The organism is Bacillus sp. VA13 (assembly GCF_055710085.1).
The window spans coordinates 57329-114999 of the sequence record NZ_JBVQPP010000001.1; the positions used below are offsets into that span (position 1 = coordinate 57329).

54 protein-coding genes, 2 riboswitches and 1 other annotated feature (2 of these 57 running past the window's edge) are annotated in these 57671 nt (G+C 44.8%); of the genes, 53 read left to right on the forward strand and 1 reads right to left on the reverse strand.

Going from position 1 to position 57671, the window contains the following annotated elements; all coding sequences use genetic code 11:
- The 44 genes from murD to sirC all read left to right on the forward strand — a co-directional run.
- A protein-coding gene (gene murD / locus AC0C66_RS00315) for a UDP-N-acetylmuramoyl-L-alanine--D-glutamate ligase (protein WP_088679068.1) crosses the window boundary here: on the forward strand, positions 1–110 show its 3' end. 1246 nt of this gene lie to the left of the window's left edge; 110 of the gene's 1356 nt are visible here — the last part of the coding sequence; its start codon lies off the left edge, out of view; the stop codon is at positions 108–110.
- Positions 111–170: 60 nt separating this feature from the next.
- Positions 171–1271 carry a stage V sporulation protein E gene (gene spoVE, locus AC0C66_RS00320; protein ID WP_014113711.1) on the forward strand — a complete coding sequence of 367 codons (1101 nt, stop codon included), beginning with the start codon at positions 171–173 and terminating at the stop codon, positions 1269–1271.
- Positions 1272–1390: 119 nt separating this feature from the next.
- Complete coding sequence (gene murG, locus AC0C66_RS00325; protein WP_061187422.1) at positions 1391–2482, forward strand: undecaprenyldiphospho-muramoylpentapeptide beta-N-acetylglucosaminyltransferase; 1092 nt, start codon at positions 1391–1393, stop codon at positions 2480–2482.
- A 31-nt stretch (positions 2483–2513) separates the two neighbouring features.
- A complete protein-coding gene (gene murB / locus AC0C66_RS00330) occupies positions 2514–3425 on the forward strand; it encodes a UDP-N-acetylmuramate dehydrogenase (RefSeq protein WP_072183042.1) in 912 nt (303 codons plus the stop codon).
- Between the two features lie 130 nt (positions 3426–3555).
- A complete protein-coding gene (gene divIB / locus AC0C66_RS00335; protein ID WP_003221428.1) occupies positions 3556–4347 on the forward strand; it encodes a cell division protein DivIB in 792 nt (263 codons plus the stop codon).
- Entirely contained in the window at positions 4344–5039 is a 696-nt protein-coding gene (locus AC0C66_RS00340; protein ID WP_014113714.1) for a DUF881 domain-containing protein, read from the forward strand. The genes divIB and AC0C66_RS00340 overlap by 4 nt, the downstream gene beginning before the upstream one ends.
- Positions 5040–5061: 22 nt before the next feature.
- Positions 5062–5769, forward strand: a complete 708-nt coding sequence (locus tag AC0C66_RS00345) for a DUF881 domain-containing protein (protein ID WP_014113715.1) — start codon at positions 5062–5064, stop codon at positions 5767–5769.
- 17 nt (positions 5770–5786) lie between these two features.
- Positions 5787–6152, forward strand: a complete 366-nt coding sequence (locus AC0C66_RS00350) for a small basic family protein (RefSeq protein ID WP_010334164.1) — start codon at positions 5787–5789, stop codon at positions 6150–6152.
- 174 nt (positions 6153–6326) lie between these two features.
- Complete coding sequence (gene ftsA, locus AC0C66_RS00355) at positions 6327–7649, forward strand: cell division protein FtsA (protein ID WP_014113716.1); 1323 nt, start codon at positions 6327–6329, stop codon at positions 7647–7649.
- Between the two features lie 35 nt (positions 7650–7684).
- On the forward strand, positions 7685–8833 hold the full coding sequence (gene ftsZ / locus AC0C66_RS00360) for a cell division protein FtsZ (RefSeq protein ID WP_003232167.1): 1149 nt from the start codon (positions 7685–7687) through the stop codon (positions 8831–8833).
- Positions 8834–9133: 300 nt separating this feature from the next.
- On the forward strand, positions 9134–13435 hold the full coding sequence (locus AC0C66_RS00365) for a S8 family serine peptidase (RefSeq protein ID WP_472973463.1): 4302 nt from the start codon (positions 9134–9136) through the stop codon (positions 13433–13435).
- A gap of 192 nt (positions 13436–13627) precedes the next feature.
- Positions 13628–14557 (forward strand): sigma-E processing peptidase SpoIIGA, encoded by a 930-nt coding sequence (spoIIGA, locus tag AC0C66_RS00370; protein WP_041521162.1) that lies wholly within the window; start codon positions 13628–13630, stop codon positions 14555–14557.
- Positions 14558–14619: 62 nt separating this feature from the next.
- Positions 14620–15339: an RNA polymerase sporulation sigma factor SigE gene (sigE, locus tag AC0C66_RS00375; RefSeq protein WP_003221446.1), complete on the forward strand. Its 720-nt coding sequence runs from the start codon at positions 14620–14622 to the stop codon at positions 15337–15339.
- A gap of 139 nt (positions 15340–15478) precedes the next feature.
- Complete coding sequence (sigG, locus tag AC0C66_RS00380) at positions 15479–16261, forward strand: RNA polymerase sporulation sigma factor SigG (RefSeq protein ID WP_003221449.1); 783 nt, start codon at positions 15479–15481, stop codon at positions 16259–16261.
- Positions 16262–16411: 150 nt separating this feature from the next.
- Positions 16412–17206, forward strand: a complete 795-nt coding sequence (locus tag AC0C66_RS00385) for an ABC transporter ATP-binding protein (RefSeq protein WP_072566242.1) — start codon at positions 16412–16414, stop codon at positions 17204–17206.
- A gap of 12 nt (positions 17207–17218) precedes the next feature.
- A riboswitch (TPP riboswitch) is annotated at positions 17219–17320 on the forward strand.
- Between the two features lie 87 nt (positions 17321–17407).
- A complete protein-coding gene (locus AC0C66_RS00390; RefSeq protein WP_472973464.1) occupies positions 17408–18688 on the forward strand; it encodes an acetylornithine deacetylase in 1281 nt (426 codons plus the stop codon).
- An 82-nt stretch (positions 18689–18770) separates the two neighbouring features.
- Positions 18771–19016, forward strand: coding sequence for a YlmC/YmxH family sporulation protein (locus AC0C66_RS00395; protein ID WP_003221455.1), 246 nt, complete (start codon positions 18771–18773; stop codon positions 19014–19016).
- Positions 19017–19177: 161 nt separating this feature from the next.
- A complete protein-coding gene (gene pgeF / locus AC0C66_RS00400) occupies positions 19178–20014 on the forward strand; it encodes a peptidoglycan editing factor PgeF (RefSeq protein WP_079287721.1) in 837 nt (278 codons plus the stop codon).
- Between the two features lie 6 nt (positions 20015–20020).
- A complete protein-coding gene (locus AC0C66_RS00405; RefSeq protein WP_461845547.1) occupies positions 20021–20713 on the forward strand; it encodes a YggS family pyridoxal phosphate-dependent enzyme in 693 nt (230 codons plus the stop codon).
- Positions 20710–21165, forward strand: a complete 456-nt coding sequence (gene sepF, locus AC0C66_RS00410) for a cell division protein SepF (RefSeq protein WP_014113725.1) — start codon at positions 20710–20712, stop codon at positions 21163–21165. Before AC0C66_RS00405 ends, sepF begins: the two co-directional genes overlap by 4 nt.
- Positions 21166–21171: 6 nt before the next feature.
- Positions 21172–21444 (forward strand): YggT family protein, encoded by a 273-nt coding sequence (locus AC0C66_RS00415; RefSeq protein ID WP_003221463.1) that lies wholly within the window; start codon positions 21172–21174, stop codon positions 21442–21444.
- Between the two features lie 60 nt (positions 21445–21504).
- Entirely contained in the window at positions 21505–22278 is a 774-nt protein-coding gene (locus AC0C66_RS00420) for a YlmH family RNA-binding protein (protein WP_014113726.1), read from the forward strand.
- A gap of 93 nt (positions 22279–22371) precedes the next feature.
- On the forward strand, positions 22372–22866 hold the full coding sequence (gene divIVA, locus AC0C66_RS00425) for a septum site-determining protein DivIVA (RefSeq protein ID WP_003221468.1): 495 nt from the start codon (positions 22372–22374) through the stop codon (positions 22864–22866).
- A 62-nt stretch (positions 22867–22928) separates the two neighbouring features.
- Positions 22929–23155, forward strand: a binding site (T-box leader).
- 52 nt (positions 23156–23207) lie between these two features.
- Positions 23208–25973 (forward strand): isoleucine--tRNA ligase, encoded by a 2766-nt coding sequence (ileS, locus tag AC0C66_RS00430; RefSeq protein ID WP_014113727.1) that lies wholly within the window; start codon positions 23208–23210, stop codon positions 25971–25973.
- A 145-nt stretch (positions 25974–26118) separates the two neighbouring features.
- Positions 26119–26493 carry a sporulation-related RNA polymerase-binding protein YlyA gene (gene ylyA, locus AC0C66_RS00435; protein ID WP_072183037.1) on the forward strand — a complete coding sequence of 125 codons (375 nt, stop codon included), beginning with the start codon at positions 26119–26121 and terminating at the stop codon, positions 26491–26493.
- Positions 26494–26595: 102 nt separating this feature from the next.
- Positions 26596–27075, forward strand: coding sequence for a signal peptidase II (gene lspA, locus AC0C66_RS00440; protein WP_014113729.1), 480 nt, complete (start codon positions 26596–26598; stop codon positions 27073–27075).
- Positions 27062–27973: an RluA family pseudouridine synthase gene (locus AC0C66_RS00445; protein WP_461845548.1), complete on the forward strand. Its 912-nt coding sequence runs from the start codon at positions 27062–27064 to the stop codon at positions 27971–27973. Before lspA ends, AC0C66_RS00445 begins: the two co-directional genes overlap by 14 nt.
- Positions 27974–28155: 182 nt before the next feature.
- Positions 28156–28704 (forward strand): bifunctional pyrimidine operon transcriptional regulator/uracil phosphoribosyltransferase, encoded by a 549-nt coding sequence (gene pyrR / locus AC0C66_RS00450; protein WP_087987121.1) that lies wholly within the window; start codon positions 28156–28158, stop codon positions 28702–28704.
- Between the two features lie 172 nt (positions 28705–28876).
- A complete protein-coding gene (gene pyrP / locus AC0C66_RS00455; protein WP_242733316.1) occupies positions 28877–30184 on the forward strand; it encodes a uracil permease PyrP in 1308 nt (435 codons plus the stop codon).
- A 145-nt stretch (positions 30185–30329) separates the two neighbouring features.
- Complete coding sequence (locus AC0C66_RS00460; RefSeq protein WP_072183035.1) at positions 30330–31244, forward strand: aspartate carbamoyltransferase catalytic subunit; 915 nt, start codon at positions 30330–30332, stop codon at positions 31242–31244.
- The gene (locus AC0C66_RS00465; RefSeq protein WP_461845550.1) at positions 31228–32514 is read left to right on the forward strand and encodes a dihydroorotase; all 1287 of its coding nucleotides are present in this window, start codon (positions 31228–31230) and stop codon (positions 32512–32514) included. The genes AC0C66_RS00460 and AC0C66_RS00465 overlap by 17 nt, the downstream gene beginning before the upstream one ends.
- Positions 32511–33605, forward strand: a complete 1095-nt coding sequence (locus AC0C66_RS00470) for a carbamoyl phosphate synthase small subunit (protein WP_072183033.1) — start codon at positions 32511–32513, stop codon at positions 33603–33605. Before AC0C66_RS00465 ends, AC0C66_RS00470 begins: the two co-directional genes overlap by 4 nt.
- Positions 33590–36805 carry a carbamoyl-phosphate synthase (glutamine-hydrolyzing) large subunit gene (carB, locus tag AC0C66_RS00475; protein ID WP_090557772.1) on the forward strand — a complete coding sequence of 1072 codons (3216 nt, stop codon included), beginning with the start codon at positions 33590–33592 and terminating at the stop codon, positions 36803–36805. Before AC0C66_RS00470 ends, carB begins: the two co-directional genes overlap by 16 nt.
- Positions 36802–37572, forward strand: coding sequence for a dihydroorotate oxidase B electron transfer subunit (gene pyrK / locus AC0C66_RS00480; RefSeq protein WP_014113735.1), 771 nt, complete (start codon positions 36802–36804; stop codon positions 37570–37572). The genes carB and pyrK overlap by 4 nt, the downstream gene beginning before the upstream one ends.
- Complete coding sequence (locus tag AC0C66_RS00485; RefSeq protein WP_072183032.1) at positions 37572–38507, forward strand: dihydroorotate dehydrogenase; 936 nt, start codon at positions 37572–37574, stop codon at positions 38505–38507. Before pyrK ends, AC0C66_RS00485 begins: the two co-directional genes overlap by 1 nt.
- Entirely contained in the window at positions 38476–39195 is a 720-nt protein-coding gene (gene pyrF, locus AC0C66_RS00490) for an orotidine-5'-phosphate decarboxylase (RefSeq protein ID WP_061187436.1), read from the forward strand. The genes AC0C66_RS00485 and pyrF overlap by 32 nt, the downstream gene beginning before the upstream one ends.
- Entirely contained in the window at positions 39192–39824 is a 633-nt protein-coding gene (gene pyrE / locus AC0C66_RS00495; protein ID WP_061187437.1) for an orotate phosphoribosyltransferase, read from the forward strand. The genes pyrF and pyrE overlap by 4 nt, the downstream gene beginning before the upstream one ends.
- Before the next feature lie 144 nt (positions 39825–39968).
- Positions 39969–40074: riboswitch (SAM riboswitch) on the forward strand.
- A gap of 164 nt (positions 40075–40238) precedes the next feature.
- The gene (locus AC0C66_RS00500) at positions 40239–40940 is read left to right on the forward strand and encodes a phosphoadenylyl-sulfate reductase (RefSeq protein ID WP_003221498.1); all 702 of its coding nucleotides are present in this window, start codon (positions 40239–40241) and stop codon (positions 40938–40940) included.
- An 11-nt stretch (positions 40941–40951) separates the two neighbouring features.
- On the forward strand, positions 40952–42016 hold the full coding sequence (cysP, locus tag AC0C66_RS00505; protein WP_014113739.1) for a sulfate permease: 1065 nt from the start codon (positions 40952–40954) through the stop codon (positions 42014–42016).
- A 48-nt stretch (positions 42017–42064) separates the two neighbouring features.
- A complete protein-coding gene (sat, locus tag AC0C66_RS00510) occupies positions 42065–43213 on the forward strand; it encodes a sulfate adenylyltransferase (protein ID WP_014113740.1) in 1149 nt (382 codons plus the stop codon).
- Positions 43214–43225: 12 nt separating this feature from the next.
- Positions 43226–43819, forward strand: a complete 594-nt coding sequence (cysC, locus tag AC0C66_RS00515) for an adenylyl-sulfate kinase (RefSeq protein WP_061187438.1) — start codon at positions 43226–43228, stop codon at positions 43817–43819.
- Between the two features lie 98 nt (positions 43820–43917).
- Positions 43918–44691 (forward strand): uroporphyrinogen-III C-methyltransferase, encoded by a 774-nt coding sequence (gene cobA / locus AC0C66_RS00520; RefSeq protein ID WP_072183030.1) that lies wholly within the window; start codon positions 43918–43920, stop codon positions 44689–44691.
- A gap of 2 nt (positions 44692–44693) precedes the next feature.
- Positions 44694–45479 (forward strand): sirohydrochlorin chelatase, encoded by a 786-nt coding sequence (gene sirB / locus AC0C66_RS00525; protein WP_461845551.1) that lies wholly within the window; start codon positions 44694–44696, stop codon positions 45477–45479.
- Complete coding sequence (gene sirC, locus AC0C66_RS00530) at positions 45460–45948, forward strand: precorrin-2 dehydrogenase (protein WP_072183028.1); 489 nt, start codon at positions 45460–45462, stop codon at positions 45946–45948. The genes sirB and sirC overlap by 20 nt, the downstream gene beginning before the upstream one ends.
- 39 nt (positions 45949–45987) lie before the next feature.
- On the opposite strand, the gene rqcH is transcribed toward sirC, so the two are convergent.
- Positions 45988–47700 carry a tRNA modification protein RqcH gene (rqcH, locus tag AC0C66_RS00535; protein WP_061187442.1) on the reverse strand — a complete coding sequence of 571 codons (1713 nt, stop codon included), beginning with the start codon at positions 47698–47700 and terminating at the stop codon, positions 45988–45990.
- 121 nt (positions 47701–47821) lie between these two features.
- Here rqcH and AC0C66_RS00540 point away from each other — a divergent pair, with 121 nt between their 5' ends.
- The 9 genes from AC0C66_RS00540 to fmt all read left to right on the forward strand — a co-directional run.
- Complete coding sequence (locus AC0C66_RS00540) at positions 47822–50494, forward strand: calcium-translocating P-type ATPase, SERCA-type (protein WP_461845552.1); 2673 nt, start codon at positions 47822–47824, stop codon at positions 50492–50494.
- 82 nt (positions 50495–50576) lie between these two features.
- Positions 50577–51452 carry a YicC/YloC family endoribonuclease gene (locus AC0C66_RS00545; RefSeq protein WP_461845553.1) on the forward strand — a complete coding sequence of 292 codons (876 nt, stop codon included), beginning with the start codon at positions 50577–50579 and terminating at the stop codon, positions 51450–51452.
- Positions 51453–51528: 76 nt separating this feature from the next.
- Positions 51529–51798, forward strand: coding sequence for an extracellular matrix/biofilm regulator RemA (remA, locus tag AC0C66_RS00550; RefSeq protein WP_003154355.1), 270 nt, complete (start codon positions 51529–51531; stop codon positions 51796–51798).
- Positions 51799–51805: 7 nt separating this feature from the next.
- Entirely contained in the window at positions 51806–52420 is a 615-nt protein-coding gene (gene gmk, locus AC0C66_RS00555; protein WP_461845554.1) for a guanylate kinase, read from the forward strand.
- Positions 52421–52423: 3 nt separating this feature from the next.
- Complete coding sequence (gene rpoZ, locus AC0C66_RS00560) at positions 52424–52627, forward strand: DNA-directed RNA polymerase subunit omega (RefSeq protein ID WP_003221520.1); 204 nt, start codon at positions 52424–52426, stop codon at positions 52625–52627.
- Between the two features lie 81 nt (positions 52628–52708).
- A complete protein-coding gene (gene coaBC / locus AC0C66_RS00565; RefSeq protein ID WP_072183024.1) occupies positions 52709–53929 on the forward strand; it encodes a bifunctional phosphopantothenoylcysteine decarboxylase/phosphopantothenate--cysteine ligase CoaBC in 1221 nt (406 codons plus the stop codon).
- A complete protein-coding gene (gene priA, locus AC0C66_RS00570; protein WP_461845555.1) occupies positions 53926–56343 on the forward strand; it encodes a primosomal protein N' in 2418 nt (805 codons plus the stop codon). Before coaBC ends, priA begins: the two co-directional genes overlap by 4 nt.
- A 26-nt stretch (positions 56344–56369) precedes the next feature.
- On the forward strand, positions 56370–56852 hold the full coding sequence (def, locus tag AC0C66_RS00575; protein ID WP_014113751.1) for a peptide deformylase: 483 nt from the start codon (positions 56370–56372) through the stop codon (positions 56850–56852).
- Positions 56853–56856: 4 nt separating this feature from the next.
- On the forward strand, positions 56857–57671 hold the 5' portion of the coding sequence (fmt, locus tag AC0C66_RS00580; protein WP_072183021.1) for a methionyl-tRNA formyltransferase. 139 nt of this gene lie beyond the right edge of the window; only the first 815 of its 954 coding nucleotides appear in the window; it begins with the start codon at positions 56857–56859; its stop codon lies off the right edge, out of view.

Below are 57671 nucleotides of genomic sequence, written 5' to 3' on the forward strand. Positions count from 1 at the left end.
ATGAAGGAGATGTCATCCTGCTGTCACCTGCGTGTGCGAGCTGGGATCAATTCAAAACATTTGAAGAACGCGGTGACATGTTTATAGATGCCGTGCATATGCTTAAGTAAGGGCTTGTCTTGGAGTAAATCGGCAGCCCTAATGACTTTAAGCTTGGGGTGTCGATTGCTTTGACTACTAAAAAAACATCGCCTGATTTCTTATTGGTCATCATTACGTTATTATTATTAACAATCGGATTAATTATGGTGTACAGTGCGAGTGCGGTATGGGCGGATTATAAATTTGACGACTCATTCTTTTTCGCGAAACGGCAGCTGCTGTTTGCGGGAATCGGTGTCATTGCCATGTTTTTCATCATGAATGTTGATTATTGGACTTGGAGGACATGGTCCAAGTTGCTGATGGTTATCTGCTTTTTCCTTCTGGTGCTTGTTTTGATACCAGGCGTTGGTATGGTGCGAAACGGTTCAAGAAGCTGGATCGGAGTCGGGGCATTCAGCATACAGCCTTCAGAGTTTATGAAGCTTGCGATGATCGCATTCCTTGCTAAATTTCTCTCTGAAAAACAAAAAAACATCACATCGTTCAGACGGGGGTTCGTCCCGGCACTTGGCATCGTGTTTTCAGCGTTTTTGATTATCATGTGCCAGCCTGACCTCGGAACAGGGACGGTGATGGTCGGAACTTGTATTGTCATGATTTTTGTAGCCGGCGCGCGAATCGCCCATTTTGTCTTTCTCGGGCTGATTGGCCTCAGCGGATTTGTCGGACTCGTACTATCGGCTCCATATCGGATTAAGCGGATTACCTCCTACTTAAATCCGTGGGAAGACCCGCTCGGAAGCGGTTTTCAAATCATTCAATCGCTTTATGCAGTGGGGCCCGGCGGATTGTTTGGAATGGGCCTTGGACAAAGCAGACAGAAGTTCTTTTATCTGCCTGAGCCGCAAACAGACTTTATTTTCGCCATCTTGTCAGAGGAACTTGGCTTTATCGGGGGAACACTTATTTTGCTTCTCTTCAGCGTTCTGCTGTGGAGAGGGATCAGAATTGCGCTCGGTGCCCCTGATCTGTACGGAAGCTTTGTCGCAGTCGGCATTATTTCAATGATTGCCATTCAAGTCATGATTAATATCGGCGTAGTAACGGGCCTTATTCCGGTAACAGGCATCACGCTCCCGTTTCTAAGCTACGGAGGTTCTTCATTGACCCTGATGCTGATGGCTGTCGGCGTGCTGCTGAATGTGAGCCGCTACTCGAGGTATTAATGAATGTATTGCCAGGCGTCCTGTTAACAGGAGGCTGGGAAACAATTGATGCGATAACCCTGTCCAACAAAACAGGGTTATCGTTATGTTATAGAGAAACTTAGACTGGGGGAAGAGATATGCGAATTGCAATAAGCGGAGGCGGTACAGGGGGACATATTTACCCTGCACTTGCTTTTATTAAAGAAGTGCAGCGCCGTCATCCTGATGTGGAATTTTTATATATCGGAACAGAAAACGGACTGGAGAAAAAAATTGTTGAGCGGGAGAATATACCGTTTCGTTCAATTGAAATTACAGGATTTAAAAGAAAGCTGTCATTTGAAAACGTCAAGACTGTGATGCGTTTTCTGAAGGGTGTAAAAAAGAGCAAGTCGTACTTAGCGGAATTTAAGCCCGATGCCGTGATTGGAACGGGCGGTTACGTCTGCGGGCCTGTTGTCTATGCCGCTGCGAAAATGGGAATTCCGACTATTGTCCATGAACAAAACAGCCTGCCGGGCATCACGAATAAGTTTCTTTCAAAATATGTTAATAAAGTAGCGATTTGTTTTGAAGAAGCAAAATCACATTTTCCTGGCGAGAAAGTTGTATTTACGGGAAACCCGAGAGCCTCTGAAGTCGTCTCAATAAAGACGGGCCGATCAATGGCTGAATTTGGGCTTTCTGAAGAGAAAAAAACGGTCTTAATCTTTGGCGGAAGCCGAGGCGCTGCACCGATTAACCGTGCTGTCATTGACATGCAGGATGAGCTGAAAACAAGAGACTACCAAGTGCTGTATATCACCGGTGAAGTTCACTATGAAAAAGTGATGAATGAGCTGAAAAGCAAGGGTGCCGCTGATAATATGGTCACAAAGCCGTTTCTTCATCAAATGCCAGAGTATTTAAAGGCCATTGATGTCATTGTGGCCAGAGCCGGTGCGACGACGATTGCCGAAATTACTGCACTCGGAATCCCAAGTGTTCTGATCCCAAGCCCATATGTAACAGCGAATCACCAGGAGGTCAATGCCAGATCTCTCGGCCAGCATGATGCGGCGATTGTTCTGAAAGAAACAGAGCTCAACGGTGAAAAGCTGATTGATGCGCTTGACCGGATTGTATTGAATGAGCAAACGTTAAAGGAAATGAGCGAACGGACAAAGTCACTCGGTGTTCCTGACGCGGCTGCCCGTTTATACAGCGTACTCGAAGAATTGAAAAAATAATAGAAAAGCAAATGGAATGCGGAGGTTTACGATGGAGAAAGTGATACAGGAATTAAAAGAACGCGAAGTCGGCAAGGTTCTTGCAAACGAACCGCTCGCGAATCATACAACGATGAAAATCGGCGGACCTGCGGATGTATTGGTCATTCCAAGCAGTGTAGATGCTGTCAAAGATATCATGGACGTTATTAAAAAATATGATGTGAAGTGGACAGTCATCGGCCGTGGATCAAATCTTCTTGTTTTAGATGAGGGAATCAGAGGCGTAGTGATTAAGCTGGGTGCAGGCCTTGACCATCTGGAGCTTGAAGGGGAGCAAGTGACGGTCGGAGGCGGTTATTCAGTGGTCCGTCTTGCTACCTCATTGAGCAAAAAAGGCCTGTCCGGTTTGGAATTTGCTGCCGGTATTCCAGGATCAGTCGGCGGAGCGGTTTACATGAATGCCGGCGCTCACGGCTCTGATATGAGCGAAATCCTCGTCAAAGCACATATTTTGTTTGAAGACGGCACGATTGAGTGGCTGACAAATGAGCAGATGGATTTCAGCTACAGAACATCTGTATTACAAAAGAAACGCCCGGGCGTTTGCCTTGAAGCCGTTCTGCAGCTGGAGCAGAAGGATAAAGAATCAATCGTTCAGCAAATGCAAAGCAATAAAGACTACAGAAAAAATACACAGCCGTATTCAAGCCCTTGTGCGGGAAGCATATTCAGAAATCCGCTTCCGAATCATGCCGGAAACCTTGTTGAAAGAGCAGGCTTGAAAGGATATCAAATCGGCGGTGCAAAGATATCGGAAATGCACGGAAACTTCATCGTCAATGCGGGCGGAGCATCAGCAAAAGATGTGCTTGATCTCATTGACCATGTGAAAAAGACAATCCGTGAAAAATACGAGATTGATATGCACACAGAGGTTGAAATCATCGGCGAAAATCGCTGATTCAAGTTCTGACTGAAGCTGTTCATATGATATACTGTAAGCAAACGACAAACGGCATCCATAGTATGCCGTTTGTTTTGGAATAGACAGACTTTTAACAGCTGTTTCATTTGAATGAGGTGAACAGGCAATGAACCCGGGTCATGACCGAGAAAAAATCGTAAACATTGAAGAACGGATTCCTAAAATTAAAGAGCAGCGGAAACAGAAGGCCAACCGACGTCTCATTTCATTTATTATGCTCTTTTTTATTATGGTGCTGATCATCGTGTACCTGCAGACGCCAATCAGTAAAGTATCAACAATCTCTGTTACAGGGAATGAGAATGTATCCAAAAAGGAAATTATCGAGCTTTCCGATATTAACAGCGGAGATACTGAGTTTTGGAGTTTGGACAAGAAAAAAACAGAAAAGAAGATTCAGCAAAATAAATTAGTGAAAAAAGCGGAGATCAGCAAATCGCTTCCTAATAAAATCAACATTGCGATCGAAGAATATAAAGCGATTGCTTATTTAGAAAAAGACGATGTGTACTATGAAGTGCTTGAAAACGGTTCAGTTCTGCCAAACGAAGTAACGCCGGATGATGCCGGACCGATACTGGTAAATTGGACAAACGCGAAGAAACGGTCCCAAATGGCCAAGCAGCTCGATGCTTTATCAAATTCGTTAAAACAGTCGATTTCAGAAATTTATTATACGCCTGTAAAAATGGATGAAAACCGTATTAAATTGTATATGAACGACGGTTATGTTGTCACTGCGTCTATTAAAACTTTTGCAGACCGAATGAAAACGTATCCTTCTATCATTTCGCAGCTTAGCAGCAATAAAAAAGGAATTATTCATTTAGAAGTTGCCACCTATTTTGAAGAGTTTGGCAAAAACGATAAAGCTGCTAAAAAGGAAGATGAAAATTGAGGGGTAAATCAGCAGTCCTCCTTTCTTTAATTATGCTTATCGCAGGCTTTTTGATTTCATTTTCTTTTCAAATGACAAAAGAAAACAACAAAAGCGCGGCTGAGACGGAAGAGTGGAAAAAAGAATATGCGCTGAGGGATGAACTCCTGAAACAGGAGAAAGAAAATAAGAATCTTGAAAAAGAATTGTATCAAAAGCAAAATAAAGTCCGTCAGGCGGAAAATAAGCTGAAGAAAGAAAAGACGGAATACTATAACGTCCTCGAAGATACAGAAAAATACAGAATGTATATTGGGGAAGTCGGTGTGCAGGGAGAGGGCGTTGAGGTGACCTTGGAAGATGCGTCGTACATACCGGAAGGGGAGAATGTGAACAGTTACATCGTTCACGAAAGCCATATCTTTCAAGTGGTAAACGAACTGTATATCTCGGGTGCGGCGGCCGTCGCCGTTAATGGCCAGCGTTTGACACATGATTCCTATATCAAGTGCAACGGTCCTGTTGTAACGGTAGACGGGGTGCAACATCCCGCCCCATTTACGATATCTGCCATTGGAGATCCTGATGTCCTGCTGCCTTCGTTAAATATAGCAGGAGGCCTGATTGATCAGCTGTCAATGGATCATATTTCTGTTTCCGCAGAAAAAGAGAAAAACGTACAAATGAAACCGATTCTGAAAACGAAGGAATGACTGAAAAAGCGGGTGAAACAGATTGAAAATAAAGCGTTCCTTCATAAGCATCAGTGTGCTTATGGTCATCTTCGGCCTCATGATAGCTGTTCAGTTTAACTCATTAAAGCACCCTCAAGTCCGAGACACAAGAGATATGTGGGATATAAGGGAAGAGCTGACTTCAGAGCAGAAGAAGCAGGAAAAGCTGCTGGCTGAAATAAACAAATATGATAAACTGCTCAATAGCTATTCGCAAACGAAAGAAATGACAAAAGAAACCGCGCTCAATAATACCTTGCAAACCTTAAAAAAAACAGCCGGCATGACCGATATAACAGGTAGCGGAATTGTCATCACCATTTCCCCGCTTTTTTCTGAAAGCTTAACAGGAGAGCCAATCGAAAATCCGCCTCCGGATTTGCTGAAGAAGCTGATCAATGAACTCAACTCCTTCGGTGCAGAGCATATCTCGATTAATGAGCGAAGAGTTGTGAATCATACCGTCATAAGGGATATAAACGGCACAACGAAAATAGACGGATACGGCCTTGACGATTATCCTTTAACAGTAAAAGTGCTTGCCGAAGATCCGGACATGCTGTACAGCAGAGTGAAGGGGTCAGGACTTGAGGACCTTTTTGCATCTGAGAATTTAGCATTAAAAGCCGGTAAATCTGACAGCAACCTGACACTAAAAGCATATGACAGACCATTAGACGTACAACAGCTGAAACCGCTTAAAGACTGAAAAGGAGGAGAATTGTCATGTGGCTGCCCGTGCTGGGACTGGTGCTCGGAATAACGATCGGACTGATGACAAACTTAACGATTCCGAGTGAATATTCAAACTACTTATCGCTTGCGGTGCTTGCCGCACTTGATACATTAATCGGCGGAATCAGGGCGCATTTACAGGGTACATATGATGAAATGGTATTTGTTTCCGGTTTCTTTTTTAATATTATATTGGCAATAAGTTTAGCTTTTCTGGGAGTCCATCTTGGTGTAGACTTGTATTTAGCAGGTATATTCGCATTTGGAGTCAGATTATTTCAGAATATAGCCGTTATCAGAAGAAATCTACTAACAAAGTGGACTCTTTCTAAAAAAAATAAAAAAAATGTGATATAAAAGAGGATATACATAGGATATAACGAATATTTTCAATAAACATAAAATGTGAAGAGCACATAAGGAATATTCCGTTGTTATTTTTTGTTACACACTTGTAAAGCCACATTCATTGTATTGTTGTTCCGCAAATAATAGAATAGAAATGATCGAAATGTGAGGAGGTGCCATAGAATGAACAACAATGAACTTTACGTCAGTCTTGACATCGGTACGTCCAATACAAAAGTGATCGTCGGAGAAATGACAGATGATTCCCTTAATATTATCGGTGTGGGAAATGTACCGTCTGAAGGGTTGAAAAAAGGCTCAATCGTTGATATAGATGAGACCGTTCATTCTATAAGAAAAGCGTTTGACCAAGCTGAAAGAATGGTAGGTTTTCCGCTTAGAAAAGCTATTGTCGGCGTTAATGGAAATTATATCAATATTCAAGATACAAACGGTGTTGTAGCAGTTTCCAGTGAAAATAAAGAAATTCAAGTTGAAGATGTGCGCCGTGTCATGGAGGCGGCACAGGTTGTTTCAATACCGCACGAACAGCTGATTGTAGACGTCATTCCTAAACAGTTTATCGTTGATGGAAGAGATGAAATCACCGATCCGAAAAAAATGCTGGGTGTGCGTTTAGAAGTTGAGGGCACCTTGATCACCGGTTCAAAAACAATCTTACATAACTTGCTCCGCTGTGTTGAAAGAGCCGGTATTGAAATAACTGATATTTGTCTTCAGCCGCTGGCAGCCGGTTCTGCTGCATTATCAAAGGACGAGAAAAACCTTGGTGTGGCTCTCATTGATATAGGGGGAGGGTCAACAACCATTGGCGTATTCCAGAACGGACATCTCACTTCTACCCGTGTCATTCCTCTCGGAGGCGAAAATATCACCAAAGATATCTCCATCGGATTGAGAACGTCAACAGAAGAAGCAGAACGCGTGAAAAAGCAATTTGGACATGCCTACTATGACGAAGCCTCGGAAGATGAAGTATTTGAGGTAACCGTAATAGGCACCAATCAAAAACAAACATTTACACAGCAGGAAGCAGCGAATATCATTGAAGCAAGAGTAGAAGAAATTCTTGATATTGTTTCAGAAGAGCTTAGCAGTATGGGAATTACCGATCTGCCGGGAGGCTTCGTGCTAACAGGGGGACAAGCAGCAATGCCGGGTGTCATGTCATTGGCACAAGATGTGCTGCAAAACAATGTCAGAGTGGCAAGCCCGAATTATATCGGTGTAAGAGATCCTCAATATATGACGGGAGTAGGCCTGATCCAATTCGCCTGCCGAAATGCAAGAATCCAAGGCAGAAAAATAGGCTTCAAGATGCCTGAAGAAGCGATACAGGAAATTGCAGTCTCATCATCAGAGGAACAAGAGCAGCATCATCACCAAAATGAGGTGCAGCAGCGGCCAAAAGGAAAACAAAAAACACAAGCCGAACATAATAAACAGAGCAAAATGAAAAAACTATTAAGCATGTTTTGGGAATAGATAGATAGTCATTCGGCAGATTAGGAGGATTTAGCATGTTGGAGTTCGAAACAAACATAGACGGCTTAGCATCAATTAAAGTAATCGGAGTAGGAGGCGGCGGTAACAACGCCGTTAACCGAATGATTGAAAATGAAGTGCAAGGAGTAGAGTACATCGCGGTAAACACGGACGCTCAAGCTCTTAACCTGTCAAAAGCAGAAGTGAAAATGCAAATCGGCGCAAAGCTGACTAGAGGATTGGGAGCAGGTGCGAATCCGGAAGTCGGAAAAAAAGCCGCTGAAGAAAGCAAAGAACAAATTGAAGAAGCGTTAAAAGGCGCTGACATGGTATTCGTGACAGCTGGTATGGGCGGCGGAACAGGAACAGGTGCTGCACCAGTTATCGCCCAAATCGCGAAAGACTTAGGTGCATTAACAGTCGGAGTTGTTACAAGACCGTTTACATTCGAAGGACGCAAAAGACAGCTTCAGGCTGCAGGCGGAATTTCAGCAATGAAAGAAGCGGTAGATACACTGATCGTGATCCCGAACGACCGTATCCTTGAAATTGTTGATAAAAACACACCGATGCTTGAAGCATTCCGTGAAGCGGATAACGTACTCCGCCAAGGGGTTCAAGGTATTTCAGACTTGATTGCTACACCTGGTCTTATCAACCTTGACTTCGCTGATGTGAAAACAATCATGTCAAACAAAGGATCTGCTTTGATGGGTATCGGTATTGCGACTGGAGAAAACCGCGCGGCAGAGGCAGCGAAAAAAGCAATCTCCAGCCCGCTTCTTGAAGCGGCCATTGACGGTGCGCAAGGCGTCCTTATGAACATCACTGGAGGAACAAACCTCAGCCTATATGAAGTTCAGGAAGCAGCAGACATTGTCGCTTCTGCATCTGACCAAGACGTAAACATGATTTTCGGTTCTGTTATTAATGAAAATCTAAAAGACGAGATTGTGGTGACAGTGATTGCGACTGGTTTTATCGAACAAGAGAAGGACGTGACGAAACCTCAGCGTCCAAGCTTAAACCAAAGCATCAAAACACATAATCAAAGTGTTCCAAAGCGTGAGCCAAAACGTGAGGAGCCTCAGCAACAAAACACAGTAAGCCGTCATACTTCACAGCCGGCTGATGATACGCTTGACATCCCGACATTCTTAAGAAACCGCAATAAACGCGGCTAATGTAAAGGACAAAATCGTTTTCGATTTTGTCCTTTTTGTTTTTCTCCAAGATTTTTCTTCTTGTAAAGTCTTTTTCCCTATGTCTTCCTTCGTATACCAACAAATCGGACTATTAGACCCACTCGTATTACGTGACAATTATATCATTTTCATATATATGGAAATCAAATGACATAAAACGACAATATCTGTAATGCGGATTGTCTACAGTTAACGTACAGCGATGTTCTGACAAACAATTCATTTTTAAAAGGAGGGACGACATTTTTTTACAAAGCATTTTGAAAAAGGGGGATAAAAATGAGGAAAAAAACGAAAAACAGACTCATCAGCTCTGTTTTAAGTACGGTTGTCATCGGTTCACTGCTGTTTCCGGGTGTAGCCGGGGCAAGCAGCAAAGGCGCCTCAACTTCTGTTAAACAGGAGCTTCAATCTGCTGAATCCATTCAGAACAAGATTTCGAGTTCATTAAAGAAAAGCTTTAAGAAGAAAGAAAAAATGACCTTTCTGATTAAATTTAAAGATCAAGCTGACACAGAAAAAGCGGCAAAAGCGGCTGTTAAAAAAGCGAAATCGAAGAAGCTGACTGCCGCTAAGACGGAATATCAAAAGCGTTCTGCCGTTGTGTCATCTTTAAAAGTCACAGCCAATGAATCCCAGAGAGATGTCTTAACATACTTGAAGAGCCAGAAAAATAAAGGAAATGCAGATCAAATTCACTCTTATTATGTAGTGAATGGGATCGCTGTTCATGCCTCAAAAGAAGTGATGGAAAAAGTAGCGCAGTTCCCCGACGTGGAAAAGGTGCTTCCAAATGAGAAACGACAATTGTTTAAGTCATCCTCTCCATTTAATATGAAAAAAGCGCAAAAAGCTGTCAAAGCAATTGACGGTGTAGAATGGAATGTAGACCAAATTGACGCCCCGAAAGCTTGGGCACTTGGATATGACGGAACAGGTACAGTTGTCGCGTCCATTGATACAGGCGTGGAATGGAACCATCCGGCATTAAAAGAGAAATATCGCGGATATAATCCGGAAAATCCTGATGAGCCTGATCATGAAATGAACTGGTATGATGCTGTAGCAGGGGAAGCAAGCCCTTATGATGATTTGGCTCATGGAACCCACGTGACAGGTACGATGGTGGGATCTGAACCCAATGGAACAAATCAAATCGGTGTAGCGCCAGGCGCAAAATGGATTGCTGTTAAAGCGTTCTCCGAAGATGGTGGCACTGATGCTGACATTTTAGAGGCCGGTGAATGGGTTTTAGCTCCAAAGGACGCAGAGGGGAATCCTCACCCAGAAATGGCTCCTGATGTTGTCAATAATTCATGGGGCGGGGGCTCAGGACTTGATGAATGGTACAGAGACATGGTCAATGCCTGGCGTGCGGCCGATATTTTCCCTGAGTTTTCAGCGGGGAATACGGATCTCTTTATTCCTGGCGGTCCTGGTTCTATCGCAAACCCGGCAAATTATCCGGAATCGTTTGCAACTGGAGCGACTGATATTAATAAAAAGCTTGCTGACTTTTCTCTTCAAGGGCCATCTCCATATGATGAAATAAAGCCGGAAATTTCTGCACCGGGCGTAAATATTCGTTCTTCCGTTCCCGGCCAGACATATGAGGACGGATGGGACGGCACATCAATGGCAGGGCCGCATGTGTCCGCTGTTGCCGCACTGCTGAAACAGGCGGATGCTTCACTTTCTGTCGATGAGATGGAGGATATATTAACCAGCACGGCTGAACCGCTGACGGATTCAACATTTCCTGATTCTCCGAATAACGGATACGGCCATGGTTTGGTGAACGCTTTTGATGCTGTATCAGCTGTTACAGATGGTTTAGGAAAAGCAGAAGGACAAGTTTCTGTAGAGGGAGATGATCAAGAGCCTCCTGTCTATCAGCATGAGAAAGTAACAGAAGCCTATGAGGGCGCGAGCCTGCCGCTTACTTTGACAGCTGAAGACAATGTAAGTGTGACATCTGTAAAACTGTCTTATAAGCTGGATCAAGGTGATTGGACAGAAGTAACGGCTAAGCGGATCAGCGGTGATCACCTGAAAGGGACCTACCAGGCAGAGATTCCAAACATAAAAGGAGCTGCACTAAGCTACAAGTGGATTATTCAGGATTTTGGCGGCCATGTCGTTGAGTCTGACACATACGATGTACCAGTGAAACCAAGCATCACGGTGGGATATAAGCAGGACTTTGAAACTGCACCCGGCGGCTGGATTGCGAGCGGAACAAATAATAGCTGGGAATGGGGAGTTCCTTCAACAGGCCCAAATACTGCAGCATCCGGAGAAAAAGTATACGGAACAAATCTGGCAGGAAACTATGCCAACTCAGCAAACATGAATCTCGTGATGCCTCCTGTTAAAGTGCCGGATTCAGGAAACCTGTTTCTTCAATTTAAAAGCTGGCACAATTTAGAGGATGATTTTGATTATGGCTACGTTTTTGTTTTGCCTGAAGGTAAAAAGAATTGGGAGCAGGCTGGTGTCTATAATGGAAAGACATCAAGCTGGACGGACGAAGAAATTGATTTAACCGCTTATAAAGGTCAAAACATTAAAGTGATGTTTAACCTCCAATCTGATGAAAGTATTACAAAAGAGGGCTGGTACATTGATGATGTAGTGCTTTCTGACAAAACAGCCGGAAAAACAGCTAAAAAGAATAAGCTGGGTGTCGAAAAGCCGTCTGGAAAGCAAAAGAAAAAGCCGGTAAATCCGAAAAAAGCTAAGCCATCTGCAAACACAACGGTAAAACATCAGAGTAAGGATATACAGCCTCAAGTTTTGCCGCTGAGGGCACAAGTCAGTGTGGTGGAAACAGGAAAATCAACATATTCAGATCAATCTACAGGGCAGTACACGCTGACACACAAAGCGGGAGACTATACGCTTATGGCAGAAGCATACGGCTACCAATCGAAAACACAAAAAGTTTCTCTGCAGGCAGATCAGACGACACAAGCTAATTTTACGTTAGAGGAAATGAAGAAGGGCACATTAAAAGGAACAGTCATCAATAAAACGACAGGCGATCCTGTAAAAGGTGCCTCCGTTTATGTTGTAGAGGATGCTGCGGTTGAACCGGCTACGACAAACGACAAAGGCGAATATACGCTTGAGGCCTATGAAGGCGCTTATACGATTAAAGTCGCTGCACCGGGGTATTACAGCGATGAATTCTCCGTTGATTTAAAAGGTGATGTGACAAAAGAAACTGTACTGAAGCCTTTCGTCGGTTATCCAGGTGAGATCGCATATGATGACGGAACGGCGGAGAATGCCAATTCCTATTTTGCGGCCGGTAACGGATGGGCCGTCAAAATGACGCTGGCTGACGGCAAGGAAAAAGGCATGCTTACAGGAGGACTGTTCCGATTCTGGGATACAGAGTTCCCTGATCCTGGCGGCACAGAGTTTAAGGTTGAGGTATACGATGCTACAGGAGAAAACGGAGCACCGGGTAAGAAAATTGCCGGGCCATTTAACGCTGAAGCCCTTCGCAATGGCGAATGGACCAAGGTAGATCTCAGTTCAAAAGGGATTATGGTCGATAAAGACTTTTATCTTGTGTATATCCAGTCGAAACCTGATCCGTATTCACCTGGACTGGCAATGGATGAAACCGGTCAGAATTCCGGCCGCAACTGGCAGTTTATAGACGGAAAATGGCAGCCAGGTGACGAAGCAGACGGCAACTATATGATCCGCGCATTAGTTGATTATGAAGCTGCTGTACCTGAGATTACTTCACCGGCAGACAAATCATATACAAATAAGGAGAACGTCACCGTAAAAGGAAAAGCCTCTCCTGGTACAACGGTACACATTTATAATGGAGAGAAAGAAGCAGGAGAAACGAAAGCTGCTGCGGATGGCACGTTCCAGATAGGCATCACACTCAGCAAGGGCGAAAATGAGCTGACAGCAACTGCATCAACAGACAACGGAACAACGGATGCCTCCAGCCCGATCACGGTCACACTTGATCAAGACAAGCCTGAATTAACGCTGGACAATCCAAAGGATGGCGAGAAAACAAATAAAGAAGCGCTGACTGTCAAAGGGTCTGTATCCGATGACAATTTGAAAGAAGTCAAGGTGAATGGCAAAAAAGCAACGGTAACTGATGGTTCATACTCGGCCCGTATTCTGTTGGAGAACGGAAGCAATGAAATCAAGGTGACTGCTACAGACTTAGCAGGCAACAAAACGACGAAAAGGGCTGTCATTGATGTCAACTTTAACCAGCCCGTCATCTCCGGATTGATTCCGGGAGAGGACAAAATCTTAAAAGCTGGTGAATCTGTGAAAATCGCTTTCTCAAGCGCTGAAGATTTGGATGCAACGTTTGTCATTCGTCTGCCTCTGACAAATGCAAGAGCGAGTGTACAAAATGCCACAGAGCTCCCGCTAAGAGAAATTTCTCCTGGGAAATATGAAGGCTATTGGACAGCCACTTCTTCTATTAAAGCAAACGGAGCAAAAGTAGAAGTGATTGTACGAGATGATTATGGAAATGAAACAAGAAAAACAGCGAACGGAAAACTTTATATCAATACTGAAAATTAAGTGTAAAAAAAGCTGCCGTGAAAGGCAGCTTTTTTTATAATCCTCTCATTCATTTCCTCGACAAATTAAGCAGATATCCCTGAAAAATTGTATTTTCCTCTCAACATTAATTGACAGACTTTCCCACAGAGCTTGCTTTATACTTGAAACAAGAAGGGGAACAGCGTGATGCAAGATAGAAAGGAGTCAGATGTGAAAATCTATTTAGATGTCATTTGGCTGTTAAACTTTTGTTTTGATGCGCTTTTGCTTTTGCTCACGGCATTTATTTTAAAACGGCATGTGAAAAAAAGAAGACTGATAGGCGGAGCGTTCATCGGTTCCAGTATTGTCCTTTTGATGTTTACTCCTTTTTCGCCGATCGTTGAACATCCGGCAGGTAAGCTGGCTTTTTCAGTTGTTATTGTGATGGTGACATTTGGCTTTAAGAGATTCCGCTATTTCTTTCAAAATTTGTTTTCCTTTTATTTTGCGACTTTTTTAATGGGGGGAGGAATTATCGGAGCCCATTCTTTGCTGCAGTCAAATTCTGTTGTTCAAAACGGTGTCATGATTACCAATCAAACTGGGTTTGGAGACCCGATCAGCTGGTTGTTTATTGTAGCTGGCTTTCCAGCATTATGGTTTTTTTCTAAGAGAAGAATTGAAGATATTGAAACAAAAAACATTCAATATGAGGAACGAGTCAGCGTACAGGCGGATTTGGGCGGCCAAACGCTTCATGTCAGAGGGCTGATTGATTCCGGTAATCAGCTGTACGATCCGCTAACTAAAACGCCGGTCATGATTATTCACATTGATAAACTAGAACCGATTTTCGGAGCAGCCGAAACGATGATCATTCGAAACACAGATCCATTGGAAGCCACCCAACAGCTCGATGATTCGTTTCGCTTTTTAGATAAACTGAGGCTGATTCCATATAGGGGAGTAGGTCAGCAAAATCAATTTTTACTATGCGTTAAACCGGATCACGTAACGATTATAACAAAAGAAGAAATGGTTTCTGCGGATAAATGCTTAATCGGCATCAGCACAACAAAGCTATCGGCAGATGGAGAGTTTGACGCAATTATTCATCCGAAAATGCTTTCGGGCAAGGCCATCAAACACGTTTCATAATGTTCGCAAATGTCCGTTACTAATCATACTCAAACGACGTGACATTTAGAAGGGAGAGGAAGATGAAAAAACTGAAATTGCGATTGACGCACCTCTGGTATAAGCTGCTGATGAAACTTGGGCTGAAAAGTGATGAAGTCTATTACATAGGCGGGAGTGAAGCTCTGCCGCCTCCATTATCTAAAGATGAGGAGCAGGTTCTGTTAATGAAGCTCCCAAACGGCGATCAGGCGGCTCGCGCCATTTTGATTGAACGCAATTTGCGCCTGGTCGTCTATATCGCCCGTAAATTTGAAAATACGGGAATTAATATAGAGGATTTAATCAGCATCGGTACCATCGGATTAATCAAAGCTGTGAATACGTTCAATCCAGAAAAGAAAATCAAGCTGGCGACCTATGCCTCCCGCTGTATAGAAAACGAAATCCTGATGTATTTAAGGAGAAACAACAAAATCCGTTCAGAGGTTTCCTTTGATGAGCCGCTTAATATTGATTGGGACGGCAATGAGCTTTTGCTTTCTGATGTGCTCGGCACTGACGATGACATCATCACAAAAGACATAGAAGCTAACGTAGATAAAAAGCTTTTGAAAAAAGCGCTTGAACAGCTCAATGAGAGGGAAAAACAAATCATGGAACTACGTTTTGGCCTTGTCGGCGAGGAGGAAAAGACCCAAAAGGATGTAGCGGATATGATGGGGATTTCCCAGTCCTATATTTCTCGTCTTGAGAAACGAATCATTAAAAGATTGCGAAAAGAATTCAACAAAATGGTGTAAAAAAATTTTTACGGGTAATCCCTTGATTCTACAAGGATTTCCCAATTATGACTATTTTTCGGTCTGAACGCAGTGCATATTTTTCCCACCCAAGGAGATACTTAACGTTGTACAGCAGCTCCTGTAGGGAGGGAAAAAAGTGTCGAGAAATAAAGTCGAAATCTGCGGGGTGGATACCTCCAAATTACCAGTACTCAAGAATGAAGAGATGAGAAAGCTGTTTAGGCAGCTGCAGGATGAAGGCGATGATTCAGCAAGAGAAAAGCTTGTAAACGGGAACTTGCGTCTTGTCTTAAGTGTCATTCAAAGATTTAATAACAGAGGAGAGTATGTTGATGACTTATTTCAGGTCGGCTGCATCGGACTAATGAAATCCATTGATAATTTTGACCTAAGCCACAATGTTAAGTTTTCAACATACGCTGTACCTATGATTATCGGAGAGATCCGCAGGTATTTACGCGATAATAACCCGATCCGTGTCTCAAGATCACTCCGGGATATCGCTTATAAGGCACTTCAGGTAAGAGAGCGGTTAATCAGTGAGACAAGCAAGGAGCCGACTGCAGAAGACATCGCAAAAGTTCTTGAAGTACCGCATGAGGAAATCGTATTTGCGCTTGATGCCATCCAGGATCCGGTTTCTCTATTTGAACCGATCTATAACGACGGCGGAGACCCGATTTATGTGATGGATCAAATCAGTGATGAACGCAATAAAGATTCACAATGGATTGAAGAGCTGGCTTTAAAAGAGGGCATGAGAAGGCTGAATGATAGGGAAAAAATGATTTTGAGAAAGCGATTCTTCCAAGGGAAAACTCAAATGGAAGTAGCCGAGGAAATCGGGATTTCCCAAGCGCAGGTGTCCAGACTTGAAAAAGCGGCTATCAAACAAATGAATAAGAATATTCATCAATAATGAAAGAAAAGCCTTTAAAACGATTTTGTTTTAAAGGCTTTTCTATTGATTGCGGGCGGTTTACGTTTTGGAAAAAATAAGGTATCCTAGTTCGTGCAAAGTTTTATGAAAATTTAAATAATTATAAAGGCAGTAAAGAGGAGGACCACGATGATTTTGCAGCTTGACAATGTCTCACTAAAACGGAATGGAAAATGGATACTGAGAGATATTCATTGGAAGGTGGAAGAAAAGGAAAATTGGGTGCTTTACGGACTGAATGGCGCTGGAAAGACAGCGCTGTTAAATATGCTTTGCTCTTATTATTTTCCAACATCGGGCGAGATGCAGGTGCTTGGCCATGAATTTGGTAAAACGGAGCTTGGGGAGAAACTTAGACGGAAAATTGGCCTCGTCTCAGCGGCTCTTCAGCAAAAATTTTATCCGGCAGATTCGGCATTTGAAATTGCTTTGAGCGGAGCTTACGCTTCGATTGGATTATATGAAACACCAAGTGCAGAAATCAGGGAAAAAGCGATTGGTTTGTTAGAGGACTTGGGAGCAATTGAATATGCCGACCGCCGCTATGAAACCCTTTCTCAAGGAGAAAAACAAAGAGCCTTGATTGCAAGAGCGCTAATGGCTGATCCGGAGCTGCTGATACTGGACGAACCGGTCACAGGACTGGATTTTATTGCCCGGGAAAAGCTGTTAGACACGATTACATACATTGCAAATAAAGAAAATGCGCCATCGATCCTTTACGTGACTCATCATGCGGAAGAAATTTTGCCGATCTTTGACAAAGCCCTTTTGTTAAAACAGGGAGAGGTCTTTAAATCGGGAGAAATAAAGGAAATGCTTACTGATCAAATACTTTCCGCTTTTTTTGATACGCCAATCCATGTATTATGGAATCAGGATCGGCCGTTTTTAACAAGAGCCGAGCCGATAACGAATGCCTGACAAACACATATCGATTCATCCTAGGGGTGCTTTGCGAAGCTGAGAGAGACTTTGTCTTAACCCTTTTGACCTGATCTGGATCATGCCAGCGGAGGGAAGCGGTGAAAAAACGGAGTACATAGGACTCTGTTTGTTTTTATTAAGCCGTTTCATTACATTTGAAACGGCTTTTTTGATTTTAAAGAATAGGAGCGGATCACATTGAATCAACAAATAGACTCTCTGTTAACAAAGGTGGAAGATCAAAAGGAGGAGCTTATTCAGCTAGCAAAAACGCTGATGTCCTATAAAACACCTGCTCCGCCTGCAAGAAATACCGACGGCATTCAGTCCTGGATTGCTGGGTTTTTAAATGAAATGGGATTCTCGATCGATAAATGGGACGTGTACCCAGGAGATCCCAATGTTGTAGGTCTACTAAAGGGAACAGATTCAGCAGATTATCATAGCTTGATCATCAATGGCCATGTAGATGTGGCAGAGGCAAAAGAGGATGAGGAGTGGGAGCATGATCCGTTTCATCCAATTGAAAAAAACGGTCTCTTAATCGGGAGAGGTGCTTCTGATATGAAAGGCGGAATGGCGTGTGTGCTGTTTGCGGTGAAATTGATTCGTGAAGCCGACATTGAACTTCCCGGTGATTTGATTCTGCAATCGGTTATCGGGGAGGAAGTCGGAGAAGCCGGCACGCTTGAATGCTGCAAGAGGGGCTATCATGCTGATTTTGCAGTTGTCGCGGATACGAGCGATATGCATATTCAAGGTCAAGGCGGTGTCATTACAGGCTGGATTGAAATCAAAAGCAGTCAAACGTTTCATGATGGGACGAGGCGGAATATGATTCATGCAGGCGGAGGAACATTCGGAGCAAGCGCAATTGAAAAAATGGCAAAAATAATTGCGGGGCTCGGTGAACTGGAGCGTCACTGGTCTATCATGAAACGTTATCCCGGTTTTAAACCAGGCACAAATACGATTAACCCGGCTGTCATAGAAGGCGGCAGACATGCGGCTTTTATAGCTGACGAGTGCCGGCTGTGGATCACAGTCCATTTTTATCCGAATGAAACCCATGAACAAGTGGCAGCGGAAATAGAAGATTACATTAACCGGCTGAGTGACAGTGATATTTGGCTTAGGGAAAACCGCCCTGTCTTCAAGTGGGGAGGCTCATCTATGATTGAAGACAGAGGAGAAATTTTTCCGGCACTGGAAGTTGACCCTGGCCACCCAGGCGTCTCAGCGCTTACAGCGTCTCATCAGAAAGTAAAACGGGAGCGTCCGGTTATTGACGTTTCTCAATCTGTTACAGACGGAGGATGGCTGTATAATGCCGGCATTTCAAGCGTGATTTACGGACCTGGAGATCTTCACAATGCACACTCCGTGAACGAGGAGGTATCGATTGAGCAGCTGGTAGATTATACGAAAATTATGCTCAATTTTATCATCGGCTGGTGCAGCTGTAAAAAAGAACAGTGACCATGAAAATTTTTTCTTGCTGACAAGGTTCAGCCCGCCCGTTCATATACTTGAAAAAAGGACGGAAAAAGGACGTGATGGAATGATCAGCATTTCAGAATTTCAGGTGAAGGATGTCGTCAATGTCTCAAACGGAAAAAAGCTGGGGAGCATTGGTGATATAGATATCAATGTGACCACTGGCAAAATTCAGGCGATCATACTAGGAGGAAATGGGAAAGTTCTCGGATTTTTTGGAAAAGAAGAGGAATTGGTCATTCCATGGCGAAATATAGTAAAAATCGGGGAAGATGTAATCTTGGTCCGATTAAATGAACCGCATGCATAACCTGCTCGTCTGCCGCGGATTGGCAAATGCCGGAAGTCTGGATTCTTCCGGCACATTTCATTTAGAAATATGCAAATCGGCGCTCAACGAATGCAGAAAGATGTGGTAAAATAAGTGGGAAATTCCGCTTTTTTAAATGTTTGTCGAAAGGTTGGATCATCATGAATACATATCACCCATTCAGTCTTACCACACCCTCGACACTCATGATACAAGACTGGACACAAACGAATCAAAACAACAGAGAAGTCATTGCCGGATTTACTACGAAAAACGGCGGTGTCAGCCAAAAGCCTTTTGAATCGTTAAATACAGGATTGCACGTTCATGACAAAGATGCAGATGTAGTTAAAAATCGTGAATATATTGCCGATATGTTTAATATTGATTTGCAGTCTTGGGTATTTGCTGATCAGACACATGATAATCGCGTTCAGAAAGTGACGCAGAGGGATAGGGGAAAAGGCGCCCGTGAGTATCACACAGCTCTAAAAGCAACGGACGGGCTCTATACAAATGAAAAGAATGTGTTTTTGGCATTATGCTTTGCTGATTGTGTGCCTCTTTTCTTTTATGATCCGGTTAAATCGCTTGTCGGGGTCGCCCATGCCGGGTGGAAAGGCACTGTCAAACAGATTGGCAGAGAAATGGTGAAGCAATGGACCGAGCAGGAAGGTTCAAATCTCTCAGATATTTATGCTGTTATAGGACCGTCTATCAGCGGAGCATGCTATACAGTAGACGACCGTGTCATGGATGCTGTCCGGGCATTGCCAGTTTCAGCAGAACGTGCCGTAAATCAGACGGCACAGGCACAATATCAGCTTGACCTGAAAGAGCTGAACCGCCTTATATTGATCGACAGCGGTTTGGCAAATGAACAGATTTCTGTCAGTGGTTTATGCACGGAAAGTGAGCCGTCTCTTTTCTATTCTCACCGCCGCGATCAGGGGAAAACTGGACGGATGATGTCCTTTATCGGAATGAAGGAGGCATAAAAGATCTTGCGTGTTGTTGATAATTTACGACATATAAACGAACGAATAAACGAAGCATGTAACAGATCGGGCCGCAGCTCCGATGAAGTTACGGTTATTGCAGTCACAAAATATGTATCGCCTGAAAGAGCACAGGAGGCAGTGGATGCGGGCATCACCTGCCTCGGAGAGAATCGGGATGCGGAACTGCTCCGCAAACAGGAAATGATAAAAGGGGATCCGGAATGGCATTTTATCGGCAGTCTGCAATCAAGAAAAGCAAAAGCTGTCGTCAATTCGGTTTCCTATATCCATTCCTTAGACCGGCTCTCATTAGCGAAAGAAATTGAAAAACGGGCTGAAGGTACTGTGCAATGCTTTGTGCAGGTCAATACCTCTCTTGAGCTTTCTAAACACGGCATGAAAAAAGAAGAAGTCATTCCATTCATACAGGAGCTTTCCGGTTTCGAACACATCGTTGTGGCCGGACTGATGACTATGGCTCCGCTGACTGATGATCAAGATGAGATCAGAAGCTGTTTCAGAGCGCTGAGAGAACTCCGTGATCAGGTTCAGGAGCTGAAACAGCCGAACGCTCCGTGTACTGAACTGTCGATGGGCATGTCAAATGATTTTGAAATTGCAATTGAAGAAGGGGCTACTTATATTAGAATCGGCTCATCGTTAGTCGGAAATGAAACAGGGGGTGTACAGCAATGAGCATGAAAAATAAACTGAAAAACTTTTTCTCAATGGAAGATGAAGAATACGAATATGAATATATTGAGACAGAGCAAGAATCTCATGAAGAGCATGAGCAAAAAGAAAAACCGGCTTATACCGCAAACAAACCTGCGGGCAAACAGAATGTAGTGAGCTTGCAAAGTGTTCAGAAATCCTCTAAAGTGGTGTTGAGTGAGCCGCGCGTTTATGCGGAGGCGCAGGAAATAGCCGACCATTTGAAGAACCGGCGGGCAGTTGTCGTCAATCTTCAGCGGATACAGCATGACCAGGCTAAGCGGATTGTTGACTTTTTAAGCGGAACCGTTTATGCCATTGGCGGCGATATTCAAAGAATCGGCTCGGATATTTTCCTCTGCACGCCTGACAACGTAGATGTATCAGGCACAATTTCTGAGCTCATATCTGAAGACGAACATCAGAGGTGGTAAAGCGAGATGATCCTTTATCAAGTTTTTTCGGTTTTAAGCTTATTAATCACAATCTACTCATTTGCCCTGATCATATATATTTTTATGTCATGGGTGCCGAGTACAAGGGAAACGGCAGTCGGGCGTTTTTTAGCTTCGATTTGTGAACCATATCTCGAACCATTTAGAAAAATCATCCCTCCGATCGCAATGCTGGATATTTCACCGATCGTAGCTATACTTGTGCTTCGGTTTGCGACAACCGGCTTGTGGGGGCTTTATCGCATGATTGCGTTTTAATGTGACAGTTTGATAGGGGCTTGGCAGCAGCCAAGCCTCTTTACATAGAAGGGAAAGACGATGAGCGATATATATCAGCACTTCAGAAAAGACGAGCGGGCCTTTATTGACCAGGCGCTCGAATGGAAAGGAATTGTCCAGGAGCAGTACAGAATGAAGCTGACCGACTTTTTAGACCCCCGAGAGCAGGTCATCCTTTCTGCTGTTACGGGACAGGCTGACGTTGGGCTTGCTTTTTCCGGCGGCTATGACAGAGCGGAGCGAAAACGGGCGATTCTGTATCCAGAGTACATCACTCCGGAAGAATCGGATTTTGAACTGCAGGCGTTTAACGTCCGTTATGCTGAAAAGTTTGTCTCTGTAGATCATCGTTCTCTGCTTGGTGCATTAATGGGCATAGGCTTAAAGCGGCAAAAGTTTGGTGACATCGTGTTTTCTGAGACATCAGTGCAATTGATTGTCTCAGCCGATACCGCTGATTTTGTGGCGGCACAGCTGACCCAAGCAGGCAAAGCGGCGGTCAGCCTAGAGAAAATTGACTTGTCAGACCTTAACATTCCAGCAGTTGATGTCGAAATAAGAGATGACACGGTTTCTTCTTTAAGGCTTGACGCCGTCTGCGCCTCTATGAGCAGACAATCCCGCCAGAAATCACAGACGCTTGTGAAAAACGGCCTCGTGAAAGTGAACTGGAAGGTAGTTGAAGACCCTTCATACATGGTGGCAGAAGGGGACATGCTCTCTATCAGAGGCTTTGGCCGATGCAGCTTAACAAAAATCGAAGGAAAAACCAAAAAAGACAAATGGAGAGTTACGTTTGAGCGACAAAAATAGTCGGTTTTTCAGTTTTTTTCTCCATCTGTGCGAAATTTGTTTTATAATGTGAACTAGATAACCGTACTGAAATGTAAAAATGGAGGTGGCATCATGCCATTAACGCCAAATGATATTCACAACAAGACGTTTACAAAAAGTTTTCGCGGATATGATGAAGATGAAGTAAATGAATTCCTAGCGCAAGTCAGAAAAGATTACGAAATTGTTCTCCGTAAGAAAACTGAGCTTGAAGCGAAAGTCAATGAGCTTGATGAAAGAATCGGACACTTTGCCAATATTGAAGAAACGCTGAATAAATCGATTTTAGTTGCTCAAGAAGCGGCTGAAGACGTAAAACGCAATTCTCAAAAAGAAGCAAAGCTGATCGTTCGGGAAGCGGAGAAAAACGCTGATCGCATTATCAACGAATCTTTATCAAAATCAAGAAAAATTGCCATGGAAATTGAAGAGCTGAAAAAACAGTCTAAAGTTTTCAGAACACGTTTCCAAATGCTGATTGAAGCTCAGCTCGATCTTCTGAAAAATGACGATTGGGATCATCTGCTTGAGTATGAAGTCGACGCAGTATTTGAGGAAAAGGAATAAATTCTCTGATTATCTTGACATTTTCTTAGCTTGTCGAATATAATACGTTCATAAATTCAGATGAAAAAACGGTTGAAAGGGACAGTCATGTTTCCTTCAGGCCTTTATAGCGACCCGGAGATGGTGAGAGTCCGGGATGGCCGGAATCATGTAGATCAGCCCTTAAGTTTCCTTTCTGAACTCACAGTAGGTTAGGACGTTCATCACGTTACGATGCTCGAGAGGAAAAAGCGTATGCTTGCTTTTTCTAAAAGGGTGGTACCGCGAGATAAGCTTTCTCGTCCCTTATGGGATGAGAGGGCTTTTTTTATTTTCTGAAAAAATGCAGTGGAGGAATGAAAATGGATTTTAAAGACACGCTCTTAATGCCGAAAACAGATTTCCCGATGCGTGGAAATTTGCCAAACCGTGAGCCTGACATTCAAAAGAAATGGGAGGGAGAGGATATCTACCGTCTTGTACAGGAACGGACGAAAGACCGCCCGAAATTTGTTTTACATGACGGACCTCCGTATGCAAACGGCGATATCCATATGGGCCACGCGCTTAACAAGATTTTGAAGGACTTCATTGTCCGCTACAAATCAATGAGCGGCTACAACGCGCCATATGTACCGGGCTGGGATACACACGGATTGCCGATTGAAACGGCTCTCACAAAAAACAAAAAAGTCAACCGCAAAGAAATGTCAGTAGCGGAATTCCGCAAACTGTGCGAAGAGTACGCTTGGAAGCAAATCGAGGGACAGCGTGAGCAGTTTAAACGCCTTGGTGTCCGCGGTGATTGGGAAAACCCATATGTGACATTAAAACCGGAATACGAAGCGCAGCAAATCCGCGTATTTGGTGAGATGGCAAAACGAGGCTACATTTATAAAGGTCTTAAACCGGTTAACTGGTCACCTTCAAGTGAATCTGCTTTGGCTGAAGCCGAGATCGAATATCAAGACAAACGTTCAGCATCTATTTACGTTGCTTTCGGTGTGAAAGACGGAAAAGGCGTTCTTGAAAACGGTGAGCGCATCATCATTTGGACAACAACGCCTTGGACAATTCCGGCGAACCTCGGTATTTCAGTGCACCCTGATCTTGAGTACAGCGTGATTGCAGTAGGTGAAGACCGCTTTGTCGTAGCAAGTGCTTTAGTCGAAAATGTTGCATCTGCATGCGGATTTGATCAATATGAAGTGACAAGAACGATCAAAGGGAAAGACCTTGAGAACATTATCGCTGAACACCCGCTATATGGCAGAGACTCTCTCGTTATGCTTGGCGAACACGTAACAACTGATGCCGGAACAGGCTGCGTTCATACAGCGCCGGGGCACGGGGAAGATGACTTTATCATCGGCCAAAAATACGGTTTAGATGTGCTATGCCCAGTTGATGCAAAAGGTGTAATGACAAGCGAAGCTCCGGGCTTTGAAGGCATGTTCTATGATGACGCGAACAAAGCGATCACACAGCAGCTAGATGAAAAAGGCGCGCTTGTGAAGCTTGAATTCATTACACACTCTTATCCGCACGATTGGAGAACAAAGAAACCAACCATTTTCAGAGCGACAGCGCAATGGTTTGCGTCTATTAAAGATTTCAGATCAGATCTGCTGGATGCCATTAAAGAAACCAAATGGGTTCCTGAATGGGGCGAGCAGCGTTTGCACAACATGGTTCGTGACCGCGGAGACTGGTGTATTTCCAGACAGCGTGCATGGGGAGTGCCGATTCCGGTATTTTATGCTGAAAACGGAGAACCGATTATTACGGATGAAACCATTGAACATGTTTCTGAATTGTTCAGGCAGCACGGATCAAACATTTGGTTTGAAAAAGAAGCGAAGGATCTTCTTCCGGAAGGCTTTACACATCCTGGCAGCCCGAACGGCACATTTACAAAAGAACAGGACATCATGGATGTTTGGTTTGATTCAGGATCTTCTCATCAAGCGGTGCTTGAAGAGCGTGAAGATCTCGTTCGCCCGGCTGATTTATATCTAGAAGGATCGGACCAATATCGTGGCTGGTTTAACTCATCTCTTTCTACAGCAGTAGCCGTAACAGGAAAAGCGCCATATAAAGGTGTGCTCAGCCATGGGTTCGCACTGGATGGAGAAGGACGCAAGATGAGTAAATCGATCGGTAACGTCGTTGTTCCAGCTAAAGTTATGAAACAGCTTGGTGCCGACATCTTGAGATTATGGGTGTCTTCAGTTGATTATCAGGCGGACGTTCGCGTGTCTGACGCCATTTTGAAGCAAGTTGCTGAAGTATACCGTAAAATCCGCAATACGTTCCGTTTCCTTCATGGCAACCTATTCGATTTTGATCCAAAAACGAATGCGGTGGCTGTCGAAGATCTTCGCGAAGTGGACCAATATATGCTGATTAAACTGAACAAACTGATTGATAAAGTGAAAAAAGCGTATGATGAGTATGAATTTGCGGTTGTGTATCACAGCATCCATAATTTCTGCACAATCGAATTGAGCTCATTCTATCTTGATTTCGCAAAAGATATTGTCTACATCGAGCATGCGGATCATCCGGATAGACGCAGCATGCAGACAGTATTCTATGAAACGCTTCTTGCATTAGTGAAGCTTTCAGCGCCTATCCTTCCTCATACGGCTGACGAATTATGGTCTCATTTAACATTTGTTGAAGAGCAGAGCGTTCAGCTGACAGATATGCCGGAAACAATCACGGTTCCAAACAGCGAAGCGACAGAAGATAAATTTGACCGCTTTATGGCTTTCCGTGATGATGTGCTAAAAGCGTTAGAAACTGCGCGGAATGAAAAAATTATCGGTAAATCATTGGAAGCCAACCTGAAATTGTATCCAAACAAAGAAAACCAAGAGCTTTTGGCTTCCATTAAAGAAAATCTTTCTCAGCTGTTTATTGTTTCTGAACTGACAATCAGCGAAGAAAATGAAGCGCCGAACGATGCGCAAAGCTTTGCGACAGGTAAAATCGCTGTCGAGAAAGCCGAAGGCGAAATGTGTGAGAGATCCCGTGTGATTTCAAAAGATGTAGGTGCAAATCCAAAATATCCTACACTTTCACTGCGAAACGCTGAAATCGTTGAAAAATACTATCAAAAATAATGGAAAAGGGGCCCGGCGTAAAAGCCGGGCTTTTTTTGTGCCAAGAGTGACATCGTTTAGAACGGCAGGAAAAATCTTATGGGCTTTAGATCATCATTCACAGGCAACAATATAGGTACTACGTTAAGAGCAGGAGTTGTGATGAATGAATGATCAACTGACCGCAATATATACGGAACTTCTTCTGACGAAAGAAGAATTACAGTCGAGATTATTTGAGTATTCTTGCTTTCAGGTTTCAACAAGCCCGCAAGCAGCAATCAATCATAAACAAAAAGCAACTCTGATCTATCACATTAAAGAAGAGCTTCAAGATGTACTCCTCGCATTGTCCAAAATCGAAAACGGCACTTTCGGATACTGTGAAGAAACCGGGGCTCCCATTCCTCTTTCAAAGCTTGCTGTGCTGCCGACTGCCCGCACAGCAAACGATTTTCTTTACTCTGTCCAATTTGAAAAAAAATCGCTTCCGCTGTGGAAATCAACGGATATCGAATATGGTCAGGCACTGTATGAATAACAGTGTCTGGCCGGTTAAAATGCCTGATATTTCTTTACTCCAGTGCTTTTTATTGATAAAATGCATAATGGATTAAAGTAACCGTAAACTGGAGGAACGTTTGTGCTGTATTATGTGATCGCACTACTTATTATTGCAGCCGATCAATTGACAAAATGGCTTGTCGTTAAGAACATGGAGCTTGGACAAAGCATTCCGATCATTGATCAGGTATTCTATATCACCTCCCATCGCAATACGGGTGCTGCATGGGGGATATTAGCCGGTCAGATGTGGTTTTTCTACCTCATTACAACCGCGGTTATTATTGGCATTGTTTATTACATACAGCGTTATACAAAAGGACAAAGGCTTCTTGGCGTGGCCCTCGGACTTATGCTTGGCGGTGCCATCGGCAACTTCATTGATCGCGCTGTCAGACAGGAAGTTGTGGATTTTATCCATGTCATTATTGTGAATTACAATTACCCGATTTTTAACATCGCAGACTCTTCATTATGTGTCGGCGTAATGCTTTTATTTATACAAATGCTGTTGGACAGCGGGAAAAAGAAAAAGGAGCAATACCATGAATCAAATTGATATAACCGCTTCAGAAGAACAAAAAAGTGAGCGGATTGATAAATTTCTGGCATCGGCTGAGAATGATTGGTCGAGAACACAGGTGCAGCAATGGGTGAAAGACGGACAAGTTGTCGTGAACGGAAACCCTGTAAAATCGAATTATAAAATTCAGCCGGGGGATCAGGTGACCGTCACTGTGCCTGAGCCGGAAGCGCTCGACGTGCTGGCAGAACCTATGGATCTGGATATTTACTATGAAGATCAGGATGTGCTGGTCGTCAATAAACCTCGCGGAATGGTTGTGCACCCAGCTCCCGGGCATCTTACGGGTACGCTTGTAAACGGCCTTATGGCTCATTGTACGGATCTTTCCGGAATAAATGGCGTGATGCGTCCGGGGATCGTCCACAGAATCGATAAGGACACGTCCGGCTTATTAATGGTGGCGAAGAATGATATGGCGCACGAGTCACTTGTAAACCAATTGGTCAACAAAACGGTCACGCGGAAATATACGGCAGTTGTCCATGGGCTTATTTCTCACGATGACGGAACAATTGACGCTCCAATTGGACGGGACAAGAAAGACCGTCAAAGTATGACTGTGACGCGTGATGGCAAAAATGCCGTCACTCATTTTCATGTGCTTGAGCGTTTTCAGGATTTTACGTTGGTGGAATGCCAGCTTGAAACAGGAAGAACACATCAAATTCGTGTTCATATGAAATATATTGGATTTCCATTAGCCGGCGATCCAAAATACGGTCCGAGAAAAACGATCGATTTTAACGGACAGGCCCTTCACGCCGGAATTTTAGGTTTTGATCATCCTCGCACTGGCGAATATGTTGAATTTGAAGCGCCGCTTCCGGAGGATATGGCAGAATTAATCGAAAACCTTAGAAATAACGGTTGACAGACTGTTTCTTTTCTGAAATAATAAACGAAGCTGAATAGATTCTTTAAAACAGTCCAGAGAGGCTGAGAAGGATAACGGATAGACGGGATGCGTGTATATGCGCGCACCTTGTCCTAAAACCCCTCTATGCTCTGGCAGGAGGGGTTTTTTCTTCTATATGAACTGTGAGGTGTCACACATTGAATCAAAAAGCTGTCATTCTCGACGAACAGGCAATCAGACGGGCGCTGACCAGGATTGCTCACGAAATGATCGAACGCAATAAAGGAATGAATAACTGCATCCTTGTCGGCATCAAGACAAGAGGGATTTACTTGGCAAAACGCCTTGCGGAACGAATCGAACAGATTGAAGGGAATCCTGTAACAGTCGGTGAAATTGATATTACTCTTTACAGAGACGATCTTTCCAAAAAAACGAGCAACGAAGAACCGCTTGTGAAAGGCGCAGATATTCCAGTAGACATCACAGATCAAAAAGTGATCCTCGTAGATGATGTTCTGTACACCGGAAGAACGGTCAGAGCAGGTATGGATGCGCTTGTTGATGTAGGCAGACCTTCCTCCATTCAGCTGGCTGTACTAGTTGACAGAGGACACCGGGAGCTGCCGATCCGAGCGGATTACATCGGGAAAAACATCCCGACATCAAAGGCTGAAAAGGTTATGGTTCAGCTTGATGAGGTAGATCAAAACGATCTCGTCGCCATTTATGAAAATGAAGAATAGATCACCTTTTTAAAGGCAATCCAGAGAGGTTGCAAAGAGGTGCACAACAAAGTCCCGAAAGTATTCGGCAGGTCTTTGTATGCCTCTTTGCGTAAAAATAGCAAAGAGGTTTTTTTTATACAGTCATTGAGTCATCCTAAAATGAAAGTTAACAATCAGGGGGAAAATCATCATGAGTAAGAAAAAAGTAAATTTAGGAGTCAGGGATGTCCCGACACCTTTCTCTTGGGTTTCATTCAGCCTGCAGCATTTGTTTGCCATGTTTGGCTCAACGATTTTGGTACCGAAGCTGGTCGGAATGAGTCCTGCTGTGGCACTGGTGACAAGCGGCATCGGGACACTTGCATACCTTCTTATTACGAAAGGGCAAATTCCGGCGTATCTCGGTTCATCCTTCGCCTTTATTTCTCCGATCATACTGGTAAAAGCGACCGGCGGGCCGGGAGCGGCAATGGTCGGGGCGTTTCTTGCAGGGCTAGTATACGGGCTGATTGCCTTATTGATCAGGCAGCTTGGAACCGGTTGGCTGATGAAGATTCTCCCGCCTGTAGTCGTAGGCCCTGTTATTATCGTCATCGGGCTGGGGCTGGCAAGTACTGCAGTAAACATGGCGATGTACGTTGATCCGAACGCGAGTGAATTGGTCTACAGCTTAAAGCACTTCAGTGTCGCAGGAGTTACGCTGGCGATCACGATTATTTGCGCGATTTTCTTACGAGGATTTTTAAGCCTGATTCCGGTTCTGATCGGAATCATCGGCGGATACCTGTTTGCCCTTACTCAAGGGATTGTCAACTTCCAGCCGGTGCTTGACGCGAAATGGTTTGCGGTGCCTGAATTTATCATCCCGTTTAAAGACTATTCACCGTCAGTAACACTCGGCATCGCAGCAGCAATGGTTCCCGTCGCGTTTGTGACTATGTCGGAGCATATCGGCCACCAAATGGTGCTGAGCAAAGTTGTTGGACAAGATTTCATTAAAAAGCCGGGGCTGCATCGCTCCATTATGGGTGACAGCGTGGCGACAATTCTTGCTTCCCTGATCGGCGGTCCGCCGACAACGACTTACGGGGAAAACATTGGCGTGCTGGCCATCACAAGAGTGTTCAGCGTCTTTGTCATCGGCGGCGCAGCGGTGATTGCCCTTTGCTTCGGTTTTATCGGTAAAATCTCAGCACTGATCAGTTCAGTGCCGTCAGCGGTCATGGGAGGCGTCTCCTTTCTGCTGTTCGGAATTATCGCTTCGAGCGGTCTGAGAATGCTGATTGACAACAAAATTGATTATGAAAACAACAGAAACCTTATTATTACCTCAGTTATCCTTGTGATCGGTGTAGGAGGCGCTTTTATCCAAGTGTCTCAAGGAGGATTCCAAGTGTCAGGAATGGCGCTTGCCGCAATTGTCGGTGTCATCTTAAACCTGATTCTTCCGCAGGCGAAGGAAGAGCAGGCTGACACATCTGAACAACATCATATCTAAAACCTTTTAATGAAAGTCCAGAGAGGCTTGGAAGGGTTATAAAGAGAAGGAAGCTTTCAATGCTGCCCTCTATTTAACCATACCCCGAGTCTATCTAAGACCGGGGTTTTTTCAGCCTTAAAGTTGAAACGAGAGGGGAAAGAACATGAAGCATTTAACGACGATGAGTGAACTTAGCACTGAGGAAATCAAAGATTTGCTTCAAACAGCACAAGACCTCAAAAGCGGAAAAACAGACAATTGGCTTACGGGAAAATTTGCAGCGAACCTGTTTTTTGAACCGAGCACGAGAACCCGGTTCAGCTTTGAGGTCGCAGAAAAAAAGCTGGGCATGAATGTGCTGAACCTTGATGGAACAAGCACAAGCGTGCAAAAAGGCGAAACCTTATATGACACTATCCGAACGCTCGAATCAATTGGTGTGGACGTGTGCGTCATCAGGCACAGCGAGGATGAGTACTATAAAGAGCTTGTCAGCCAGATAAACATCCCGATTTTGAATGCGGGAGACGGATGCGGTCAGCATCCGACACAATCACTGCTTGATTTAATGACGATTAATGAAGAGTTCCATACGTTCAAAGGGCTTACCGTCTCCATTCACGGCGATATCAAGCACAGCAGAGTGGCTAGATCTAATGCGGAAGTGTTGACAAGATTGGGTGCCCGTGTCCTGTTTTCAGGTCCTTTGGAATGGCAGGATGAAGAAAATTCATTCGGCACGTATGTCTCAATGGATGAAGCAGTTGAGTTTTCCGATGTCGTCATGCTGCTTCGCATTCAAAATGAAAGACATCAGTCCGTTGTCAGCCAGGACGGCTATTTAAACAAATACGGCTTGACCGTAGAACGGGCTGAGCGTATGAAGCAGCATGCGATCATTATGCATCCAGCTCCGGTAAACAGAGGAGTGGAGATTGATGACAGCTTAGTAGAATGCGGAAAATCAAGAATCTTCAAGCAAATGCAAAATGGCGTATTTATCAGAATGGCAGTGATACAGCGTGCCTTACAAACCAAAGTGAAAAGAGGAGAAGCAGCGTATGTCATATCTCATTAAAAACGGCTGGATACTTAACGAAAATGGTGAAAAAACAGAAACGGATATTCGAGTGACGGGAGAAATCATCTCCGAAATCGGTCAGCTTGATGCAACGGATGAAGAAACGGTAATTGATGCAAAAGGATTGCTCGTTTCACCAGGGTTTGTTGATCTCCACGTACACTTCAGAGAGCCGGGCGGAGAGAAAAAAGAAACCATTGAAACCGGTGCAAAAGCAGCGGCGCGCGGCGGCTATACAACAGTAGCAGCAATGCCGAATACGCGGCCGGTTCCTGATACGAAGGAGCAGATGGAATGGGTGCAAAACCGTATTAAAGAAACATCATGCGTCAGAGTTCTTCCATATGCATCCATTACGATCAGACAAATCGGTGATGAGATGACAAACTTTGAAGCTTTAAAAGAAGCCGGAGCATTTGCTTTTACAGATGACGGCGTCGGTATACAGACAGCAGGAATGATGTATGAAGCAATGAAACGGGCAGCTGCGATCGACAAAGCGATTGTCGCACATTGCGAAGACAACTCCTTAATTTACGGAGGCAGCGTTCATGAGGGGACATTCTCCAAAGCGAACGGGCTCAACGGCATTCCTTCTGTGTGTGAATCAGTTCATATTGCCCGCGATGTATTGCTGGCTGAGGCTGCAAACTGCCATTACCATGTATGCCATATCAGTACGAAAGAATCTGTCAGGGTCGTACGTGATGCGAAAAAAGCAGGAATCAGAGTGACAGCAGAAGTGTCACCACACCATTTGCTGCTTTGTGATGAGGACATTCCGGGACTTGACACAAATTATAAAATGAATCCTCCTCTCCGCAGTGCAGAAGACAGAGCGGCTTTAATCGAAGGTCTTTTAGACGGAACGATTGATTTTATCGCAACAGACCATGCGCCGCATACAGAAGAAGAGAAAAATACAGAAATGAAGCTGGCGCCATTTGGAATTGTCGGCTTAGAAACAGCGTTCCCGCTCCTATACACACACTTTGTCAAAAATGGCAGCTGGTCGCTGAAACAGCTGATTGATTACATGACAATCAAACCATGCGAAGCGTTCGGTCTCCCATACGGAACATTACAAACGGGGCGAGTTGCTGACATTACGTTAATCGATTTGGAAAAAGAAGCAGTTATAGACAAAGAGACATTTTTATCAAAGGGAAAAAACACACCATTTAACGGCATAAGCTGCACCGGCTGGCCGGTCGCTACAATTGCGGCAGGGAAGCTTGCTTATGAGGAAGGGAGACTTGTCAAATGAAGAGACGATTAGTATTGGAAAACGGAGCGGTATTCGAGGGAGAAGCCTTCGGAAGCTTAGAACACAGCATGGGAGAAGTCGTTTTTAACACTGGGATGACAGGCTATCAGGAAATTTTATCTGATCCTTCTTACTGCGGGCAGATCGTAACATTAACGTACCCGCTCATCGGAAATTACGGCATCAACCGTGATGATTTTGAATCAATTACCCCTTTTGTGAAAGGGCTGATCATCAAAGAATTGTGTGAACTGCCTTCCAACTGGCGTTCAGCATACACATTAGATGAGTATTTAAAAATGAAAAACATTCCGGGACTGCAGGGAATTGATACAAGAAAGCTGACAAGAATGATCCGCACGGCAGGCGCACTAAAAGGAACATTCGCTTCACCTGATGAAGATATCGAAGCAGTGCTGAAAAGACTGAACGAAACTGAACTGCCGAGAAATCAAGTATCCCAAGTATCGGCCAAAACCGCATATCCGAGCCCTGGAAGAGGCAAACGCATTGTCTTGGTTGACTTCGGCATGAAGCACGGCATTCTTAGAGAGCTGAACAAACGAAAATGTGACGTCATCGTTGTGCCTTACAACATTACAGCGGAAGAAGTGCTCCAGCTGAAACCGGACGGCATCATGCTTTCTAATGGACCTGGAGATCCGAAAGATGTGCCTGAAGCGATTGAAATGATTAAAGGTGTTCTCGGAAAAGTGCCATTATTCGGAATATGTCTCGGCCACCAGTTATTCGGGCTGGCGTGCGGAGCGAATACTGAAAAAATGAAATTCGGCCACAGGGGTTCAAACCACCCGGTAAAAGAGCTGGCTACCGGAAAAGTCGCCTTAACATCTCAAAACCATGGCTATACAGTCTCATCCATCAGCGAAACAGAACTGGAAGTGACGCATATCGCAATTAACGACGATACGATTGAAGGGCTGAAGCATAAAACACTGCCGGCATTTACGGTTCAATATCATCCTGAAGCCTCACCTGGTCCTGAGGATGCCAACCATCTATTTGACAGATTCATCGAAATGATCGAAACAACAGAGAAAGAAGGGGAAGCGGTATGCCAAAACGCGTAGACATTAACAAAATTTTAGTAATCGGATCTGGACCGATTATCATCGGCCAAGCAGCAGAATTTGACTATGCGGGAACACAAGCCTGCCTTGCTTTGAAAGAAGAAGGCTATGAGGTCATCCTTGTCAACTCAAACCCTGCCACGATCATGACAGATACAGAAATGGCTGACCGGGTTTACATCGAACCACTCACTCCTGAATTCCTGACGCGAATCATCAGAAAAGAGCGCCCGGATGCCATTCTTCCTACTCTCGGAGGCCAAACCGGTTTGAATCTTGCGGTTGAGCTTTCTGAAAGAGGCGTGCTGGAAGAGTGCGGCGTCGAAGTGCTTGGCACGAAGCTGTCTGCGATTCAGCAGGCTGAAGACCGCGACTTGTTCAGAACACTTATGAATGATCTGAATGAACCGGTGCCAGAAAGTGAGATTATCCACTCTCTGGAAGAAGCAGAAAACTTCGTCAGCCAAATTGGTTTCCCTGTTATTGTCCGCCCGGCATATACATTAGGCGGAACAGGCGGAGGCATCTGCTCGAATGAAACAGAGCTGAAAGAAATTGTTGAGAACGGCTTAAAATTAAGCCCGGTGCATCAATGTCTGCTTGAAAAAAGCATCGCCGGCTATAAAGAAATCGAGTATGAAGTCATGAGAGACAGCCAGGACCACGCCATTGTCGTTTGTAATATGGAGAACATTGATCCAGTCGGAATCCACACTGGAGACAGTATTGTTGTCGCGCCAAGCCAAACGCTCAGCGACCGCGAATATCAGCTCTTGCGGAATGTATCGTTAAAACTGATCCGCGCGCTTGGAATCGAAGGCGGATGTAACGTACAGCTCGCTTTAGATCCAGACAGCTTCCAATACTACATTATTGAAGTAAACCCGCGGGTCAGCCGTTCATCTGCCCTTGCATCAAAAGCAACGGGATATCCGATTGCAAAGCTTGCTGCTAAAATCGCTGTCGGCCTTTCATTAGATGAAATGATGAACCCGGTGACAGGAAAAACATATGCAGCATTTGAACCGGCTCTTGACTACGTCGTATCAAAAATTCCGCGCTGGCCGTTTGATAAGTTTGAATCAGCAAACAGAAAGCTCGGCACGCAAATGAAAGCGACAGGAGAGGTCATGGCGATCGGCCGCACGCTTGAAGAGTCATTGCTGAAGGCTGTGCGTTCACTGGAAGCGGATGTGTATCATCTTGAATTGAAAGACGCTGCTGACATTTCCGATGAGCTTCTTGAAAAACGAATTAAAAAAGCCGGTGATGAACGCTTATTCTACTTAGCTGAAGCGTACAGAAGAGGCTACACGGTAGAAGACCTCCATGAATTTTCCACGATCGATGTCTTCTTCCTGCATAAGCTGTTCGGAATCGTACAGTTTGAAAAAGAACTGAAGGCGAATGCGGGTGATACTGACGTACTGAGACGGGCAAAAGAACTCGGATTCTCTGATAAGTACATCAGCCGTGAGTGGGAAATGAAAGAATCGGAGCTTTACAGCTTAAGAAAACAAGCGGGAATTGCGCCGGTATTCAAAATGGTGGATACGTGCGCGGCGGAATTTGAATCAGAAACGCCATACTTCTACAGCACATACGAAGAGGAAAATGAATCTGTCGTTACAGATACGAAAAGTGTGATGGTTCTTGGTTCGGGGCCGATTCGAATCGGTCAGGGTGTTGAATTCGACTACGCGACTGTTCACTCTGTATGGGCAATTAAACAAGCAGGCTATGAAGCCATTATTGTCAATAACAACCCGGAAACCGTTTCAACAGATTTTAGTATCTCAGACAAGCTGTACTTTGAGCCGCTTACGATTGAAGATGTCATGCACATCATTGACCTCGAACAGCCGGTGGGCGTTGTCGTACAGTTCGGCGGACAAACTGCCATTAACCTTGCTGACGAGCTTTCTGCACGCGGAGTGAAAATCCTTGGGACTTCGTTAGAAGATTTAGACCGTGCGGAAGATCGGGATAAATTCGAACAAGCGCTTGGTGAACTCGGTGTTCCGCAGCCGCTTGGCAAAACAGCGACATCAGTTGATCAGGCGGTAAGCATCGCGAGTGATATCGGATATCCGGTACTGGTGCGCCCTTCCTATGTGCTTGGCGGCCGTGCGATGGAGATTGTTTATCATGAAGAAGAACTGCTTCATTACATGAAAAACGCAGTCAAAATCAATCCGCAGCACCCTGTATTAATTGATAGATATTTAACTGGGAAAGAAATTGAAGTGGATGCAGTATCTGATGGTGAAACAGTCGTCATTCCGGGAATTATGGAACACATTGAACGTGCGGGCGTTCACTCCGGAGACTCAATCGCTGTTTATCCGCCTCAGTCACTCACAGAGGACATTAAGAAAAAAATTGAACAATACACGATCGCACTTGCTAAAGGGCTGAACATTGTCGGTTTGCTCAATATTCAGTTCGTCTTATCACAAGGCGAAGTGTACGTGCTCGAAGTAAATCCGAGATCAAGCAGAACCGTACCGTTCTTAAGCAAAATCACGGGTATCCCAATGGCGAACATTGCTACAAAAGTCATTCTCGGCCAAAAGCTGGCTGCGTTTGGCTATACAGAGGGCCTTCAGCCTGAACAGCAAGGTGTATTTGTAAAAGCGCCGGTCTTCTCCTTCGCTAAGCTGAGAAGAGTGGACATTACGTTAGGGCCTGAAATGAAATCAACAGGTGAGGTCATGGGGAAAGATTCCACCCTTGAAAAAGCGCTCTATAAAGCTCTGATTGCTTCAGGCATTCAAATCCCTAACTACGGATCCGTGCTTTTAACAGTGGCTGATAAGGATAAAGAAGAAGGGCTTGCCATCGCTAAGAGGTTCCATGCGATCGGCTACAACATTTTAGCGACTGAAGGAACGGCAGGTTACTTGAAAGAAGCTTCAATTCCAGCGAAAGTCGTCGGGAAAATCGGCCAAGACGGCCCGAACTTGCTTGACGTGATCAGAAACGGAGAAGCGCAGTTTGTCATCAATACGCTGACAAAAGGAAAGCAGCCGGCAAGAGACGGATTTAGAATCAGACGTGAATCAGTAGAAAACGGTGTTGCCTGCTTAACATCTTTAGATACGGCAGAAGCGATATTGCGAGTGCTGGAAAGCATGACATTCCGTGCTGATCAAATGCCGGCAGTCAACACAAATCAGGAGGCGGCAGTCACTATATGAAAAAAGCGTATTTGACAGTATGTTCTAACCAGCAAATTGCAGACCGGGTGTATCAAATGGTTCTGAAAGGGGAGCTTGTCCAAGGGTTTACAACCCCGGGACAGTTCCTTCATCTGAAAGTGAGCGAAGCGGTTACGCCTCTTTTGAGAAGACCAATCAGCATCGCCGACGTCAACTTTGAAAAAAATGAAGTCACCATCATTTATCGAGTAGATGGGGAAGGAACAAGACTCTTGTCACTGAAGCAGCAGGGAGAACTTGTGGATGTCCTCGGGCCTTTGGGAAATGGCTTTCCTGTCAATGAAGTCCAACCCGGAAAGACGGCTTTGCTGGTAGGAGGCGGTGTAGGTGTTCCGCCTCTCCAAGAGCTGTCGAAACGCTTGAACGAAAAAGGGGTAAAGGTCATACACGTGCTAGGGTTCCAATCGGCAAAGGATGTTTTTTACGAAGAAGAATGCCGGCAGTACGGAGACACGTATGTGGCAACAGCTGACGGAACCTATGGGGAAACCGGGTTTGTTACAAATGTGATTAAACAGAAAAATCTAGAGTTTGACATTCTCCTCAGCTGCGGGCCGACACCGATGCTGAAGGCATTAAAACAGGAATATGCCCATAAAGAAGTTTACCTGTCCATGGAGGAACGAATGGGCTGCGGAATCGGCGCCTGCTTCGCGTGTGTGTGCCATACAAACGAAAGTGAGACATCCTACGTAAAAGTATGTCTCGACGGACCTGTATTTAAAGCTCAGGAGGTGGCGCTGTAATGCTAGAGGTGAAATTGCCGGGACTTGATTTGAAAAATCCGATCATTCCTGCATCAGGCTGCTTCGGTTTTGGAAAAGAGTTTGCGCGTCTTTATGATTTATCTTGTCTCGGAGCAATTATGATCAAAGCTACGACAAAGGAGCCTCGCTTCGGGAACCCGACGCCTAGGGTAGCTGAGACTGGCGCCGGAATGCTCAATGCGATCGGTCTCCAAAATCCGGGGCTGGAAAGCGTTTTGCAAAATGAGCTGCCGTGGCTTGAGCAGTTTGATACGCCGATCATTGCAAATGTCGCAGGTTCTCAAGTCGAGGATTATGTTGAAGTTGCAGAGCATATCAGCAAAGCGCCTAATGTTCATGCACTTGAATTGAACATTTCCTGTCCGAATGTGAAAACAGGCGGAATCGCTTTTGGCACGAACCCTGAAATGGCTGCTGATTTGACGAAGGCGGTTAAAGAGGTTTCAGAAGTACCCGTTTATGTAAAGCTTTCCCCGAACGTGGCAAATATCACGGAAATTGCATCTGCGATCGAAGAGGCGGGAGCGGACGGTCTTACGATGATTAACACATTAATCGGCATGAGGCTTGATTTAAAATCAAGCAAGCCGATATTAGCGAATAAAACAGGGGGGCTTTCCGGCCCTGCCGTGAAGCCGGTTGCCATTCGCATGGTGTATGAAGTCAGCCAAGCGGTCAATATCCCGATTATCGGAATGGGAGGCGTGCAGACGGCCGAAGATGCATTGGAGTTTCTTCTCGCGGGAGCAAGCGCGGTCGCTGTCGGAACAGCAAACTTTGTGAATCCTTTTGCATGCCCGGACATGATTGAACAGCTTCCATCTGTTTTGCGTCAATACGGCTATCAATCAATTGAAGAATGCATCGGAAGGAGCTGGAACCATGAAAAACAACCTGCCCATCATCGCGCTTGATTTTGCATCAGCTGAAGAAACACTTGCGTTCTTAGCGCCTTTTCAACAAGAACCGTTATTTGTAAAGGTTGGAATGGAACTTTTTTATCAAGAAGGGCCTTCTATAGTTAAACAATTAAAAGAAAGAAATTGCGAGCTGTTTTTAGATTTAAAGCTTCATGACATCCCGACCACTGTAAACAAAGCGATGAAGCGCCTTGCCGGTCTCGGGGTGGACCTCGTCAATGTTCATGCGGCCGGAGGCAAAAAAATGATGCAAGCAGCTCTGGAAGGCTTAGAAGAAGGAACGCTTTCCGGAAAAAAACGCCCGTCACTTATCGCGGTAACCCAGCTGACAAGTACATCTGAACAAATGATGAAGAATGAACTGCTGATCGAAAAGCCTCTGATCGACACGGTCGTGCACTACAGCAAGCTGGCAGAAGAAAGCGGGCTTGATGGAGTGGTCTGCTCTGTTCATGAAGCACAAGCCATTTACCAAGCGGTGTCGCCTTCATTTCTGACTGTCACTCCGGGGATCAGGATGTCAGAGGACGCTGCGAATGACCAAATCCGCGTAGCGACACCTGCAATTGCAAAAGAGAAAGGTTCATCAGCGATTGTGGTAGGACGCTCGATTACCAAAGCGAAAGACCCAGTAAAAGCCTATGAAGCTGTCAGACTCGAATGGGAGGGAATCAAATCATGAAACAAATCATCGCAAAACATCTATTAGACATCCAAGCTGTATTTTTACGCCCGAACGAGCCATTTACATGGGCAAGCGGCATTTTATCGCCAATCTACTGTGACAACCGCCTTACGCTATCTTTCCCGGAGGTCAGAAATGATGTCGCCTCAGGTATCAGCAAGCTTGTCGAAGAGCATTTTCCTGAAGCTGAAATGATTGCGGGAACAGCTACAGCCGGTATTCCTCATGCTGCTCTGGCGGCTGACCGTTTGAATCTTCCGATGTGTTATGTGAGAAGCAAGCCGAAAGCGCACGGAAAAGGCAATCAGATTGAGGGAGCTGTTCAAAAGGGGCAAAAAACTGTCGTTATTGAAGACTTAATCTCCACAGGAGGAAGCGTACTTGAAGCTGCGGCAGCTTTACAAGCGGCTGGCTGTGAAGTGCTCGGTGTCGTCTCCATTTTTACGTACGGGCTCCCTAAAGCGCAGGAAGCCTTCGCAAAGGCAGAACTTCCATACTACTCTTTAACTGATTACGATACGCTCACAGAGGTCGCGCTCGAAAACGGAAATATTCATTCGGACGATCTAGAAAAGCTGAAAACGTGGAAACGAAATCCCGAGTCAAAAGATTGGTTTAAAAAATAAGAAATAAATTTCGGTGATGTATAGAGGCTTCAAAGCCTTGTTGTACTTGGAAACAGGCCACTCGGCCTGTTTTTTTATTAATCCTATAAAAAAAGTCGGGTTGACTTATGTTAGAATTGTGCTAAAATTTACTACAAATCTAAAAACTTATCAAGAGCGGCTGAGGGACTGGACCTATGAAGCCCGGCAACCTGCATAGTTTGTAAGGTGCTACTTCCAGCAAAATGAATTCCATTTTGAAAGATAAGGGCTACATGCTGTTCCTGTCTTTCTTTCCGCCGGATTGAAAGTTTTTTATTTTAAGAGGAAAAAAGGCTGTTTGTGATAACAGCAGCCGCGCATCACATTACAATTGGGAAAAGACAACCGGCAGAAAGCTACTGTTTGTTTGTCTCCGAAAGGAGGAAAGAAGAAATGTTAACGTACGATAATTGGGAAGAACCAACGATTACATTTCCGGAAGACGACCCTTATAAAGGAGCGCTTTCAGTTTTAAAGTGGGCATACGGCCATTACGGCAATCAGCTTGTTTATGCCTGCAGTTTCGGAATTGAGGGAATCGTTCTGATTGACTTAATTTATAAAGTAAAAAAAGACGCAGAGATTGTGTTTCTTGATACAGGACTTCATTTTAAAGAAACCTATGAAACGATTGAACGAGTGAAAGAGCGTTATCCGGGTCTTAATATCATCCTGAAAAAACCAGACCTTACCCTTGAGGAGCAAGCCGAAGAACATGGTGACAAACTGTGGGAAAGAGAGCCGAATCAGTGCTGCTATCTTAGAAAGGTTGTTCCTTTAAGAGAGGCGCTTTCAGGACATCCAGCCTGGCTTTCCGGTCTGCGCCGCGATCAAGGGCCAAGCCGTGCCAATACGAATTTCTTAAACAAAGATGAAAAATTCAAATCAGTAAAAGTATGCCCGCTTATCCATTGGACTTGGAAAGACATTTGGAGATACACATCCCGGAATGAGCTGGACTACAATCCGCTTCATGATCAAGGATATCCTAGTATTGGCTGCGCGCCTTGCACGGCTCCTGCTTTTACCGCAGAGGATTTACGTTCAGGCAGATGGAATGGTATGGCGAAAACAGAATGCGGACTGCATGAATAAGGAGCTGCAAAATGGAACTAGCCGCTATTTTATTTAGCTTGTTTTTCGCGATGAATATTGGTGCAAGCGGCGCTGCAGCTTCGATGGGAGTTGCTTACGGCTCTGGAGCCATTAAAAAGAAAACCTACGCTTTGATCCTATGCGCAGTCGGTGTGCTGGCCGGGGCGGTCATTGGCGGGGGCGAGGTTGTAAAAACCATCAGCTCCGGGATTATCCCCGAGCAGACGATTACACTGACGATTGTTTGCATCATTATTGGAGCCGCTGCGCTGTCGCTCTTTACGGCTAATCTTCTCGGCATTCCTTTGTCGACAAGTGAAGTAACAGTCGGCGCAGTTGTCGGCGTGGGAGTGGCTTACAAAGTATTGTTTGTGAACAACCTGCTGGTCATTGTGTCGTTTTGGGTTTTTGTCCCGCTGTTCGCTTTCGGTTTCACATATTTTGTATCTAAGCTGTTTCGTTATTTTAAGATTGAAATTAAATCTTCTAAAAAGCAAAAAATCCTTGGCATTGTTTTGTTAGGTGCCGGATTTTTTGAAGCATTCTCTGCCGGTATGAACAATGTGGCGAATGCCGTTGGCCCGTTAGTGGCGGCCGGTGTGCTGGATGTAACGAAAGGAACCTTATACGGGGGAGCTTTTGTTGCTCTTGGCGCGTTGTTATTAGGCCGGCGGGTGTTAGAAACAAACGGGAAGAAAATTACGAGATTCTCAAAAGGAGAAGGCATTCTCTTATCCGGTACAGGAGCCGGACTGGTGATCATCAGTTCTGTATTTGGGATGCCGGTGCCCTTGGCGCAAGTCACGTCATCGTCTATTATCGGAATAGGCATGGCAAAAAACGGTCCGAACGTGTTCCATAAACAAGTTGTTCAAACGATGCTGAAGGTATGGATTGTATCGCCGTTTTTATCTTTATCAATTTCTTATCTGCTTGTATCCTTGTTTTTAAAAGCGGATTATTATTCAATCTTTATCATGGTAAGTGTGCTTTTAGCGGCGGGCGGTGCCGTCAGCCTGACGAAGGCCATACGTAAAGAGAGACGCTCTGTCCACGAACAAGGCGGGGGAATCTGATCATTAATCTGAGTTATTTTATATGTTAACTAGGAGGAAATCGATATTATGAGCTTAGCACCACACGGAGGAACATTAGTAAACAGAGTAGATGAATCATATGATGTGAGCAGCATTCAAAAAGAAATTGAACTTGATTTGATTTCTTTCGCAGATTTGGAATTAATCGGAATCGGTGCATACAGCCCGATCGAAGGCTTCTTTAATGAAAAAGATTACGTATCTGTTGTCGAAAGCATGCGTCTTTCTTCCGGCGTTGTCTGGTCCCTTCCAATCACGCTTCCGGTTGATGCGCAAAAAGCAGCGGAACTGTCAGTCGGTGAAACGGTAAAGTTAACGTATGAAGGAGAAACATACGGCGTTATCCAAATCGAAGACCTATACGTGCCTGACAAACAAAAAGAAGCTGTCAATGTGTATAAAACGGATGAGCAGGAGCACCCGGGTGTTAAAAAGCTTTTCAGCCGCGGCAATACATACGTCGGCGGACCAATCACATTGACTAAAAAAGCTTCAAAACAGTTCCCTGAGTTTACGTTTGAACCGGCGGAAACAAGACGCCAGTTTGCGGAAAAAGGCTGGGAAACCATTGTTGGTTTCCAAACAAGAAATCCTGTTCACAGAGCGCATGAATACATTCAAAAAACGGCTCTTGAAACAGTAGACGGCTTGTTCTTAAACCCGCTGGTAGGTGAAACAAAATCTGATGACATCCCAGCTGATGTGCGGATGGAAAGCTACCAAGTGCTTCTTGACAATTATTACCCGAAAGACCGCGTGTTCCTCGGCGTCTTCTTAGCGGCGATGCGTTATGCGGGACCGAGAGAAGCCATTTTCCACGCACTTGTCAGAAAGAACTACGGCTGCACGCATTTTATTGTCGGCCGCGATCACGCAGGTGTAGGTGACTATTACGGAACATACGAGGCACAGGAGCTGTTTGACACATTTAAACCTGAAGAGCTCGGGATTACACCGCTGAAATTCGAGCACAGCTTCTTCTGTGAAAAATGCGGAAATATGGGAACGGCGAAAACGTGCCCTCACGGCAGAGAACATCACGTCATCTTATCAGGCACTAAGGTAAGAGGCATGCTGAGAGACGGTGTGCTGCCTCCTGCAGAATTCAGCCGCGCAGAAGTCGTAGAAGTGTTAATCAAAGGTATGAAGAAAAAAGAAGAAGCAGGCGTATCTTAAGGAGGACTGGCAGTGACAAATCGCGATATCGTATGGCATGAAGCCTCTATTACAAAAGAAGAGTATCAGAAAAAAAACAAGCACAAAAGCTCCATTCTCTGGCTGACAGGGTTAAGCGGTTCAGGCAAATCAACCATTGCCAATGCAGCTGCGAGAGAATTGTTTGAGCAGGGCTACCAAGTCATTGTGCTGGACGGGGATAATATCCGTCACGGCTTAAATAAGGATCTTGGTTTTTCTGATGAAGACCGAAAAGAAAACATCCGCCGAATCGGAGAGGTGGCAAAGCTTTTTGTTCAGCAGGGCACCATTGTGATTACTGCTTTTATCTCTCCTTTCCGCGAGGACAGAGAACAGGTTCGCCAGCTTGTGGAAGCAGGCGAATTCAATGAGGTATACATTAAATGCGACCTCGATATTTGTGAACAAAGAGATCCGAAAGGGCTCTACAAAAAAGCTAGAAACGGGGAAATTCCGTTCTTTACGGGAATTGATTCTCCTTATGAAGAGCCGGAAGCACCGGAGCTCGTTCTTGATTCAGGACAGCATGACCGTGAAGCGTGCAAAAATCAGCTGATCGAGTTTGTCAAACAAAAATTGAGCTAAATGTGATCTGCTGTGTTCTTCTCAGATGCCGGAATGCAAGCGAGAACAACATCACAGCGAATGTTCTGGAAGAACTCGAATAGATCGGGGGAAATACGATGGGGAAAGTATATATTGTAGGAGCGGGTCCCGGAGACCCTGATCTGCTCACAATTAAAGCGCTGAAAGCCATTGAAAAAGCTGATGTCATCTTATATGACAGATTAGTAAATAAAGAGATTTTACAATATGCCAAAGAGCAAGCAGACCTGATCTACTGCGGGAAGCTTCCAGATTTTCATACGATGAAGCAGGAAACCATCAATCGATTTCTTGTGAAGTATGCGCAAAAAGGGAAAACCGTTGTCAGACTGAAGGGCGGAGACCCATTTGTGTTCGGCAGAGGAGGGGAAGAAGCGGAATGCCTCTCTGAAAACGGAATTCCGTTTGAAATCATCCCCGGCATTACATCAGGAATTGCGGCAGCCGCTTATGCCGGGATTCCTGTTACTCATCGGGATGCGGGCTCTAACGTCGCTTTTGTAACGGGGCATTATAAAAAAGACGAAGATTTTGAGGAAAAGTGGAAAGCGCTGGCTACAGGAATTGATACACTTGTCATCTATATGGGTATCAAAAACGTGCAGCAGATTGAAAGAAAACTTCTTGAAAACGGCCGGGACGGTTCTACGCCGGCAGCCTTTATTCACTGGGGAACAACGGACAAGCAAAAATCTGTTTTTTGTACAGTTGACACCCTTTCAGAAACGGTGATAAAAGAAGACATTAAAAATCCGAGTTTAATTGTCATTGGAAATGTTGTAAATTATCACTATAAGCTGGAATGGTTTGAATCTGAGCTGAAAAAACAAGATTTAAGCGAGGCGTTGTAAAAATGAAGCAAGCAATTTTATATGTCGGTCACGGCAGTCGGATAAAAAAGGCGCAGCAAGAAGCCGCAGCCTTTTTGGAAGGATGCAAGGCGCACGTCTCTGCGCCTGTACAGGAAATCAGCTTTTTAGAGCTTCAGGAGCCGACAATTGAGACAGGGTTTGAAGCATGTGTGAAGAAAGGCGCCACTCATATCGCAGTGGTGCCTCTGCTTCTTTTAACAGCTGCACATGCAAAACATGATATTCCCGAAGAAATTGCGCGTGCTGCATCCCGATATCCTTCGGTCCGCGTTTCATACGGAAAGCCGATCGGGATTGACGAAGAAGTAGTCAAAGCTGTATATCATCGAATGAAAGACATAAGTGTTCCGTATGAAAATGCCAGAGTTGTGCTCATCGGGAGGGGGAGTTCAGATCCCGATGTAAAAAGAGACGTAACCGGTATTGCCAATCTCCTTCAAAATATGATTCCGGTGAAGGAAGTCATCCCGTGCTTTTTGACAGCATGCGGCCCGAATTACAGAGAGGTTTTTTCAGAACTTAAAAAAGATGACGGCGTGACAACCTTTGTCGTTCCATATTTGCTTTTTACCGGCATGCTGATGAATGAAATCGAACGAGAGGTTCAGACATTAAAGGCTGATAATCCGAATGTCTACCTTTCTTCCTATATCGGTTTCCACCCTCATGTGAAAAACGCATTTTTGAACCGTGTAAGAGAAACTGTCGAAAATCCCGAGGGACAATTTGATTTTGACGGAGGTTCATATGCTCCCGCTGCACATTAGCCTGGAAAAGAAAAAGGTTGTCATTGCGGGCGGCGGCAGCATCGCTCTCAGAAGGCTGAAAACGGTGCTTTCTGAGGGAGCTGATATTACGCTTGTCAGTCCGGATGTTGAACCGGAAATCAAGCAGATGGCAGACAATCGCCGTATCAGATGGATCAGCCGCACGATTGAAAAAGAAGATTATCTCGATGCTTTTTTGATTATTGCCGCGACGGATAATGCGACAGTGAACAAAGAAATTGCTCTAACCGCTTCACCTTTTCAGCTTGTCAATTGTGTCAGTGAAGCTGAGCTTGGCAACGTGTACATACCGAAAATCGTAAAAAGAGGGCATGTCACGGTGTCAGTTTCTACAAACGGAGCCAGTCCAAAGCACACAAAGGAGCTGGCAGAAAAAGTGGATGAGCTGATTGACAGCGATTTTGTCACTGAAGTTGACAGGCTTTATCAGGTAAGAAGAAAGAAATAAGCCAGAGCACACAATGCCCTGGCTTTTTCTTTATGATGCTCAGTTTTTTTTCAGCTTGATGACAGTATCTGCATCAGGTGTGACAAAGACGGTATGCTGGCTGTCATAGGTGACGAAGCCGGGCTTCGCGCCGTTCGGTTTTTTGACATGCCTGATTTTTGTATAATCTACAGGCACTGAACTTGAATCTTTGGCTTTTGAAAAATAAGCTGCAATTGTCGCGGCTTCAATAATTGTTTGCTCATCCGGTTCGCTGCTTCTGATTACAACGTGGGAGCCTGGAATATCCTTCGTGTGAAGCCAAATATCGTCTCTGGCTGCCGCTTTTGTTGTTAAATATTCATTTTGGCGGTTGTTTTTCCCCACTAAAATCGCCAGGCCTGAAGAGGATTCATATGTTTCTAAAACCGGGTTATGCGGTTTTTGTTTTTTCTGTCCTTTTTGCTGCTTAGGGCGTAAATATTTGCCCTCCACAAGCTCCTCCCTGATTTCGCTGATATCTCGAGGAGAAGCGGACGAAAGCTGCTGAATCAGCTGATCAAAGTATTCGATCTCTTCCTGCGCCAGCCTGATTTGCTCCTCGACAACTGCGACCGAATTTTTCGCTTTCTGATACTTCGTGAAGTAGGCCTGAGCGTTTTCAGAAGGCGTTTTGTTCGGGTTTAAAGGAATCGTGATTGTCGGGCTTTCTTCATCGTAATAGTTGATGACCTCAGCCTGTTTATCACCTTTTTTCAGCATATATAAATTAGCAGTTAAAAGCTCCCCGTAAAGCTGAAATTCCTTCGCGTTTTCCGAATACTCCAGTGTTTTCTCTAATTTTTTGATCTTGTTTGCATTTTTCTTCCGTTCATTGACAACAAACCGTTCAAGATCCTGGGCCTGCTGTTTGACCCGGTCTCGTTCAGCTTTTCCGAAGTAAAAACGGTCGAGCAGCTCGCTTAATGAATCAAAACGGCGCGCTTCGCCTTTTAGATGAGTCAGCTCCAGCAGGTAAAAATATTCCTTTCCGTTTACGGTTGTAATGTTGGGAATAAAGCGGTGCTCTTTTACTTCGGCAAAAAGCTCCAGCAATGCTTTTGGCAGTGTGACTTTGTTGGCTAGACCCGCTCTGTGAACCGCTTCTTTGGCAAAGAGCGGAGACACACCTGAAAAGTGTTCGACAATTTGTTTATCCAGCCGTCCTTCTTGAAAACTGAGATGACGTAAAATATCGTCTTCTGTCGCCTCAAGCGGAGAGATTTTGTTCTGGGCTGGCGGAAGCTTATAATCTTGGCCAGGCAGTACTGTACGGTAGCTATTCATTGACGGCGATAAATGCTTAAGCCCGTCGATGATCACATTTTCTACTCCGTCTGTCAAAATGATATTACTGTGGCGTCCCATAATTTCTACATAAAGCTTTCGGACGGTTTCATCGCCAATTTCGTTCCGGCTTTTGATATGAAAAATCATAATGCGGTCTAAGCCCGCTTGTTCAATTTTTTCAATAAATCCGCCTTCGATATGCTTTCTCAGCAGCATGCAAAACATTGGAGGTTCGCTTGGGTTTTCATAAGCTTGCGTCGTGATGTGCACCCGTGAATAGCTCGGGTGTGCCGATAATAATAGTTTTTGGTTTTTTCCATTGGCGCGGATGTGAAAAATCACATCGTGCTTATATGGCTGATGGATTTTCGTAATTCGTCCGCCCGTCATTTTCTCGTTAAGTTCGTGTGTCATTCCGTATGTAAACATGCCATCAAACGACATATGCAATACACCCTCTCATTCTTCCTGCATTCGATAATTATAGCATGAAATGGGACGAGTCAGAATAAGCATGCTTATAGAGTGATATCTCTATAAGAGAGCAGGGGAGTGGACGAGCGGAATGAAGTTTCATGAAATGGGACAAACAGATTTACTAGAGGCAACCAATACGTCCATGAAACAAGGATTAACAGAAAAAGAGGTGAAAAAACGCCTCGATAAGCATGGACCAAACGAGCTGCAAGAAGGAAAAAAAACATCAGCGCTTCTCTTGTTTTTCGCGCAGTTCAAAGATTTTATGGTGCTTGTGCTTTTGGCGGCAACGTTAATCTCAGGATTTCTTGGTGAATACGTAGACGCGGTTGCGATTATTGCGATTGTGTTTGTGAATGGCATACTCGGTTTCTTTCAAGAAAGGCGGGCTGAGCAATCTCTTCAGGCTTTAAAAGAGCTTTCAACACCGCATGTCATGGCGCTCAGGGAAGGAAGCTGGACAAAGATTCCTTCTAAGGAACTTGTGCCGGGCGATATTGTGAAATTTACGAGCGGTGACAGGATTGGAGCAGACGTTCGAATTGTCGAAGCAAGAAGCCTTGAAATAGAAGAATCAGCACTGACTGGGGAATCCATCCCAGTTGTGAAGCATGCCGATAAATTGAAAAAACCGGATGTTTCGCTCGGCGATATTACGAATATGGCATTTATGGGAACGATTGTGACCCGTGGCAGCGGTGTCGGGGTCGTCGTCGGCACCGGAATGAATACGGCAATGGGCAAAATTGCCGACATGCTTGAATCGGCAGGGACACTGTCAACCCCGCTGCAAAGAAGACTGGAGCAGCTCGGGAAGATTTTAATTGTTGTTGCATTGCTTCTGACGGTACTTGTCGTTGCTGTCGGTGTTATCCAGGGTCACGATCTGTACAGCATGTTTTTAGCGGGTGTGTCGTTAGCAGTAGCCGCGATTCCGGAGGGGCTCCCGGCGATTGTAACTGTGGCGCTGTCGCTTGGCGTACAGCGAATGATTAAGCAAAAATCAATCGTAAGAAAGCTCCCTGCGGTTGAAACGCTTGGGTGTGCGTCTATCATTTGTTCGGATAAAACAGGGACAATGACGCAAAACAAAATGACGGTGACACATGTCTGGTCCGGAGGGAAAACATGGAGAGTGACGGGGGCAGGCTATGAACCGAAAGGAAGCTTCACACTGAACGAAAAAGAGGTCAGTGTGAATGAGCATATACCGCTTCAGCAGATGCTCCTGTTCGGAGCGCTTTGTAACAACTCCAATATTGAGAAAAGAGACGGCGAATATGTGCTTGACGGAGATCCAACAGAGGGAGCGCTGCTCACCGCGGCAAGAAAAGGCGGTTTTTCCAAGGAATTTGTTGACTCTCATTACCGGGTGATTGAAGAGTTTCCGTTTGATTCAGCACGGAAAATGATGACTGTCATTGTAGAGGATCAGGACAGAAAGCGGTATATCATTACAAAAGGTGCACCAGATGTACTGATGCAACGCTCTTCCCGTATTTTTTATGACGGCTCAGCAGCTCTTTTCTCAAATGAGAGAAAAGCAGAAACAGAGGCGGTATTAAGACATCTGGCATCCCAGGCGCTCAGAACGATTGCGGTCGCCTACAGGCCGATAAAAGCAGGTGAAACACCGTCTATGGAGCAGGCTGAGAAAGATCTGACGATGCTCGGTCTTTCGGGCATTATTGATCCGCCGCGGCCGGAAGTCAGACAGGCGATTAAAGAATGCCGTGAAGCAGGAATTAAGACCGTTATGATTACAGGCGATCATGTGGAGACAGCTAAAGCGATAGCGAAAGACTTGCGCCTCCTTCCGAAAAACGGCAAAATCATGGACGGCAAGATGCTGAATGAACTTTCTCAAGTAGAACTTTCTAATGTGGTGGAGGATGTGTATGTATTTGCCCGCGTTTCTCCTGAGCATAAACTGAAAATCGTAAAAGCCTATCAGGAAAACGGGCATATTGTGGCGATGACGGGAGACGGCGTCAATGACGCCCCAGCCATTAAACAAGCTGACATCGGAGTCGCTATGGGTATTACAGGGACAGATGTGGCCAAAGAAGCGTCATCCCTTGTTCTCGTGGATGATAATTTTGCAACGATCAAATCTGCGATAAAAGAGGGCAGAAACATCTATGAAAATATCAGAAAGTTTATCAGATATCTGTTGGCTTCTAACGTCGGAGAAATTCTTGTCATGCTGTTTGCGATGCTGCTTGCCCTTCCTTTGCCGCTCGTGCCGATTCAGATTTTGTGGGTCAACTTGGTGACGGACGGATTGCCGGCAATGGCTCTCGGCATGGATCAGCCGGAAGGAGACGTGATGAAACGGAAGCCCCGTCATCCGAAAGAAGGGGTGTTTGCCCGCAAGCTTGGATGGAAGGTCGTCTCCAGAGGTTTTTTGATCGGAGCTGCCACTATTTTAGCGTTTATCATTGTGTATCACCGGAATCCGGAGAATTTGGCTTATGCCCAGACGATCGCGTTTGCCACTTTGGTGCTGGCTCAGCTTATTCACGTTTTTGACTGTCGCAGCGAGACCTCTGTTTTTTCCAGAAATCCGTTTCAAAATCTATACTTACTCGGCGCAGTATTGTCATCAATTTTGCTGATGCTTGTTGTGATCTACTATCCGCCGCTTCAGCCAATTTTCCATACCGTTGCCATCACGCCTGGAGACTGGATGCTCGTCATCGGCATGTCCGCCATCCCTACTTTTTTGCTGGCTGGGTCACTTTTGACAAGAAAAAAATAAATTCATATGATATAATCTTAGGGGTAATAGCATGTCTATTGCCCTTTTATTATGAGAACAGGGAAGAATTGGGTGTTTTAAAATGATACGAAGTATGACAGGCTTCGGCAGTGCAAGCAAAACACAAGATGATCTCTCTGTAAGCGTTGAACTTAAATCTGTGAACTACAGGTTTAAAGAAGTGAACGCTCGTTTGCCAAGGCCTTTGCTATATTTTGAAGATAAGCTGAAACAGACCATTCTGCAGCATATCCAGCGCGGAAGAATTGAGCTTTTCGTATCAGTTGACAGCGATATGCTTGTAGAGAAAAGGCTTGAAATTGATTGGGCGCTGCTTGATGAGTTTGTCGCAGCTGCGGGAAATATGAAAAAGCGGTATCAATTGTCTGCAGAGCCTGATGTAATGGATTTCTTTAAGCTTGACCATGTGGTCCAGATTCATGAAGAACAGACGAAAAATGACAAGCTGGAGGCGTTAATCACCGCTGCTGCAGAGGAAGCGGTAAAAGGTCTCTGTAAAATGCGTGAAAAAGAGGGGCTGCTTTTAGCGAAAGACTGCCTGAAGCATATTGATCAGCTTGAAGAGCTGGTGAAAGAAACTGAATTGCTGGCAGCGGATGTCGTATCTCGTTATCGGGAACGGCTGTACGCTAGAATAAAAGAATGGACTGAAGATGTATTAGACGAGAGCCGGCTTGTAACAGAATGTGCAATTTTTGCAGACCGCTCTGATATTACTGAAGAGATTACCAGGCTGAAGAGCCACTTCGCCCAGTTTCGTGATATATTAGCTGGTGGCGGAGCTGTCGGGCGCAAACTCGACTTTCTCGTTCAGGAGCTGAATCGGGAAGCAAATACAATTGGCTCAAAAGCAAATGATCATCAGATCACAAAGCTTGTCGTCGAAATGAAAAGTTCTATTGAAAAAATAAAAGAACAAGTGCAAAATATAGAATAGTGACTGTGCGTATTGTTTACAGACGGTCTTACTAGGCTAAACTAGAGACGTCTATTTTACAGGGGGAACGTAGAAGATGACGATTAAACTGATTAATATCGGATTTGGCAATATTATCTCCGCTAATCGGATGATTTCGATTGTCAGCCCGGAGTCTGCGCCAATCAAACGGATGATTCAGGATGCAAGAGACCGCGGAATGCTAATTGACGCTACATACGGACGAAGAACCCGTGCAGTTGTCGTCATGGATAGTGATCACATTATCTTATCTGCCGTCCAGCCTGAGACAGTTGCACACAGACTTTCTGTTAAAGAAGAAATTATGGATGAAGGGCAGGGATAATTGCCGCATGAAAGAAAGAGGGTTATTAATCGTTCTCTCAGGTCCCTCAGGAGTTGGTAAAGGAACGGTTCGGCAAGCGATTTTTTCGCAGGAAGACACAAAATTTGAATATTCGATTTCAGTAACCACAAGAAGTCCGCGAGAGGGCGAAGTGAACGGAGTCGATTATTTCTTCAAAACGAGAGAAGAATTCGAGCAAATGATTGCAGACAACAAGCTGCTTGAATGGGCAGAGTATGTCGGCAATTATTACGGCACGCCTGTCGATTATGTTGAACAGACGCTTCAAGATGGAAAAGACGTCTTTTTAGAAATCGAAGTTCAAGGCGCTCTTCAAGTGAGAAATGCTTTCCCGGAAGGCTTGTTTATTTTCCTTGCGCCTCCAAGCCTTTCTGAACTGAAGAACAGAATTGTGACAAGAGGAACGGAAACAGACGTTCTGATTGAAAATCGAATGAAAGCCGCAAAAGCTGAGATCGAAATGATGGATGCTTATGATTATGTCGTCGAAAACGATAATGTCGAAACGGCTTGCGATAAAATCAAAGCAATCGTTCTCGCTGAACATTTGAAGCGCGAGCGCGTTGCGCCTAGATATAAGAAAATGCTGGAGGTTGAATAACTAATGTTAGATCCATCAATTGACTCTTTAATGAATAAATTAGATTCCAAATACACGCTCGTGACTGTTTCTGCGAGACGTGCCCGAGAAATGCAAATCAAAAAAGACCAAATGATTGAACATACGATTTCACACAAATATGTAGGCAAAGCTTTAGAAGAAATTGATGCAGGCCTGCTTTCGTTTGAAAAGGAAGACCGCGAATAGTAGCACAAGTAGCAACCTATATCATGTAGGTTGTTATTTTTTTCCGTGCGGTTTTTGTAAAGTGCAGAGGGGGAGAAGTCATTGCTTAACAATCGAAATGTGTTACTTTGCGTGAGCGGGGGCATCGCTGTTTATAAAGCCTGTGCATTAACGAGCAAGCTGGTTCAGGCAGGAGCAAATGTCAAAGTGATTATGACTGAATCAGCTTGCCGATTCGTTTCACCGCTGACATTTCAGGCATTGAGCCGCCACGAAGTCTATACAGATACATTTAAAGAACAAAATCCAAGCGTCATTTCTCATATTGATGCCGCAGACTGGGCCGACTTGGTTATCGTGGCGCCGGCTACGGCTAATGTGATTGGAAAACTGGCAAACGGTATCGCTGATGATATGCTGACGACAACATTGTTAGCAGCAACGGCTCCCGTGTGGATCGCGCCGGCGATGAATGTTCACATGTATGACCATCCGGCAGTTAAACGAAATATCTCTGTTCTTTATCAGGATGGCTATCGTTTTATTGAGCCGAGCGAGGGTTATTTAGCATGCGGTTACGTAGGAAAAGGCAGATTGGAAGAGCCTGAAAATATCGTGAAGCTAGCCGAAAAGCATTTTGCTGAAGAAAAAATCGCTCCTTTAGAAGGCAAACATGTGGTCATTACAGCTGGCCCGACACGGGAAGCGATTGATCCTGTTCGATTTTTCACCAATAAATCAACGGGCAAGATGGGATACGCATTAGCGGAGGCGGCTGTCCAGCTCGGCGCACGGGTAACTTTAATCTCTGGCCCTGTTTCACTGGATCAGCCGAAAGGCCTTGCTCAGTTTATCCCTGTTCAATCGGCTGCGGATATGCGCGAAGCGGTGCTCTCCGTGTATGACTCGAGTGATATTGTCATCAAAACAGCTGCGGTAGCAGATTTTACGCCGAAAACAGTATTTGACCATAAAATGAAAAAACAAGACGGCGGTATGACCTTGGAACTGGAAAGAACGGTCGATATTTTAAAAGAATTAGGCGAGAGAAAGAAGCAGCAGCTGTTGATCGGATTTGCAGCTGAAACACAAGACGTTGAACACTATGCCCGTAAAAAGCTCGCTGCCAAAAATCTTGATATGATAGTGGCAAATGATGTGAAAGCAAATGGGGCCGGTTTTGGTGCTGATACGAATATCGTAACAATTTTTTTCAAAGACGGGCGCAAACGCAAGCTTCCGATCATGTCGAAGCTTGATGTTTCTTTTGAAATCCTTCAGGAAATCGCAGCCCTCTCAAAACAAACCGGAGAGCGCTCATGAATTTTGCCGAAGTCATCGTTGATGTCAGCACCAAAAATATAGACAGGCCTTTTGATTACAAAATCCCAGACCATCTCAAAGGCATGATCAAAACGGGCATGCGAGTCATTGTCCCGTTTGGTCCCCGTAAAATTCAAGGGTTTGTGACAGCTGTGAAAGAAGCATCTGATCTCTCGGGGAAATCTGTCAAGGAGGTAGAGGATTTATTAGATCTTACACCTGTTTTGACAGAGGAGCTTATGAATTTGTCATCATGGCTGTCCGACAAAACGCTGTCTTTTAAAATAACGGCGCTTCAAGCGATGCTGCCTGCCGCATTAAAGGCGAAATATGAAAAAGAATTAAAGATCGCACACGGTGCCGATCTACCACCGCAAGTGGAACGGCTGTTTTCTGAAACAAAGACTCTTCTGTATTCGGATATACCCGATCACGATACGCTGAAACTGATTCAAAAGCATGTTCAAAAAGGCAGCATTGATGTGACGTATAAAGTTGCGCAAAAAACCAATAAAAAAATGGTCAGGCATATTCAGGCAAATGCCAGTAAAGAAGAGCTTAGCAAGCAGGCTGAGGGATTATCTCGCCAAGCAGCCAAGCAGCAGGCGATTCTTCACTTTTTCACCGCTGAGCCGGAAGGGGTGAAAATCCCTGCAGCGGATTTGTGCAAAAAAACGGACGCGAGCTCTGCGACCATCAAAACCCTTATTCAAAAGGGGCTTTTGAAGGAAAGCTATGAAGAGGTTTACAGAGATCCCTATCAGGACAAAATGTTCAAAAAAACAGAGCCGCTCCCGCTGACAGACGAACAGAGCGCTGCCTTTCAGCCTATACGCCAGACGTTGGACAACGATGAACATAAAGTGTTCCTTCTTCACGGCGTAACAGGCAGCGGAAAAACAGAGATTTATCTGCAATCAATTGAGAAAGTACTGGCGAAAGGAAAAGAAGCCATCGTACTCGTGCCGGAAATCTCGCTGACGCCACAGATGGTCAATCGCTTCAAGGGCCGTTTCGGCTCTCAGGTGGCAGTCATGCACAGCGGATTATCCATAGGGGAAAAATATGATGAGTGGCGTAAAATCCACCGGAAGGAAGTACGGCTTGTCGTCGGCGCCAGATCGGCTATTTTTGCACCGTTTGAAAATCTCGGAATGATTATCATCGATGAAGAGCATGAGTCCTCTTATAAACAAGAAGAAATGCCGCGCTATCATGCGAAAGAGGTGGCGATCAAGCGGGCTGAGCATCACAGCTGTCCTGTTGTGCTGGGCAGCGCTACGCCGACATTAGAGTCATATGCACGGGCGCAAAAGGGTGTGTACGAGCTTCTTTCGCTGAAGCACCGCGTTAATCATCAGGTGATGCCTGAGGTTTCGCTTGTTGATATGAGAGAGGAGCTCAGAAGCGGCAATCGCTCAATGTTTTCAGTTGAATTGATGGAAAAGCTTGAAGAAACGATTGCCAAGGGCGAGCAGGCTGTGCTGTTTTTAAATAAAAGGGGCTATTCTTCCTTTGTGATGTGCAGGGATTGCGGATATGTCCCGCAATGCCCGCACTGCGACATTTCCATGACGTATCATCGTTATGGCCAAAGGCTGAAATGCCATTATTGCGGACATGAAGAGCCTGTCCCGCATACTTGTCCAGAATGTGCAAGCGAGCATATCCGCTTTTTCGGGACGGGGACACAGCGTGTGGAGGAAGAGCTGACAAAAGTGCTGCCAAATGCGAGAGTGATTCGAATGGATGTTGATACGACTTCAAGGAAAGGCGCCCATGAAAAATTATTGTCAGCTTTCGGAGAAGGAAAAGCGGATATTCTTCTCGGAACGCAAATGATTGCGAAAGGGCTTGATTTTCCGAATGTCACACTTGTCGGAGTGTTAAGTGCTGATACAACACTCCATATTCCTGATTTCAGATCGGCCGAAAAAACATTTCAGCTGTTAACGCAAGTCAGCGGCCGGGCAGGCAGGCATGAAAAACCCGGCCATGTCATCATTCAAACGTACACACCGTCCCATTACAGCATCCAGCTGACGAAGACGCACGATTATGAAACGTTCTATCAGCATGAAATGGCTCACAGGAGAGAGCAATCCTATCCGCCTTATTACTATTTGGCTCTTGTGACTGTTTCTCATGAAGAAGTAGCGAAAGCAGCTGTTACGGCTGAAAAAATCGCTCACTTTTTGAAAGCAAACTGCGGAGCTGACACGAAAATTCTTGGGCCAAGCGCGTCGCCGATAGCCAGGATCAAAGATAGATATCGCTATCAATGCGTGATAAAATACAAACAGGAAACCCAGTTATCCGCTTTATTGAAGAAGATACTGGAACATTATAAACGAGAAATTGAACAAAAGCATGTAATGATTTCAATTGATATGAATCCTTATATGATGATGTAAGATCTCACGTCTTGGAGGGTAACAAATTGGCAGTAAAAAAGATCGTCACACATCCAGCGGAGGTTTTGGAAACACCGACGGAAAGCGTGACTGTTTTTGATAAAAAGCTAAAAAAACTGTTGGATGATATGTACGACACCATGCTTGAAATGGATGGTGTCGGACTGGCAGCGCCGCAAATCGGCATCTTAAAAAGAGTGGCTGTCGTAGATATCGGGGATGACAGCGGCAGAATTGATCTCGTTAATCCCGAGATTTTAGAGAAAAGCGGTGAGCAAACCGGAATTGAAGGATGCCTGAGCTTTCCTGGCGTCTATGGTGATGTCACACGTGCTGATTATGTCAAAGTACGTGCGTTTAACCGTCAGGGAAAACCGTTCATTCTGGAAGCGCGAGGCTTTTTAGCGAGAGCCGTGCAGCACGAAATGGACCACTTAGACGGTGTGCTGTTTACATCTAAAATAAGTAAATACTATACAGAAGATGAACTAGCGGATATGGAAGGATGATTTGATGACGAGAATCGTATTTATGGGGACGCCGGATTTTTCAGTTCCTGTTTTAAGAACCCTGATAGAGGATGGTTATGAAGTAGTGGGGGTCGTCACACAGCCGGACCGTCCGAAGGGCAGAAAAAAAGTGCTGACTCCTCCTCCGGTAAAAGAAGAGGCAATGCGTCACGGCATCCCGGTTCTTCAGCCGGAAAAAGTGAGATTGAAAGAAGAAATTGAGAAAGTGCTGGCATTAAAGCCTGACCTTATTGTAACAGCAGCATTTGGACAAATTTTGCCTAAGGAGCTTCTCGACAGTCCGAAATACGGCTGCATTAACGTTCACGCGTCTCTTTTGCCGGAATTGCGCGGCGGTGCTCCGATCCATTACTCCATTCTGCAGGGAAAGAAAAAAACCGGGGTTACTATTATGTATATGGTAGAAAAATTGGATGCTGGCGATATGATCTCAAAAGTGGAAGTGGACATTGAAGAAACCGACAATGTCGGAACGCTGCATGATAAATTAAGCGTAGCTGGCGCGAAGCTATTATCTGAAACGGTTCCAAACGTCATTGCCGGCAGCATATCACCTGAAAAGCAGGATGAAGAGAAAGCGACATATGCGCCTAACATCAAAAGAGAGCAAGAGCTGCTCGACTGGTCAAGAACGGGTGAAGAGCTTTACAACCAGGTCCGCGGGTTAAATCCTTGGCCTGTTGCCTATACGACTCTAAATGGCCAAAACTTAAAAGTGTGGGCGTCGAAAAAAACACCCGCACCAACAAAAGCTGAGCCCGGCACAGTCGTTGCGGTTGAAAAGGAAGGGATTATCGT

What these genes read in the sequence shown, in the direction of transcription:
- murG (WP_061187422.1), top strand. Translation starts at nt 1,391, where the DNA reads ATGCGAATTGCAATAAGCGGAGGCGGTACAGGGGGACATATTTACCCT.
- murB (WP_072183042.1), top strand. Translation starts at nt 2,514, where the DNA reads ATGGAGAAAGTGATACAGGAATTAAAAGAACGCGAAGTCGGCAAGGTT.
- divIB (WP_003221428.1), top strand. Translation starts at nt 3,556, where the DNA reads ATGAACCCGGGTCATGACCGAGAAAAAATCGTAAACATTGAAGAACGG.
- AC0C66_RS00350 (WP_010334164.1), top strand. Translation starts at nt 5,787, where the DNA reads ATGTGGCTGCCCGTGCTGGGACTGGTGCTCGGAATAACGATCGGACTG.
- ftsA (WP_014113716.1), top strand. Translation starts at nt 6,327, where the DNA reads ATGAACAACAATGAACTTTACGTCAGTCTTGACATCGGTACGTCCAAT.
- ftsZ (WP_003232167.1), top strand. Translation starts at nt 7,685, where the DNA reads ATGTTGGAGTTCGAAACAAACATAGACGGCTTAGCATCAATTAAAGTA.
- AC0C66_RS00365 (WP_472973463.1), top strand. Translation starts at nt 9,134, where the DNA reads ATGAGGAAAAAAACGAAAAACAGACTCATCAGCTCTGTTTTAAGTACG.
- sigE (WP_003221446.1), top strand. Translation starts at nt 14,620, where the DNA reads ATGAAAAAACTGAAATTGCGATTGACGCACCTCTGGTATAAGCTGCTG.
- AC0C66_RS00385 (WP_072566242.1), top strand. Translation starts at nt 16,412, where the DNA reads ATGATTTTGCAGCTTGACAATGTCTCACTAAAACGGAATGGAAAATGG.
- AC0C66_RS00395 (WP_003221455.1), top strand. Translation starts at nt 18,771, where the DNA reads ATGATCAGCATTTCAGAATTTCAGGTGAAGGATGTCGTCAATGTCTCA.
- pgeF (WP_079287721.1), top strand. Translation starts at nt 19,178, where the DNA reads ATGAATACATATCACCCATTCAGTCTTACCACACCCTCGACACTCATG.
- sepF (WP_014113725.1), top strand. Translation starts at nt 20,710, where the DNA reads ATGAGCATGAAAAATAAACTGAAAAACTTTTTCTCAATGGAAGATGAA.
- AC0C66_RS00415 (WP_003221463.1), top strand. Translation starts at nt 21,172, where the DNA reads ATGATCCTTTATCAAGTTTTTTCGGTTTTAAGCTTATTAATCACAATC.
- AC0C66_RS00420 (WP_014113726.1), top strand. Translation starts at nt 21,505, where the DNA reads ATGAGCGATATATATCAGCACTTCAGAAAAGACGAGCGGGCCTTTATT.
- divIVA (WP_003221468.1), top strand. Translation starts at nt 22,372, where the DNA reads ATGCCATTAACGCCAAATGATATTCACAACAAGACGTTTACAAAAAGT.
- ileS (WP_014113727.1), top strand. Translation starts at nt 23,208, where the DNA reads ATGGATTTTAAAGACACGCTCTTAATGCCGAAAACAGATTTCCCGATG.
- ylyA (WP_072183037.1), top strand. Translation starts at nt 26,119, where the DNA reads ATGAATGATCAACTGACCGCAATATATACGGAACTTCTTCTGACGAAA.
- AC0C66_RS00445 (WP_461845548.1), top strand. Translation starts at nt 27,062, where the DNA reads ATGAATCAAATTGATATAACCGCTTCAGAAGAACAAAAAAGTGAGCGG.
- pyrP (WP_242733316.1), top strand. Translation starts at nt 28,877, where the DNA reads ATGAGTAAGAAAAAAGTAAATTTAGGAGTCAGGGATGTCCCGACACCT.
- AC0C66_RS00460 (WP_072183035.1), top strand. Translation starts at nt 30,330, where the DNA reads ATGAAGCATTTAACGACGATGAGTGAACTTAGCACTGAGGAAATCAAA.
- AC0C66_RS00465 (WP_461845550.1), top strand. Translation starts at nt 31,228, where the DNA reads ATGTCATATCTCATTAAAAACGGCTGGATACTTAACGAAAATGGTGAA.
- AC0C66_RS00470 (WP_072183033.1), top strand. Translation starts at nt 32,511, where the DNA reads ATGAAGAGACGATTAGTATTGGAAAACGGAGCGGTATTCGAGGGAGAA.
- carB (WP_090557772.1), top strand. Translation starts at nt 33,590, where the DNA reads ATGCCAAAACGCGTAGACATTAACAAAATTTTAGTAATCGGATCTGGA.
- pyrK (WP_014113735.1), top strand. Translation starts at nt 36,802, where the DNA reads ATGAAAAAAGCGTATTTGACAGTATGTTCTAACCAGCAAATTGCAGAC.
- AC0C66_RS00485 (WP_072183032.1), top strand. Translation starts at nt 37,572, where the DNA reads ATGCTAGAGGTGAAATTGCCGGGACTTGATTTGAAAAATCCGATCATT.
- pyrF (WP_061187436.1), top strand. Translation starts at nt 38,476, where the DNA reads ATGAAAAACAACCTGCCCATCATCGCGCTTGATTTTGCATCAGCTGAA.
- pyrE (WP_061187437.1), top strand. Translation starts at nt 39,192, where the DNA reads ATGAAACAAATCATCGCAAAACATCTATTAGACATCCAAGCTGTATTT.
- AC0C66_RS00500 (WP_003221498.1), top strand. Translation starts at nt 40,239, where the DNA reads ATGTTAACGTACGATAATTGGGAAGAACCAACGATTACATTTCCGGAA.
- cysP (WP_014113739.1), top strand. Translation starts at nt 40,952, where the DNA reads ATGGAACTAGCCGCTATTTTATTTAGCTTGTTTTTCGCGATGAATATT.
- sat (WP_014113740.1), top strand. Translation starts at nt 42,065, where the DNA reads ATGAGCTTAGCACCACACGGAGGAACATTAGTAAACAGAGTAGATGAA.
- cobA (WP_072183030.1), top strand. Translation starts at nt 43,918, where the DNA reads ATGGGGAAAGTATATATTGTAGGAGCGGGTCCCGGAGACCCTGATCTG.
- sirB (WP_461845551.1), top strand. Translation starts at nt 44,694, where the DNA reads ATGAAGCAAGCAATTTTATATGTCGGTCACGGCAGTCGGATAAAAAAG.
- sirC (WP_072183028.1), top strand. Translation starts at nt 45,460, where the DNA reads ATGCTCCCGCTGCACATTAGCCTGGAAAAGAAAAAGGTTGTCATTGCG.
- rqcH (WP_061187442.1), bottom strand. Translation starts at nt 47,700, where the DNA reads ATGTCGTTTGATGGCATGTTTACATACGGAATGACACACGAACTTAAC.
- AC0C66_RS00540 (WP_461845552.1), top strand. Translation starts at nt 47,822, where the DNA reads ATGAAGTTTCATGAAATGGGACAAACAGATTTACTAGAGGCAACCAAT.
- AC0C66_RS00545 (WP_461845553.1), top strand. Translation starts at nt 50,577, where the DNA reads ATGATACGAAGTATGACAGGCTTCGGCAGTGCAAGCAAAACACAAGAT.
- remA (WP_003154355.1), top strand. Translation starts at nt 51,529, where the DNA reads ATGACGATTAAACTGATTAATATCGGATTTGGCAATATTATCTCCGCT.
- gmk (WP_461845554.1), top strand. Translation starts at nt 51,806, where the DNA reads ATGAAAGAAAGAGGGTTATTAATCGTTCTCTCAGGTCCCTCAGGAGTT.
- rpoZ (WP_003221520.1), top strand. Translation starts at nt 52,424, where the DNA reads ATGTTAGATCCATCAATTGACTCTTTAATGAATAAATTAGATTCCAAA.
- priA (WP_461845555.1), top strand. Translation starts at nt 53,926, where the DNA reads ATGAATTTTGCCGAAGTCATCGTTGATGTCAGCACCAAAAATATAGAC.